This is a genomic window from Lederbergia citri, assembly GCF_018343625.1.
Classification (GTDB): domain Bacteria; phylum Bacillota; class Bacilli; order Bacillales; family Bacillaceae_C; genus Lederbergia; species Lederbergia citri.
Genome location: NZ_JAGYPG010000004.1, coordinates 118,444 through 176,114, shown reverse-complemented (window position 1 = coordinate 176,114; position 57,671 = coordinate 118,444). Strand labels below are relative to the sequence as shown.

Sequence of the window (57,671 nt, the reverse complement as noted above, 5' to 3'; positions counted from 1 at the left end):
TTCTGCTTCTTCACTTGTTAGCGCTAATGGCTTTTCACAAATGACATGCTTCTTATGATTAGCCGCTTCCATAACTAGAGCAGCATGTGTATGAGTAGGTGTACAAATATCAATTACATCTACATCTGTATTCGCTACAAGCTCTTCAATGCTATTAAAAGCTTTTGTTGCGTATCCACTAGTTACTTTATTAAGTCTTTCTTGGTTACGGGCAATTACTCCGACTATTTCTATTCCTTCAATTTTAGTCCACGAAGCTAAATGCCTTTGGCCAAGTTTCCCTGAACCAACTACTGCTACTTTCATTTTTAACCCCACCTCACATTTATAAATCGGACAATTTAATTACTTTTTCTTCTTGATTTGATTGATTAGCGGCGAGTGTCACAGCTAATGTTTTCAAACCATCTTCATATGAAGCTAAGACTAAATCTTGGTTATTCGTTCTAACAGCTTCTATGAAAGCACGATCTTGTATTTCGTAAAAATCAACCTTTGATTCAATCGTTTCTGTATGATCTTTTTCTACTATTTTTAGATTAGTGCCAACTAACTCAACCCGGAAGTCACGTCCTAGTACTTCAACTCCCATACGATGGTCTGGTTGAGTGAATGAACTATCCAAATGTCCTACTGCTCCGGATGAAAACGTAACATTAACTGATGTTACATCGGGAATATCAATATTTTCGATATCATACATAACTTGAAGCGACATATTGGCACTTACTTTTTCGATATCGCCCCCGAGGTACGTCATCAAGTCCATCACATGGGTAGCTTGTTCGACTAACTGCCCTCCGGACTTGCTCTTAATTCGATACCACGGCGTTTGTACAAAACTAGAAATATATTGACCTCGTACCATTGCAATCTTTTTATTTGCTAAATATTCCTTTGCCTTTTGAATTGTATCCAAGTAACGAAGGCAATATCCTGAAGCATTAATGACTCCTGACTCACGAATGATATTTGCTTTTTTCTTTGCAACTTCAAGATCAAGTTCTACTGGCTTTTCAACGAGTATATGAATCCCTTTTTGGACTGCTTTTTCTTCAATATCACCATGAGCAAATGGAGGGACACTTATAAACAATGCATCCAATTCTTCATTTTCCAGCATCAAATGAAAGTCAGTGTAGGAGGAAGCATTATACGCTTCACCTTGTTTTTTTGCACTTTCTTCATTAATATCACAGACAGCAATAATTTCTGCATATTCATTTTCTGAAACATTCTTTAAATGGACAGAGGCAATTCCGCCAACACCAACGAAACCAACTTTAACTTTTTCCATAAATTCACTCCCCTACGCTCTTAGAATAACGTCTAAATGACGTGCAGTATCATCTGCTAAAGTGCTTGGACATAAGACATAAGGTGACAGTTCCGCAGTAAGTGTATCTTCATACCCAATCTCTTCAAGTGCTTGTTTTACAGATTTCCAATCAACATCACCTGCAAGAAGTGGAACAAAACCGGTAATATTTCCAACACTTGTACTAAAGTCTTTCACATGGACTTTAAAAATTCTTTTTCCTAAAATTTTGATCCATTGTTCCGGAAAACCAAATTGCAATACATTCCCAACATCAAAATATGCCCCGATGTATTCAGAATCCAACTCATCAATATATCTAGCCATCTCAAGTGGGGAAAGCAAAAATTTATTCCAAACATTTTCAATCCCGATTTTGACATTATATTTTTCCGCTACAGGAATAATGTGCTTTATCGCTTCTTGGCTTCTTTCATAGCATTCATCATAGGGAACTTCCTTAGAAACAGCACCTGGCACTAATAAAATTGTATCAATCCCTATGAAACTCGCTATCTCCAACATTTTCTCGACAACACGAATTCCTTCTTTTCTTACATTTTCATCAGGTGAACTTAAAGGAGTTTTCCAAAGCAAGGAAGTAGACAAGCTTCTAAGCTGTAATTGATACTCATTGGCGAGTGCAAGAATTTTTTCTGCTTCTTCTTTTGTTGTTTCAACTGTTAATCCTACGCCTCCGGCTTCATTAAGATTCAGCTCGACAGCGTCAAAGCCAGCGTTACTACTATACTCAAACACTTTTTCGATCGGCGTTCCATCTGGATAACACCATTGATTGATTCCTTTTAGCAAAAAAATCCCTCCTAATATCGTGTTTATCACTTTAGAGTGAAATGAAATAATTCATGAAGCAGTAGCGAAGCAGAGCCAACTACTTCTGAATCATTTCCGAAAGAACTTGGAAACACTTTTACATTATGTGTATGCGTTTTCAGCGCATAGCTATATATATGCTCATTCACCTTCTGAATTAATAGTGGATTTTCAAATGCCAATTCTCCACCTAAAATAATTCTCTCTGGATTAAATAAGTGAATGAGATTCACTAAGCCAATCCCGAGATAAAATGAAACATCTTCTAAAATAGAATTAGCTAACGCATCACCGGAGTAAATCGTCTTTCTAAATAATTCTGGAGTTATTTTTGATAAGTCTCCTTTTACTTCTTCTACTAAAAGGGATTCCTTTCCTGCATTTATTTCTGAAACAATTCGAGAATAGATGGCACGCCAACTCACGTAATTTTCAAGACAGCCAACATTGCCACAATTACATGGAGCACCTTTATAATTAATGGTTGTATGCCCGAACTCTCCTGCCCCTCCATGAAATCCACGAAAAATTGAATCGTTTACGAGAATGCTCGCTCCAACGCCATCCCCTATCGTCACATATATTAAATTTTTGGATTGCTGATAATTCCCAAAACCTTTTTCTGCAAGTAAACTCCCATTCGTATCATTATCTATGTAGGTAGGTATTTTAAACGCAGCTTCTATGGCACTTTTCAATGGAAGATTATTGATTTTAAGTTTTGGATTATAGGCAACCATGCCTTGTTCAGAATTGACAATTCCTTGAATCGTGATAGAGATGCCAAGGCAATCATTAAGATTTTTACATTTCTTGAAAAAAACATTGATCATTTCAATTAGTTCATTGCTTAAATCTAAATCTTCTGTATCTTTTAAAGTATGAACTTCTTTCCTTTTTACTTTAGCGTTTAAATTCAATTCTGCGATTGTGATTTTTGAAGCATCAATGGCAACGCCAATCAAGAAACATACATCAGGATTTAATTGAACTAAAATCGGTTTTCTCCCACCGCTCGATTCCCCAGTTCCACCCTCTATTACGAGAGAATCGCGAATGAGATCGCTGACGGCCGATGTAACAGTCGTTGGACTTATATTAATTTTTTTAGCGATCTCAGCCCTAGATATGGGGCCATTTTTACGGATAATATCTAAAATGATTGACTTATTAAGTTCCTTAATAAGCTGTAGATCACCAGTCCTTTTCAATATAATCTCCTTTCATGAAATCGCTTAATAAGTTTCTTTCTCCAGTGCCCTTATTAAGTTTAAGAATAGCATAATAATGCTATTCGTTTCAATCGAATATTGCGTATTGAAGCTGTATTTTTTTAATAAACTATAAATCTTTTATTACAATATACGCAGCTTTTACAGGTCCATGAACCCCAACAACAAGATTCATCTCAATATCAGCCGAGTTGCTTGGCCCTGTAATAAAATTTATACAAGAAGCAAGGTGCTCCCCGTTTTTTACTCTTTCTCTAATAATCTTTGCCGCCTGAGTCATTCGCGGTACGATTGAACTTTTTGGAATGATAATGATTGATTTAAGTGGTAAAAAACTAACCGTTCTTCCTCTATTCTTATTGCTGAATTGGACAGCTGTACCGGATTCTGCAAGTGTAATATCACTTATTGTAATGCCAATATTCGCCTTTTCCGCGAGTTGAATGTTTTCTTCACCTGCTTCAGGATTCCATTGATGGACGTCTATATTTTCTGATGGCCAGATAGTGTCAAAGAGAGGAGAAAGTCCGTATTGTTCAAAGCGTGTGTCTTTCCAAGCGACGATAGATCCTCCACCATATTCCGAAACAATCTTTCGTAATGTGTCTATTAATCCAGCTTTATTTGTTTCGATTAAGTCCGTGTGTATAGTTGTACACTGTGTTTTTAACGCTTCTAATAATTCATCCGCATCGGCATCCTTTAGAACAGTATCCTGTGGATGATAGCTCCACTCGGGTCTTTCGACTGTTGTAAGGAAACGATTTCTTCCTAACCGGCTAGCAATTTTATTTAGGAAGGCATCTCGATTTTGAATCGTTCCACTCATGATTGATCCCTACCTTTTTTATGATCTTTAAACCAATCTCGGAATCTCTCTTTATTCGGAGCGGGAAATTCTCGAATTTCTGTCCAAGCTTTTAACGGTCCAACCCCTTTAGAGATTTTATCTCCATCTGTAAAATGATTCATAGCAGTAGGAGCTATTTTTGATCCTATTTTATAAAGAGTTGGTGAAGCAGCACCTAAACCAAAAGCCTTCATAGTCAGTTTCTCGGAAATCGGCGCTCTACCTTCTTTCTCAACAATCACTTGGCGGTGCTTGTGCAATAAATCATGGAGAGGGATTTTTACTGGACAAGCTTCTGTACAAGCTCCGCATAAAGTCGAGGCATATGGTAATTCTTTATAATCATCATACCCTCCTAACAAAGGCGAAAGGACAGCACCTACTGGACCCGAATAAATCGACCCGTACGAATGTCCACCCACATGGCGATAAACAGGACATACATTCACACAAGCGGCACAACGAATACACTGAAGAATCGATTGAAATTCTCCGCCTAAAATATTGGATCTGCCATTATCGACAATAACTAAATGAAATTCTTCGGGTCCGTCGACATCCCCTTCATCTTTTGCTCCGGTTAGTACAGTAATATAGCTTGTCAGCTTTTGCCCAACTGCACTTCTTGTGAGCAAGCCTACGAGGACTTCCAATTCTTCAAATGTGGGAACAAGCCTTTCCATTCCCATTACCGTAATTTGCGTCTTCGGCAACGCAGTGACAAGATCTGCATTTCCTTCGTTTGTAACTAAACAGATTGATCCCGTTTCGGCTACGGCAAAGTTACACCCAGTAATGCCAATGTCAGCTGTCAAATACTCTTCTCTCAGCATTTGCCTCGCATGCCATGCCAATTCTTCCGGTTTTTCCGTCTGTTGATAGTTTAATTTTTCTGTAAAAACATCCCTAATTTGTTCCTTATTTTTATGTAATGCTGGTGCGACAATGTGTGAGGGTGGGTCATGATCATCGATTTGAAGGATGTATTCGCCGAGATCCGTTTCAATTACTTCACATCCAGCTTCTTCGAGGCATGGATTCAAATTGATTTCTTCTGTTACCATAGACTTTGATTTAACGACTTTTTTGGCATTTTTCTTTTCGATCACACTGCGGATATAATCATTCGCTTCCTCGGGCGTTTCCGCAAAGAAAACATGCCCTCCTCTTTTCGAGACATTCTCACTCAATTGATATAAATAGTAATCGAGATTTTCTAAAACATGTTGACGAATTTCTTCTCCAAGAGATCGCCATTCTTCCCAGTTTCCAAGTTCTTTAGCCGCGTCCAATCTTCTAGTTTGCAGCCTTTCTTGAGCACTTGAAACGGCACCTCTCATAAAAGTATTATGGATACCAGTATCAACACGTTTTTTAAAATCGCCTGTATTGATTTTCATCGTCATTTTGATCACCCCACTTTTTAAAAATTAACGTGTGTTTAGTACCTCAGCAATATGCAACACTTTTATGGTTTTTCCAACTCTTTCAATTCTTCCTCCGATATTCATTAAGCAGCCGCAGTCTGCTCCAATTAAGTATTCAGCTTCCGTTTCCTCTATATGTTGTACTTTTTCGTCTACCATTTGTTCGGAAATTTGCGACATTTTTACCGAGAATGTCCCACCAAATCCACAGCATTGATGTTTCCCAGGAAGTTCTGTAAATTCAAGACCGTTAACATTTTTTAAAAGTTTCATAGGAGCATCCGTAACTCCTAGGAGCCTAGTCATATGGCAGGAGGTGTGATACGTTACATGTCCTTTAAATGTAGCCCCAACATCTTCAACTTTTAAAACATCCACAATAAATTCGGTTAATTCATATGTTTTTTGTTTAAGAGCTTTTGCTTTAAGTTCCCAAATAGGATCCCCTTTAAAAATATTCTCGTATTCATGAAACATATATGCGCAGGATCCCGAAAGTCCTACGACATATTCAGCATCTTCAAATGCTTCCATCATTCTTTTCATAGCTTCTTTCGAATTTTTTACATATCCACTATTATATGCTGGCTGGCCACAGCAAACTTGCGATTCGGGAAAATCAACTTCGCAGCCGAGCCGTTCCAGTAACTCTACTGCTGCTTTTCCAACGTGGCTATGAAACATATCAACTAAGCATGTAGCAAATAGACTGACTTTCATTTTTGTTCACCCTCTTCCGATTATTAAATTTCCATATAAATCTACTTTATTATTATCAAAATTATTAGTCAACAGGTCATCTGATGACTGAGTAAGCGACGCATTCATAAAAGCTTTCAATCAATGATTTTTCGTAGTTTTTTCAAAATATTTACTTAGAACTTCATCGACATTTTCAAGATGTTGCACCATTGTTTCTCTAGCAGCATTTTCATCGCCCCGAAAAATGGCGTCATAAATATTTTTATGCTCCTCATACAGCTTTTCAGTTGTTGTTTGCCCTGAATAAAGCCAAAGTCTGCGTGTCTCCTTCATCGTTGCTTGCATTAGCCCGGAGACATGATTTAACAAACTGGCTAGAAGCTGATTTTGAGACGCTTCTGCAATCGCAAGATGAAATGCTAAATCGGCTTTTTCTCCCAGTTCTTCATTGCCATTTGCTTTTTTCATTTCTTCCAATGCTAATTCCATTGTTTTTAAATTCTCACTTGTTCTTTTTTTACTTGCAGAGGCAACCGTTCCTGTCTCGATTATTTTCCTTACTTCTAATAAGTTCTTCACATCGTTCTGATTCATTAAGATTGCAGTCGACAACGGAAAGAAAATTTGATCGGGGCTGAACTCTTTAACATATGTTCCTTCACCTTGCTTCATTTCTAAAAGCCCCATTGCTCTTAATGCAGACAAAGCTTCCCTGATAGCGGAACGACCCACTTGAAAATTTTCTGCAAGCTGCTCTACAGAATCTAATTTATCACCTGACTTTAATTGACCAGACCTAATCATCTCGTGGATCGCTTCTGCAACTTGTTCATATAGTTTTGTCGGCTTTATTTCTTTGTATTTCAATCGAGAGACCCCCAAGCATTCATTTTTCTCATTGATAAAAAACCTTCTAGGATTTAATATAACTTTAAAACTATTTCAAGAAATCAAACTGTTTATACTATAACATTAACAGAATTGATATTGGAGGTCCTCTTATTGGCTAATCTTGCTTTTCAGTTAACAGATTCATTAGAAAAAATATTTCCTGATTACACACCAGACACGGTTCCTATGAACGATATAACGATCTTTCAAAATGAACAATTTTCATTTCAAATTGCATATCGATGTGATGAGAATAAAAAAATCTACATTAATCTGGAAGCGGATGAAACAATCCATACATCTGTTAGTATTGTAAAAAAAGTTCCTTCTACTCTACCAGCTTATGCTGAGTCGCATGATGAAAATTACCTTTCTACTAAACCAGGGTTATTTCCCGATTTACTGGAGCCGGTAACTGCTAATAGTATTGAGCTAGAGACAGGGGGCTGGAATTCTTTATGGGTTGATGTATATTCAAAATCGGATGCTGTAGGCGAAAAGACATTAAAACTATTGATTACAGATGAACATCATCAGTCGATTTACAATCAATCTATAAAGTTTAGAGTCATCCCTTATCAATTGCCTGAACAAACATTAATTCATACACAATGGTTTCACACGGATTGTTTAGCAAATTATTATGGAGTTGACGTTTTTTCAGATGAGCATTGGCGAATCATTGACAATTTTCTTCGTTTTGCAAGTGAAAACGGTATTAATATGATTCTTACACCTATTTTCACTCCACCATTAGATACAAAAGTTGGCGGCGAAAGAACAACCGTTCAGCTCGTGCAAATATCATATAAAAATGGAGAGTATGAATTTGATTTTACCCTACTGAAAAAATGGCTCGATTTATGTAAACGGAACGGAATAAAATACATAGAAATCGCCCATTTGTTTACACAATGGGGTGCAGAGTTTACTCCTAAAATCATGGTGAGAGAGGAAGGAGTTCTTTTAAGAAAATTTGGTTGGGATGTTACTGCTGACAGTACGGAATATCGTTTATTTTTAGCTTCGTTTCTTCCTGCATTGACATCGTTTTTAAAAGCAAACTGGGATTCTGAAAAAGTATATTTTCATATATCAGATGAACCGAACGAATCCAATATAGCTACCTATTCACAAGCGAAAGAAATAGCGGAACCTTATTTGAAAGATTTTAAAATCATTGATGCCCTGAGTGATTTTTCCTTCTATCAAAAAGGCATTGTTTCAAAGCCAGTTGTTGCGAATGATCATATTCAAACATTTATCGATCATCATGTCCCTAATTTGTGGACCTATTATTGTTGTGCACAAAATCAAAAAGTAAGCAATCGATTCATGGCGATGCCTTCAGCAAGAAATCGAATCATCGCAACACAATTATTTAAATATGACATTGAAGGATTTCTTCATTGGGGATATAACTTTTACAATAGTCAATACTCTATAGAGCCCATTAATCCTTATATCATTACTGATGCAAACAATGCTTTTCCTTCAGGCGATACGTTTCTCGTCTATCCTGGGAAAAACGGAGAAGCGATACCGTCTATTCGCTCACGTGTCTTTTATCAAGCCTTGCAAGATCTACGCGCGTTTCAATGGCTCGAGCAGTTAAAAGGGAAAGCTTTTGTTATAAATATTATTGAGAAATCTCAAACGATAACGTTCACTGAATATCCGAAAGAAAAGGGATATATTTTCCAGACTAGAGAAGAGATTAATAGTGCCATAGAAGAGGCTTTAAGTTCATAAAACCAAAAAAGCGATGGAAAAAACTCTTCCGTCGCTTTTTATATTAAAACAGCAATTGATACTTATGGTTTTTATTCATATCAATTTTTATTAATCCATTAATTGGGTCTATCGATTTATCCTCTATGTCCTCTTCACGAAGAATGACTGCTTTACTAGTTTTAAAAATAAATGGATTTCCAGCATGACAAGTTATTTCTAAGTTGCTCACCTGCATTTTGTCCCACGACATATTAACTTCAAAACCGCCTTGAACGCGAATTCCTTTTATAGATCCTTTAATCCAAGTAGAAGGAAGTGCAGGTAAAAGTGCAACATAACCTTTATGAGATTGAATGATCATTTCTACTATTCCAGCTGTATAGCTGAAGTTTCCATCAATTTGAAACGGCGGGTGTGCACCAAATAGATTCGGGTATATCCCTCCTCCGACGAAAACCTCATTATTCGCCTCCACAATGTTAAATAATTGTTGAAACAGTGCATTCACTCGTTCCCCATCTTTCAACCTTGCCCAAAGACAGATTTTCCATCCTAGGCTCCATCCTGTTCCTTCATCACCTCTACGATTTAGAGTTTGCTTGGCAGCTTCTAATAAAGGACCATCTGTAATTTGATTTCCAGGATAAACTCCATATAAATGAGAAACGTGGCGGTGGTGTGGTTCTACATCTTCATAGTCGATTGACCATTCTTGCAACTGTCCATATTTTCCAATTTGCATAGGATATAAACGCTCTTTTGCCCGCTTTACATCTTCGATCCATTCATCTTCTTCTAATCCAAGAACAACTGCTGCTTCGATGCAATTTGAAAATAGATCCCAAATTAGTTGCAAATCCATTGTAGCACCTTTCGTAACTGAGCCAATTTGTCCCTTTCCAGTATAAAAGAGATGTTCTGGGGACGTGGAAGGAGATGTAGTCAAATAGCCATTATCACCCTCTACTAACCAATCTAAACAAAATTCAGCTGCAGCTTTCATAATGGGTAGTGCTTCTTTTTGTAGAAATTCTCGATTCTGCGAAAAAATAAAGTGTTCCCATAAGTGTCTGCATAACCAAGGACCTGCCATTGGCCAAAACGCCCAGATTGGATCTCCGTGACGATCACCTCCAACCGGATCAGCTTTTCTCCATAAATCCGTATTATGATGTGCCGCCCACCCTCTTAACCCATAACGTTCACTAACCATTTTCTCTCCATTAACCGCTAATTCACTTACTAGTTTTATTAGAGGGCGATGACATTCCCCTAGATTCGTTATTTCAGCTGGCCAATAGTTCATTTCTGCGTTGATATTTAGTGTATAATTTGATGACCATGGGGCACGTGTTAGATCATTCCAGATTCCTTGAAGGTTTGCAGGCTGTGTTCCTTCCCTTGATGACGAAATCAATAAATATCTCCCGTACTGGAATAAAAGTTCCACCATCCCTAAGTCATTTGCACCATACTTTTTCACTCTATCATCGGTATCAAGCAAGTTTTCCGGCTGTTCGTAATCTAGACTAAATTTAAAGCGGTTAAAGAGACTTTGGTAATCTTTTATATGTTCAGCTTTTAGCTGCTCATAGGAAATACTCATCGCCTCAGCAAGACTCTCCTCATTTTTTCGAGTCAATTCGCCAAAATATTTCCCGGGCAATTGGTCATATCCATTAAATGAAGTGGCGACAGAAAAATATAAAATCACTGTAGTTGCATTAGTAATGGAAAGAATTCCGTTTTCGGAACTCACTTTCCCGTCTCCTACTGTAGTACCTAATCTTCCTTCAAAATGTATCGCGTCAGTTTCTTCAAACTCTCCATAAACAATCGGAAGCTCGTTATCATGATAGTAATTGGGTTCGCATTTTTCGGGGCATATACCTTGTAAAATCACATGTGCTTCTGAATTCGAAATTCTATATTTTAGTGGACTGTCCAATGTAATATGTACATTCAAACTATTTTTTATTGAACCTGCAAGTCGAATGACCAGCACTTGATGTGGGTGAGAAATGAAGGCTTCCCTTCTGTATTCAACTCCCCCTACTATGTATTTTACTGACGATATCGCCTCTTCAATATTTAATGTCCTTTCATATTCCTGTGCTATATCACCATGTAGATATTGTATTTTTATATTGCCAAGTGGCATATATGATTGTGAATATGGACCAAACATATTTTTCGTTTCGCTAATCGCTTCTTCAAGTTTTTCTTCATCTATTAGTTTCCTTACCCTCTTAAGTGATTCACGGTCATCAAATTGCTTATCTTTTGCAGGCGGACCAGACCACAGCGTATCTTCATTCAATTGAAATTGATCAACTTCAACGCCGCCAAAGTGCATTGCACCAATTCTCCCATTACCTAGCGGCATTGCCTCGGTCCAAGTTTTTGCCGACTTTTTATACGATAATAAGTTCAATAGATAATCCTCCGTTATTTGCTTTTCCTATTTTCGAGGAAAATTTTTGTTATTTGGCCTTTGTATTTGAAAAAGGTCTCAATTCTGCTATTGAGACCTTTTTATCCATTAAACCTCATATATGTAGCGCGGATTCCTTAACCTCATTCCAAAATCTTCTTAAATTATCCATACCAATCTTGGAACCTACCTTACAATCTTCCATTCCTTCAAATTCAACCGTAATATACCCGTCGTACCCGGATTCTTTAACAAGCTTTACAACTTCACGGATGTTAATATCTCCTTGCCCAACAATGGCACCTCTCAAGAAATTGCCATTCGCTGTTTTGAACCAATCGCCTTCTCCTGGATCTTGATAATAAGGACGGTAATAAAAATCTTTAAAATGGACAAGTGAAGCAAATGGCAAGTTTTTCTTAACGCCTACAAGGGAATCTTCATCAACGCACATAAAATTCCCGATGTCTAAAGTTGTTTTAAAGTTAGGTCGATCGACTTCTAGCAACACCCGTTGAACCCTATCACTTGCCTGGACACAGTGTCCGTGGTTTTCAATCGTAGTTGTAATGCCGAACCCTGCGGCATAGTCAGCAACTTGTCTACTTCCCTCCACCATTAATGGTAATTTTTTTTCAAACCATTCAATTGTAATTTTTTCTGGAGGAAGTGTGAAGGCTGTAACATCATGGCGCATATGTTTAATTCCCATACGGTGGATCAAATCAACATGACTTTTTAATCTGTCTACTTCTGCTTCGAATTCTTGCTCTGTTTCTTGAACAAAATTTGCTGGCATGGAATAGTTAGATAATTCAATCCCAACCGATTTTGCTTTTTCACGAACCGCGTCTGCAAGCTCTAGATTATCAATTAGTGTAAAACCGTAAGGAACTATTTCCATATGTTCTCCACCATTGTCGGCAATCCATTGAACGACATCGAGAACATTCATTTCCCCTGAATTTAGTGCAGCTAATAAGCTGTATGTACTTAAACCAATCTTCATTACATTTTCCTCCTCTTTTAATCCTCAACTAGTTCCAATTCAATTACTGTATCGTTTTCATCGGGAAGTCTTGCTCCTTCTAAATTGATGAATGCTCCACTCTCTATATCTGAATATTGCTCTGCCATCCAAGGGGTTTCAATTTTCAACTCGGATCCATCGGCAAGTAATCTAGCTTTTTTAATTTTATCTTTTAATCCAGCAAAATAAATCGGCCCAATACCGCGGTCAAAAACATGTGCATAAAGCTTATTTCCATTTTGGGTATATCTGCCCCATTCAGGTTTTGGCAATTTGGCAGCTTTACATCTGTAAATGGATTCACCGTTTCTCTGCATCCAATTACCAACTTCCTGTAAAATTCCCAATGATTCTTGAGGGATTATTCCCCTAGCATCAGGTCCCACATTCAAAAGTAGGTTTCCATTTTTACTGACACACTCAACTAAAGTTCGAATGACTTGTTTCGGTGATTTATAATTTTTATCTTTTGAGTGGTAGCCCCAATTGTCATTCAATGTAATACATGCTTCCCATGGTACCTGTTCACCATTTTCATCTAGTATTCCTCCAGGTGGGACAATCTGTTCTGGAGAATAAAAATCACCGGCATATATTTCTGGATTGCTAGACTTTATGTTTCCACCAAGTCTATTGTCAATAATGATGTCAGGCTGGATATCGCGAATCATTTGAATTAATTCTGTCGCTTTCCATTTTTCACCAGTCATATCATCATAAGAAAAGTCAAACCACATAATATCAATTTTTCCGTAATTAGTGAGCAGTTCTCTTACTTGCCCATGCATATATTCAAGATACTGATCGAAATTAATTTGTTTCTTTCTAAAATTTTCGTTATCTCGCATTGGATGATTGCGGTCGCCAAAAGCGGGGTAATTCTCATGATGCCAATCAATGATAGAATAATAAAAGCCTACTTTTAAACCTTCTTCACGGAACGCTTCTACGTACTCTTTAATCAAGTCCCTTTTTGCAGGAGTATTGGTAGCCTTATAATCTGTTAGTTTGCTATCAAATAAACAAAATCCATCATGGTGTTTGGTTGTAAGTACTGCATATTTTTGTCCCGCGGCCTTTGCTGCTCTTGCCCATTCTTTTGGATTAAAGTGTGATGGGTTGAACTCCTCAAAATATTTCTCGTAATCCTCATTACTAATCTTTTCAACACTTCTAACCCACTCACCCCTTGCTGGAATGGCATACAAACCCCAGTGTATAAACATTCCAAAACGATCATCTAAAAACCATTTTGTGCGCTCTTTTCTATTCATCAATTGGCCACCTCTCTTTACTTATTTCTCAGAACCTGAAAGCGATTACTTTTAAATTAGCACCTTCCGAAATAGCTGTCAATTTGACTATTTTTAGAAAAAACCTGAAATACTATAACAATTTTATATTTTATAAAACTGCTTTGCATTTCCGCCAAAAAATAAATCTCCATCTTTAATAGACATTTCTTTTACAAGATTTTCATTTACTAGTTGTATAACCTCATCATATGAAGCGGCAAGAAGGCATACTGGCCAATCGCTCCCAAACATGATTCTGTTTGAGCCAAAACAATTGAAAACATGCTGTATGTAAGGTTTAAAATCTTTTAACTCCCATGACTGATGACTAGCTTCCGTCACGAGCCCAGATATTTTGCACATAACCGATTCAAATTCAGATACTTTCTTTATTTCATCTGACCATTTTTCCCATTGTTGCTCTTTAATATTTGGCTTTGCACAATGATCAATAACAGCTCTTAACGTTGGAAATTCATCTAAAAGTTCTAGAATGACTGGAAGATGCCTCGGGTAGATTAATAGATCGATTGGGAAGTCGTTCTCTATTAATATGTGAATATTCTTCTTTACGTCAGCTCTTAAAATCCACCGATTGTCTTCCAGACTTTGAAGCATCGGTCTAATTCCAACAAATTTAGGATGTTTTTTCAGCCGAGTAAAGTCCTCATTAAACTGTTCAGACGCCATGTCAATCCAACCAACAACTCCTCCAATAGAATCGTGGTGTTCTGCTAATTCCAATAAAAATTCGTTTTCCTTTAAATGAGGAGATGCTTGGACGACTATTGTTTTTTCGATATGATGTTGTTTTAAATGCGCCGCTAAGTTCTCAGGAAGGAAATTTTGATAAATCGCGGTTAAATCAGAAGTTGGCCAATCAGTATGTTGATTTTCAAGCTTCCAATAATGTTGATGTGCATCGATTTTCATTCCATCCACCCTTTATTAAAAATTCAGTCAATTGAAGTTATATTTATCTCTTTCAATAATTGCTTTATCATTTGTGACTGAACAAATCCAGTCTTTTCTTCCATAGCATTTGCCATTCCGCAAGCACATGCCATCCTTAAGCATTCTTCAAGAACCAAATTATTATTAATGGAATATGCCATCCCCGCTATCATACTATCCCCTGACCCTACCGGATTCACTACGGGAATAGAAGGGATATTCGCTTTCAATATAACATCTTTTCTAACTAATATTGCACCACCTTCACCTAAAGATAAAAGAACGTTTTGCACACCTTGATTGCAAATTCTTATTGCAACCTCAACCATATCCTCCATTGTCTTTAACTCTTTTCCTGCGAATTGAGTTAACTCTTCTTGATTCGGTTTAATTAAAAACGGATTTCCCTCAATTCCAAGTTTTAATGGCTCCCCACTTGTATCAAGTATGAAAGGAATATTTTGTTCTTTTGCTAATTTACTCATATCTTTATAAAAAGATGAATCCAGCCACGAAGGTAAGCTACCTGAAGCAATGATTAGTGTCGCTTTTTTAAATTGTTGCTGATAAGTTTCAAGAAACTCTTCCTTCTCCTCTTCTGATACTGTTGGGCACTTTTCCATCAATTCTGTCTGGGTAGAATTTTCTTCATCAATAAACGCTAAACACGTTCTAGTTTCCTCCTTAATTTGAGTGAAGGACCCCTCCAAACCCTCTATTTCTAGTTGTCTTTTGATCCACTTTCCATTCGATCCTCCGAGAAATCCGAGGCAATGCGGATGTTCACCAAGTTGTTTTAGTACACGAGATACATTTAAACCTTTTCCACCCGCTGTTTTATTTCCATTTTCAACACGATGGCCCTTATTTATTTTAAAGTTATTTACACGATAGGAAATATCGATTGCTGGGTTTAAAGTAACTGTAACGATCATAATTTCAACCTACTTTTTTATGTGATTTTCATTTATGGTAGCAATAAACGAGTAGGAAGCAAAATGTTCCTACTCGTGGTTAAGATATATTATTTAGATACTGTTAATGCTTCAAGTTCTGTCCAGCCATCTTCGCGCTCACCTTCAGTAGCAAGTTTAATTCCAGGAAGCATAGTTTCCTCGTCCAAAATAGCTACAAGCAATGTATATCGACCTGGCTTAAGCTTATTAGCTATAGAGTAATTAACATTCATATCATGTCGCCCCGGAAGCCATTCACGAATATCAATAGAATCAATTGTTTGAATACTTTCTTTAACAACATTACCTTTGTTATCAGCAAGTGCAAATGCCAGTGGCCATTTAAAATAAAATGGAGCGACACCTTTATTATTCCATGTCATTGATAGGTTCAGTTGATCCCCTACTTTTGATTTTTTATTAATATCAATTGACTCTAGTACAAATCGATAACCCATAGTATTGTGCAATAAATTTATGTTTGCTTGCTCGCTTTCAGTAACATCCTTGCCAGTAATATATCGTATAGGGGATGCAGGTCCCATCCAAGAAGAGTGGCTTTCCCTAGCTTGCCTTAACGTATCCATAATCGTGTCATTGGAAAGTGATAACAATGCATTTCCACTATGGAATTCACCACCTGAGTATGCTTTTTTCCAGAAGTCTGGCATTCTTGATGCTGCTTGTGCTTCAGCAGGAGTTTGACCAGTATCTACATAGGGCCCAATTTCGTTCCATCCGTTTATTGTCCAATCAATCCATGTTTCAGTAGCTCCTTTACTACCAAAGACATCATTGAACAATCCTAGGTTATTTTCAGCTGCAATTGGAAAAGGTTTTCTCATTCCAATCATTTTATTTGTAAAGTTATCTATATAGTGTCTTACATATTGGTCTGAAACAGATAGATTAGGGAATTTACCTGATACTTCTTCCGGCCAATTATGAAACTCTCCCCAGTGTCCGAGACTTCCAATTTGAATAAAGGCGATTCTCGGGTCATTATTATATCGTTCGGCCAATGCTTTTATTACTCTCTCATGTTCTGCAATTAGCAATTTACTATTATAATTTGGAGCAAACCCTGAACCTACTACTGAAGATGGCGTATTATACCATTTACCAGCTCCATCTTCCCCTTCATCATTTATTAGCTCTTGATATAACCAATTTGGAATATCCATATCAGGGTCATTTCCAGGATCATCCATGACAAAACGGAGATTAATTTTTACTCCTTCTTTTGCCCACTTATCAAACTGAAAATGTTTTTCGATAGCATCCCAATTGAAAGAACCTTTTTCTGGTTCCAGATCTCTCCAAGTAATATTGGCATAAACTAGCGAATGCGGTTGTCCTGCTGGCCTATTGTAAATGGCCCAACCTACCCATCCCATATATGGATTGTTTAGTACATTAAATCTCTCAATTGGCTTAAACCTATTTTGCTTTTCATTATTCTGAAGTTTTTCAGTAACAAATAATGCCTTTTCGCCTATAGCCGGAAGATGGTAGGCTTCTTTTCCTATATAACTGATGTTAAAAGGAGCAGCTTTTTTCCTTCCAATTTGATCTTGATAAAAGTAATATAATGCATATTCGGAAGTAATTTCGGTACCGACTGGACCTTTAAGGATCCATTTCATCATTTTATTATCATAAAGATATAATTGATTATATTTTATCATGGCGTCGGGACCAAATGACTTCCACGCTGTTGAAGAATCTCCTGTTTTTGATTTATCATCAGTATCCAAAAAGAAGGTGTTTTGAGTATTAATATTATCGCCTTCCACAAGTAAATAGACTTTTTCATTATCTTGGGTAGCGCGAACCGTAATGTTATCACCTTTTCCTTTAATCGCAGTGTCTATATTGACCCAATCGCTATCATCGCCATCTAAAATAATCTTTCCACCGGAAGGACCCGTCGCAAGCGCATACTCACCTTCACTTGATACAGCCGGAGCATAATCACCCCCGACACCCATAGCAACTCTCATTGTGTCGTTAGCATTTGAAAAAGACGAAAGATCAGCCTCAGTTTCCAATATTTTTACACCCTCTGTATCAGAATCGACGACAATCCATGGAACTGGCCCAATTTCTTTCCATGCCCATCCTGATCCAGCGCTTTCGTATAATCTACCATTTTGAATTAAATAATCAGCGCCAGTACGTTTAAATTCCCAGCCTTGATAACCAGTTTCAAAATTATTATCACTATCGATAAATATATTTGTTTCCTTATCGAAGTTAGAGGCAAGAGCTAGTATTGAGACTTTTTTATTCCTGGCAAATGCCTTTATTGAAAAAACGTCCCCTTCACCCATTGCTGTTATCGGAAAGTTTTCCCACTTCTCGACATCACCGTCAACGTTCATTTTTGGTAAAGGTGGGTTAATGGTAGGTGCTTTTTGACTTGACTCTGGGACTCTTATGTCATTGGATGTAAAGCCAATTGAAATTGGCCTTGGACGAGAAATTTCTAAAGCTTCTAGCGGTATACTGTATTCTATCGTTTTTAATTCCCCTTCAGCTTTTTCTGCATATTTAATATCCACACCGTCAACGGGTCCCCAATTCCAACCCGCACCAGTGCTTTTATAGAGTCCACCATTCTCTACTAACCAATCTCCGCCAAATTCGGTCCATCCTGCCCCTGTATAACCTGTATCTGAGCTTCTATCTGTATCAAAAAAAATATCATTAAACTCTGCCATTCTACCTTTTGCAAATAGAAAAAGATTTTCATGATCCATCGCAGCATATAGCATTGTTTTTCCATCGGCTGATATAGCAACTGGCTCTATTCCTTCCCAGTCATCCATTTCTGCATCCACAGTGATTTTCACATCAGGTCCAAAGGCATTATCAGTCTGTGGCGGTACTACTAGCATCAGACGACCCGGGGATGGTAAATATTGACTACCTAGCTGAGCAAACGCAATCCGTAGATTTACATTTTTATAATTTTCAACTTTAGATAAATCTAATTCTAATTCCCTAACTGAGCCGTTATAGACTTCCGTTGATTCTCCAACCGCTTCCCATCGTCCATCCTTTACAGCCCAAATAGTGCCTTCTTCAATTTTCACATCAATACCTGTACTATTAGTCCAGTATGGGATTGTTAACCCTGTTTTTTCATTGCCATCTATATCTATATACCATGTTCCACCTGATTCAAGACCGGGTCCTTTTACCATTGCGAATAATTTCCCATCCTGCTGAACGGCTTTCATAATTTCTAACTGCTGAGTAGCAGAAGTTTGAGCATGAGGAACTGAATCCCACTGATCTGGCTTCCCTTCAAAAAAATGATCGGATCCATCGTGTTGAATATTTGACCATCCTCCTGAAAAAGTAATGGACAGTGCTAGTAATACTAGTAGCGCCCCCCTTACTTTTCGGTTAAGATAATTTCGCATACTAAATTTCCTCCTACCATTGTTTTTTATGGGTTGGATGCAAATAAAGATTCTAGATGCAAATTATCTTTTAGACTAACCTATTATTCTGTGGAAATAACTTCTACATCTTTCTCAAACTACCGAACTGCTTTTTCTTAATTCAGTAACATATTCTTCCATATCAATCGTTTTTCCAGTAATACGAGATTCCTCCGCAGCGAAAGCAATTAAGTGGCTTTTTGCTGAGACGATACCAGAGCTATGGCTCTTGTTGACGTTACTTCTAACTTGTTTAATGAAATCTTCCATGATTAGCGTATCTGCTCCATCATGGCCACCTTCAACTTTTTCTGGATAGACCTTTTCTACTCTTCCGGAAAAATATTTTATTTCTATATCATTGATATAATGATTACCTCGAATTTCGCCTTTCGTCCCCATGATTTTAAATGTTCTACTAATCTCATTTGTAAATGCGGACATTGTAAAGGCAACCGTAACCTCGTTATCAAATAAAAGATTGACGACTTGATGGTCAACCACGTCATTATCGCAACGATATACGCATCTTCCATATGGTCCTTCTTGCAAGGCTTTTAATCTTTTTTCGTACTTCGGTTCAAGAGTAACTACATTCGCCGGCCATTCATCTTTTTCATTTAAATACATTTTAATAGCGGAGAACGGGCACTCCCTTTCCACTTTACAGCCATCTGTACATCTGGCAGTGGAACCTTCTGGTGCATTTTCTTCTTTAAAATAAGTTAGGCTTCCAAATGACGAGACCTTTACGCAATCAGCTCCCACCAACCATTGGATCATATCCATATCGTGACAGCTTTTTTGTAAAATCATCGGACTTGATTCTTTGGAGTTGCGCCAATTTCCCCGAACAAAGCTATGAGAATGATGCAAGACACCAACATTTTCATTCCACTGTATAGATGTAACTCTTCCAATCGTTTCTTCTTCCAACAAACGCTTTAATGCTCGATAATAAGTTGAATATCTCATACCATGACAAACAGATAAGAGGCTTCCGTATTTTTCAGCTTCCTCAGCCATTTCCAACGATTCTACTGGAACAGGGGACATTGGTTTTTCTAATAAAATTTTATAGCCTTTTCTGATTGCTTTCATCGTAGGCTCATAATGCATACGATCTTGAGTACAAATTAATAAAGCCTCACATAATTTCGGCTGGTCTAGAAGGTCTTCCCAACTAGAAAATTGCATTTCAGCTGGGATGCCGTGATCTTTTGCAAACTTCTCTCTTCTTTCACGATTTTCTTCGGCAACAGCGATAAATTTTATTTCATGGGGATTTTTTAATGCATAACTGGCATAAGCATGCATTCCTCTAGCACCAGCACCAATGAGAGCGGCTTGTATCATCAAAATCATCCTTTCCATATATAATGATTTGTTCTATGATTGCCTATAAACCTCAATCCCTTTTACATAGGTAGATTGAATAGATAATTCATCATCAACAATTAATAAGTCGGCGTCCTTCCCTTTTTCTAACGATCCCTTCAAATGATCAATCTTTGCTTGCCTTGCAGGTACCATTGTGTAGGAAGGTAAAACTTCGAACAAAGAATATCCAGTGAAAGAAGTAACGTTTTTAAGTGACTGGATCATTGTTAAAGTACTTCCTGCAAGGGTTGATCCATCAGAGAGGTAGACTTGCCCCTTTGTAACATATACTCGCTCATATTCTCCATCTGGTAGACCAGCACAAAAAACAGCATCTGTAATCGCACAAGTATTCCAAACTCCTTTTACATCAAAAAGAAGCTTAACCACTTCAGGATGAACATGAATACCATCCGCAATAATTTCAGTTGTAAGTTCATTTAAAGCCATTCCAGCTCCAGCAACGCCTGGTTCACGATGATGCAAAGGGCTCATCCCATTAAAATGGTGTGTTGTATGTGCTGCACCTACCTGAACCGCTTCTAAAACCTCGTTAAAATTAGCATCGGAGTGCCCGATAGAAACGGTTACTCCTTGATCATTGAAATGCTTTACAGCTTCATAGCCATTTTCAACTTCCGGAGCAAGGGTCACTAGCTTTATAAGATGATTTGATGCTTGAAGATATTCGTCAATTTCCTCAATAGAAGGCAAACGAATATCGGATTTTTCCTGGGCACCGCTTCTTTTAACATTAATAAATGGTCCTTCCAAATGCACCCCTACTAAATCTGCACCTGGCATGCCTTTTTCATAGGATTCGGCGGCGCAGTTTAAAGCCTTGATAATATTTTCTTTTGATGCGGTAGATGTTGTAGCTAAAAAAGAAGTGGTTCCGTGCTTCGCATGAAAAGCACTAATTTCAGCAAGAGACTCATAACTTCCATCCATGAAACTATAACCATTTCCACCATGAATGTGAACGTCGATAAGCCCTGGGATAATAGATTTCCCCTGTACGTCTACACTTATATCATGGTCTAAAGTTACTGGGTCCCCTTCGCCGATTTCTTCAATTTTCCCACGCTCATTAACTAGCATCCAACCTTGATCAATCACTCTTTCTAACAAAAAGATTCTAGCATTCTTAAATAAAGTTACTTGTTTTTTCATATAAGCATCCTTCCTTAAAACGTTTACTTTTAAGAAAAACTTACTTTATCCTTTTGTCCCTGTCAAAGCAATTCCTTCAACAAACTGTTTTTGTAATACAATAAACATTAAAATCATCGGCCAAGTTGCAAGCAAGGATCCTGCCATTAAGACAGGGAAATCTGTCATATATTGTCCTTGCAGTGAGGCCATTCCAGCGGAAAGAGGCATCTTACTTGGTGAATTATTGACGATAAGCGGCCACATTAAATCATTCCAAGACCAAAGAATTGTAAAAATTGCATGGGCAATTAACCCAGGCTTTGCCAATGGCAGCATGACTCTCCAGTAAATTTGAAAATGGTTACACCCATCCAATTTAGCTGCATCTTCAAGTTCACTCGGAATTGTCAGAAAGAATTGCCTTAATAAAAAGGTTCCAAACGCACTAGTTATTCCTGGAACGATTAGTGCTTTCAAGGAATTTAACCATTCTAATTTCACCATTATCAAATACTGTGGTATGATATACGCTTGATTTGGGACCATTAGGATAGATAATAATAGAATGAACAAAAAGTTTTTTGCCGGAAAATTGATTCTTGCAAATGCATATGCAGCAAGCGAACAAAAAACTAATTGCCCTAGAGTTTTGAAAAAGGTTGTAAAAACAGTATTCCAATAAAAATTAAAAAACGGCAATGTAATAAATATCTCCGAAAAGTTTTTCCACTCAAGATGACTTGGAAAAATAACTGGAGGAACTTGTGTTGATTCTCCAAAGGTTTTTAGAGATGTTAAAACCATCCATAAAAATGGAGTGGTCATTATAATTGCTCCTACTATCAAAATAATATGGATGATCATCTTTTTCGGTTTCCTATTTGACATACTATGTACGGACATTTAATATCCCTCCTCAATCATAATGAACCCATTTCTCTTGCATCCTAAATTGTAAAATCGTAAAGATTAAGATGATTACAAAAATAAAGAGAGAGATGGCGGCTGCATAGCCTTTATCATTATTAATGAAGGCTTCCTCATAAAATAGGTACACTAATGTATGTGTATCCCGTATAACTGGACTATTAGGTCCAATCATCATAAATACTAATTCAAATACTTGGAAAGTATTAATCAATGACATGACTGAAACAAAAAAAAGCGTCGGTGTTAATAATGGAAGAGTAATTTTAAAAAATTGTGCAAAAGGACTTGCTCCATCAATTTCAGCCGCTTCATAATAAGTTTTTGAAATGCCTTGTAAACCAGATAAAATGATAACCATGTTATAGCCAATCGCACCCCAAACTGAAACTAACACTAAAGAATAGAGAGCTATTTTAGGGTCAGTCAACCAGCCAGGACCTTTGACCCCAATTAAACTTAGGGAATAATTAATCAATCCAAAGTCGGCGTTATACAACCATTTCCAAACGATTGCGACAGCTGCCGGCATTGTAACAACCGGAAGAAAGAAAAGAGTCCGATAAAAAGTTACTCCTTTTATTTTTTGGTTTAAAAGTACAGCTACTAATATGGATAGTGATATCCCTAACGGAACGGATAGCACTGTATATATTGCGGTATTTTTAAAAGCTGAAATGAGATTAGGATCTTGAAAAAGTCGTTTATAATTAACGAACCCTGCAAAAGAATATTGACCAAAACCTCCCCATTCCGTAAGACTTAAATAAAATGATTGAAAGACTGGCCAAATATTAAATATAAATGTCCCTGCCATTGTTGGGAAAATCATTGCATACGCCCAAAAATAATCAGACCTTTTAACCCTACTTAATTTCCTTTTTGGTTTTTTTAAACTAGGTATTCCTTCTTTATGGGCCTGTATTTCCTGCATTGTCTCACCCCTAGTAAAATACTAATTTAGGAAGAAGTGTTAGATAAACTAAATCCAACACTTCTCCGCAAAAATATAGTTATTTCTTCTCGTCAGCTAGAACTGCATCTACTTTCTCGGCAACTTCTTTTACAGCATCCTCAAGACTCATATTACCCGCCCAAGCTTGAGTGAGTACTTCAGTTTCAATTTGTTGCCACTTTCTTGTTTCAATTGATACTGGATAAGGTACTGAATACTCTGTCATATCAATAAACACTTGAAGATTGAAATTTGGATTTGATTGCACCCATGCATCTTGTGTTCCTTGATATGCAGGAATTACAGTTCCAGTTTCCGCTTGAATCTTATGTGCTTCTTCCGATCCCAAGAACTTTGAAAATTTCCATGCTTCTTCAGGATACTTCGTGTTAGCAGCGATAACATTCCCAAGTCCGTGGATAATTACGGCTTTCTTTTCTCCAGTCGGCAAAGCTGTAACGTCCACTTTGTCTTTTGTATATTCATTCTTCGCAAATTCAATTTGTGACCATGAGCCTGCAAACATCATAGCAACCTTTCCAGATTCAAATAGCGATATTGCAGGAGTATCTGTCATTTGAGCAACCGTTGGCGAAACCTTATGAGTATGAATCATGTCATACATAAATTTTATCCCTTTTAAGGTTTTTTCGTCTGCATGGCCAGCTTTTGTCAAATCATCATTTAGAATATATCCACCAGCTTGGTAAACTGTATTATAAAATCCAGTTTGCGTCTCAAGAGGGGCTGAGAATCCCCAAATGCCGTTTCCTTCATCGGTTAATTTTTTTGCATTATCAACTAAATCATCCCACGTCCAATTTTCATTTGGATATTCTAAACCTGCGTTATCAAATAGTTCTTTATTATACCAAAGACCGATTGTATCAAAATCCTTAGGTATGGCATAAAGCTGGTCATCGACAGTATAAGTTTTAACAAGTGCTTCAGGATATTTTGAAAGATCTACGTTATCTAAATCAGCTTGTTCAGTAATCGGCAATAACACTTTACCTTTTGCGTATTTTTGAATATTTGATGCATTCAACCAAAAGAGATCAGGTAAACTCCCACCAGTTGCTGCCGTTTCGAGCTTCGTCCAATATTGATCCCATGGTGTAACTTCAACCTTAATCTTAATGTTTGGATTTTCTTCATTAAATTTGTCTGCAATTTGTTGAAGTGCAGGTGCTTGGTTCACATCCCAAATTGCATAAGTTAGTGTAATATCACCAGACTTTGTTTTACCTCCACCTCCACTACCACCACCAGTCGTTTTGCCATCTCCTGAACATCCGGACAATACCATTAATAACAATACAACAATAATGGACAAATATTTCTTCATTCAAATCCCCCTAAGAATTAAGATTATATTCTCTCTCTGTGAGTGCACAGAAAGGTGTTACCAATTGTCAGAAAAAATCTTTACAATAATTCCGTATAAAACCTACATCGGTCCCCTCGAACAATTGAATGACAAAATTCAACTGGTACTTCATATGCATCGAATGCGATTCGATCAAGTGCCAATGCAGGGTACCCCTCCTCTACATCTAAAAATCTACTTTCATATGATCTAATTAATATTGGTTCAAAGGTTTCTTTCGCTTTTGTTACAAATATCCCATATTCTTTTTGCATTAAATCATAAAGGGAATTTTTTTCTAACTTTTCACGTGTTAATCCAGGGCAATATTTTTCCGGAATGTATGATGTTTCAAAAATCATTGGTTCTTCTTGAGCATAGCGAATACGTTTTAATTCAAACACCTGTTCATCTTCACTAAGTTTTAGCTGCTTTGCAATTCTTGGTTTTACTCTCATTTTTTCAATACTCTCAATTACATCTTTAGGAGATAAACCTCTTTCCTTCATTACTTTGCTGAAACTATAAAAACCACTTAATGATTGTTCAAATTTAGGTCTTGAAACGAAAGTTCCTTTACCTTGTACACGATTTAATATTCCATCTTGAACAAGATTCTCTATCGCTTTTTTAACAGTATTTCTACTAATAAAGTATTCTTGCATTAATTGATTTTCTGATGGAATCATATCGCCTGGTTTCCATATACCAGACTCAATATTTTCTCTCAAAATTTCTTGTAATTGATGATAAAGTGGAAGAATACTGCTACTATCTAATATTTTCTCCATTTTTACCTCCTTACAACTACTTTTATATTATTTACAATTGAAAAATAATGAATTTTTTAAATGAAGGACATAATCTGGTTTAGTTATAGAGATTATGAAAACGCTTTATATTCGTGGGTAAGGTTATGTGAATATAAAATAGGGTCTCGTTCTTTAGTAAAAGGATATCTAAAGTAATATGTGAGAATTCGAGGTGTATAATAAATTTTGCGGAAATACTTTCAAAAACACTTTTTAAGTTTCTAAGGTAGGTTGTCTGTTAAATTGAAGTAAATTTTACTAAGTAGGCACAAGGCTCATTTATGAAGGATTGCTAATAGTACTTCTATGGTGGGGTATATAGTACGTAATTTAATGCGCTAAATATGCTAAACATTTGGAATTGTTAAAATCATAACATGGTCGGGTTGTTGGGTCAACCCATAGTTATTTTTTTTTCTAGGAAATTTATTAATGGAAAAAGCTCAAAACAAAAACAGTTTTGAGCAATTCTACTTCAATCATTAAAAAAACAACCTAGTAAACCGAATCAATCGCACCTTTCCCAGTTAAAGCAGAAACGATATTTTGCGCGGCACGCATGATCATGGCGTCTCTTGTTTTCTTTGTTGCTGAACCTATATGAGGGACGGTAACGACATTTGGCATTTTTAGTAATGGGTTATCTTTTTCTACAGGCTCTTTCTGAAAAACATCAAGTCCTGCGCCGTATATTTCTTTATTTTCCAAAGCCCGAATCATTGCAGCTTCATCTACCGTTTTCCCACGAGAAACGTTAATGAAAAAGGTTGATTTTTTCATGAGTGCAAATTCTCTTTCACCGATAAAGTGCTCAGTCTCAGGAGTAAGCGGGGTGAGCAATACAATAAAATCTGACCTTTCTAATAAAGAATCTAAATTACAATACTCTGCCTCATATTTTTCTTCAGCTTCAGGCTTTCTGTTTCGATTATAATAAAGGACATCCATATTAAATCCGAATTTCGCCCTTCTCGCCACCGCTTCTCCAATTCTGCCCATTCCAATGATTCCAATTGTTGAGCTATGTACATCCAATCCAAACACAAGTTGATCATCTTTTGTTGGATTCCAGTTTCCATCTTTTACGAACCTATCTAATTCAGCAATTCTTCGTGCAGAAGCTAGTATAAGAGCGAACGTCAAATCGGCTACAGTTTCATCAAGAACATAAGGTGTGTTTGTTCCTATCACATTGTGTTGTTTCATCGCTTCTATATTAAAATTATTAAAACCTACCGATACATTACTGACCACCTTTAAATTTGGTGCATTTTCTAAAAGATCATCGTCGATTCTAATTCCCGACGTTAAAAGTCCATTAACATCTTTTATATCTTGTAACAGAGTTTCTCGTGAAATCCGGTCTTCTCCGATCCACTTGCGCACTTCACAGTATTCAGAAAGAAATTTTTCCACGTCTGTAGGAATTGGTAATGTTGCATAAATCTTAGGTTTCAATATATTTTCCTCCCATTCTGAAGACAATTATATATTCATCTTACCATATTGACTGACAATACTGACAACATTCCTTTTCATTCATAATTTAATAAATTTAGTTAAAAATATGTTTGATTGGAGGGATACTTTTTGAAAAAGGACAAAAAGCAAGTAACGGACCATCCTAAGATTGCACCAGGAATTGATACTGAGGATTACTATGGAGAAGAGGCAACACAATCCGAAATTGATAAAGGAGATTATACAACGGTTACTAGACTTATTTATGATGAATATGATCCGAGTGAAAAATAAGAAAAAAACTGTATTGAAGATAAATCTCTTTAGATTATCTTCTTTTTTTATTAATATGATTGATGAAGACAGAATGGAAAGGAACTATGATTATGCAATTCACTGGATTTACCCAACACGATTTTGACACGTTTCATATAGAAGGCCTTGAGGATAGAATGGAGGCAATCCAACAAAGAATACAACCTAAATTTAAGGCGTTGGGCGACGTTCTAACTGATGATTTATCTGCAATGGTAGGTTCTGAGATGTTTTTACATATTGCTAAACATGCAAGACGTACTGTCAATCCACCAAAGGATACATGGCTAGCGATTGCAGGGAATAAACGAGGATATAAACAACATCCGCATTTTCAAGTCGGTCTTTTCGATGACCATGTCTTTATATGGTTGGCTTATATATATGAATTACCAAATAAAACGTCGATCGCGAAAAACTTACTTAAAAACATAAAATCAATTGAAAACTCGATTCCTTCTGATTTTGTTGTTTCTTTAGATCATATGAAAAAAGAATCTACTTCTATGGCGGATATCAATTTAAAAGAAGCTCTCATTCGCTTTCGTGATGTCAAAAAAGCGGAGTTTTTAATAGGCAGACATATAGAAGCAAACGATACAATCCTTCGAGATAGGGATCGCTTTATTGATTTTGTAAAAGAGACGTTCGAGACACTCGTTCCTATTTACCGGCTTGCATTTAGTTAATGTTGTTCCGTGCTGATAGATTTTTTCGGTAGTAAGATATATTGGTTATATTTATCGTGACCTTGCTGGCTGCTTTTTCGGGATTGAGGTCACGATGAAACACCCATCGTGACCTTGAACAAAGAATTTTGACAAGAAAGGTCTTATTGACCAATTCAATGTAACCACTTAATTTGCGACTCTTCTCACTATTGTAATTTTCAAAAGCACAGCTGATCCAACTCAATTGGTTTTTACAGGTCCAAATTTCGTATAACCTATATCTTTTTTCACTGAAAGCCACGGTCGGTTTTCTTCCCAATGAACTCCAACAGAAATACCAAATGTTTCTGTCAACAATTCATCCGTAACCACTTCAATCTTTGGACCTGCGGCAACTATTTTTCCATCACGTAGAAGCAACACATGGCTTATTTCTTCAACAAGCTCTTCTATATGATGAGTTACATAAATTAAATGGCAATTGTATGTGGCAATTTCCTTAGTTAAAAGTAAAACATCTTCCCTTGAAAGAATATCTAGCCCAGAACACGGTTCATCTAAAATAAGAATTCTGGGATCGCTCATTAAAGACCTCGCGATTAGTACTCTTCTCTTTTCTCCTTGGGATAATAGATGAAATCGTTTTCCTTTTAAATAATCTAAGCGAAAACTTTTTAATAAGGATTCAGCTTTTTCCCAATCAGCATCAGTCACTTCTTCATACAATCCAATGGATGCAAATTTTCCACTCACGACAATTTCTTCTACCGTTTCATAATCTAGAACTTCGGAAAATCGTTCCAGCGAACTACTGACAAAACCAATCTCTTTTCGTAAATCAGGTATATAGGATTTTCCAAATTGAAAATCAAGTACTTTGACATCTCCAGTTGTTGGGAATTGATATCCTGTCACAATATTAAGTAGGGACGTTTTTCCGGATCCATTTAAGCCTAAGATTGCCCAATGTTGATCCTTTTTTATTTCCCAATCTATCCCACTTAAAATTTCCTGCTTATTTCTTCTAAATGAAACGTTCTTCATAGAGACTACTTTTTCCACATGATAACCCTCACTTTTTCTATTCTCTCATTAAAAAATTTCATTTTTGAAAATATTTAAGCCTGTAAATGTTAAAATTATAGCATAAAAAATCATTTTGGGAGATGGGAATATAGCCAAGCTTAATTAAAGTCGAGGAGATTCATTTCGTAGATGAACTTGGGAGGCACGTGAGTTGTTTTTTCACTAATTCTTTTAGTTTTAAATTGGAGTACACGCGTATTACTCTATTGTCGAACGAAATTTCCCGAGACTCCTAATAGCATTCGCAACATGACATTACCGCGATTTAATAAAAGTAAGCCGGATTTCAAAGAAAGAAATCCGGCCATTTTTATGCTGATAATGTCATTGGTTTTTGGCGATTTTTTAATGCTAAACCACCCATCAACAAAATTCCTGCCCCAACAAGGATGCTCGGAATAATAAATATTCTTGGACTGTATCCTTCCACTAAAAACGGCAATGCATAGCCTGCAAGGGATGCCATTTGGAATAAAAATACATAAAGACTTGAGCCGAAACCAATTTTGGTATGGAACATTCTTTGAACATACCCCATTACAACGCCATACAACACAGAAACGTAAAAGGAATAAAGTGGTTGGACAAGGAAAAAGACGAAAAGTGGCGGGCTTGTGCTATAAATCATAAAAGTAACGAGCGCACAAAAACTACTTAATAAAATGACTCTCTTACTCCCGAATTTCATCGCCCAATAACCTGCGAAAGTCATGAATAGTAATTCAAAAACCGCCTGAACACTCCATAGGTAAGACATAATTTGCGGTTTTTCAAATAATTCAACGACAACAAGCTGTAAATAAAGGCCTCTTAATGAGTCTGCACATCCTAACAATAACAGTGCAAAAAGCATAATGAACGAAAATGCTTCACCTTTGGAGACGTTCGATTCGACGTCAACTGGATCGTATTCCTTGTAAAGTAAAAGGAGAACGAAAAGTAAAAAATAACCGGCTAAGTTTCCTATGAGAATACCTTTGAAACTAGCGATTAAGAATAGATTTGCACCTAATAGAAGACCAACGAAAAAACCAACACTCATCATAGCACGCAGCCAAATTTGTGCAATCTCGAAAATATTTGGTGCGAGCTTCATGAAATGATTACGAGCCATCGCAAAAAACTGACCCATGATTAAGCCTGAAGGAGCGACTGCAATAATCATACCAATCAGAGCTTCTATATATGTATCCGCTCTCATATAAAGGAGAAGTCCAATCATACATAGCACTAACGCAAATAACGGCAATGGTTTTTTACGTTTCATTTTATCACTGATAAACCCAACCATGATGGTAATACCCATATTCATTAAAACGGACACCGAGAAAATGGAAGCGATTTGGACTTTTGTCAAACCAATCCCTTCACGCATATAAACTGCATTCATCGGAGCTAAAATTCCCGTCCCTATTCCATACAAAAACAATCCAACAAGTAAATACCAAGCCCCTTTAATTCTTAAAAAATCTTTAAAGTCCTTGAAAACATTCATGATTCTTCTCCCATTTCCGTTGCTAAATTTTGTATTTGAAATAATTATATATTAGCACAGTGAAAATAAAACACACTATCCAAATTTTAAAAATTTTAAATCAAATAATATTATAAACGTTATTCTTTAAATGCTAGATTCCTTTAACAAAAAACAAGTAGGAGAGATGACTCTTAATTGGACCGCTTTTCAAATTAATGGGATTTATATCCAAAATCATGTCTTTATTGGACATAGTTACGTGTGAAACGGATTTTCTGACCAATTTAACAAGTTTATTGGACAGAATTTTTAGCTACCTGGATGTATGTCCAATATACTTACTTTATGGACAGATTTTTGTATAGAACATGTTTTCAGTCCAATATAATCCATATATTGGACTAACTACCGAGTAGAACGAGAACTCTGTCCAATATCTTCACTTTATTAAACATTAGAGGAATTCTCTCAAAATTATCGCTTCTATTAGATTCCTATCATTAGCTTATGTATCAATCAAAATAGCGACCGCCTATTCACTAGACAGTCGCCCTTTCAAATCCACACAATTATTTTCTAATTTTTTCAATTTCATCCGCTACGAATTGTACTTGAGTGCCTACGATGACTTGAATGCTATTGGAGCCAACGATGTTGATGCCTGGAACGCCGGTTGCTTTAATTTTCTCTTGATCCACGGCATTCATATCTTTGACTTCAACTCTTAAACGGGTGATGCAATTATCAACGGAAGTAACATTGGCATCCCCGCCGAGACCTTCATAAATTTTAGCAGCCATAATGGCGAAGCGTTCTTTTCCAGTTATAATTCTGGAATCTTCCTCACTATCAATATCTTCATCTTCACGCCCTGGAGTTTTCAAGTCAAATTTTACAATGAGGTAGCGGAAGAGGAAGTAATAAATCACTCCAAAAACTAATCCTTGTAATAGCAACATGTATGGCTGATTGGCAAGCGGGATTCTAAGACTTAAAAAATAATCGATAAATCCAGCACTAAAGGCAAAGCCTGATGTCCATTGAAAAAGTGCAGCAATCGTAAGTGAAAGTCCTGTTAAAACCGCATGCACTAAGTAAAGTGCAGGAGCCAAAAACATAAATGAAAATTCAATCGGCTCGGTTACACCTGTAAAAAATGAGGCAAACCCTGCTGCTAGCATTAATGAAGCAGCTTGTTTTCTTCTCTTCGTTTTGGCTGTATGATACATGGCAAGTGCCGCAGCCGGCAATCCGAACATCATGATTGGGAAGAATCCGGCTTGGTACATGCCAGTTACTCCTTTAACTCCCGTTCCATCTCGGAATTTTCCGATGTCATCAATTCCAATCGTATCGAACCAAAATACCGCATTTAACGCATGATGCAACCCAGTTGGAATTAATAATCGGTTAAAAAATCCATATAATCCTGCTCCTGCTGCTCCAAGTTTACTAATTCCTGTTCCAAAAGATACGAGCCCAGTGTATAAGACCGGCCATATAAAAAACAGTGCAACTGTTGCCACTAACATCGCAAGGGCTGACATAATTGGCACAAGTCGTTTTCCGCTAAAAAAGGCAAATGCATCCGGCAATTGAACATGACTAAAACGATTATACATATTAGAAGCTATGATTCCTGAAATAATCCCAATGAATGCGTTTTCAATTTTTCCGAATGCATCATTTACATGCCCGGGGTCAACCCCTTGAAACATTGCCACAGTATCAGTTGATAATAAAGTAGTTACTACTAGATATGAAACTAAACCACTGATGGCTGCAGAGCCATCTCTTCCCTTAGACATTCCAAGTGCTACCCCAACTGCAAAAAGAATAGGGATATTGCCAAGGATGGAGCCACCTGCTTTAATTAAAAAGGCCGCAATAACATTTGCTTCTCCCCATCCATCTGGATCAATCCAATAACCAATCCCCATCAGTATCGCAGCAGCTGGAAGAACTGCTACCGGGAGCATCAAGGAACGGCCTAATCTTTGCAAATATTTCATCATTTGAAAAGACCTCCTATACTATTTTTGCTTTTTCGTAGATTATTAACCTATTAAAATACTTATACTTTCCTAAGCCTCTCAATATGAAGTGTAATGTACCCAAGTTCCTGTTCGGGTAAATCAATCCCATGGAAAGACGATAATTCTCTTGCCATTTCGCTTGCACATTCAAATGATTTGCGAAATTTCTTTTTGATCATCTCAAGCATTTCTCGATCCATTGAGTGAACTTCATAACCTTTCCCTCTTTCTAATGTAAAACGCAAGTGAGTAATAAGCCGATGGTAAGAAATATCATCTTCTTCAATCTTGATCTTTAAAAACCTCTTAATCGAATGCACCATGTCCCGTAAAATAGTCGTCTGTCTAACCGTCTGCCGTAAATCACCCCCTTGAGGCTTCATTGTATGGATATGAAGCGCGATATAAGCAGCTTCATCAATAGGAATGTCGAAGCCTAGCTTTTCTTTTATATGTGTTAGTGCCCAAAGACCAATTTCAAATTCCTCCTTATATAAAATTTTTATTTCTTGCAAAAGCTTGTTTTTTAAATGAATGCCTTCCCTTTCTCTTTCAATAGCAAAGGAAAGATGATCCGTCAAAACGATATGAATATGTTCATTTAATTTCGTCCCAAGATATTTTTCCGCATAACTAATGATTTCTTCAGAAATTGTAAAATGCTCTTCTGGAATCCTGCTTAGCAGCTGTTCTAACTTTTCATTTTCACGAATGACAAATAGCTTTTCTATTTTATGAACATTGACAATATCATTTTTTCTCTTATGAAAAGCGATTCCTGAACCAACTGCAATTTTTTCTTGGTTCCCATCCGTTACGACTACAGCATTATTATTAAGGATTTTAGTAATTTTCACTTGAATCCCGTCCTTATCGCTCCAGCGAATTAATTGCCCGAAACAGTTATAATCACCGTTTTACAAATCTGACAATGTTTTTCTTTTGTTAAACTATATTGTTTCTTACTTTCGAAACTATTCGTAATCACAATTGGCGTAACTATGCTCTTCGCATGGTTTTTAACGTATTCCAAATCCATTTCCATCAATAACTGGCCTACTGAGACTTTATCCCCAACTTTCACAATTACGTTAAAACCTTCACCTTTTAATGACACTGTTTCCAAACCAACATGGATCAATAGTTCAATTCCTTCATCTGTTTCAATACCAATGGCATGCTTCGTATTCGCAATTAGTTTCACCGTTCCTTCAACAGGAGAATGTATATAACCACTCGAAGGAATGACTGCAATCCCTTCTCCCATCATTTTTTCACTAAAAACCGGGTCAGGGACTTGTACTAGCGGGATAATTTCCCCACTTACTGGAGCGTATATCTTTATACTTGTTTTTTTAAATATATTCATAATCATGTCCAATTACTCCTTATAAGGTTCTGGATGAGTACTAAAAAAAACAAAAAAGGCATGGGGTATATAAAAGAATGTGAAATTCTCTCATCTACCACCATGCCTGATCGTATCAGTAACATGTGATGCCATATTTTTACTATTACATTTATATTACCATTCGTATTTATTAAAAACAAGAGGAAGCGCATTTACAGGGGGAACACCTACTTTTTGTTGCACATATGATATAGGGTGTATGTTGAGAGGAGGATTTATTTTGTACACTCCTAATTATTACTTCAATCCATATGGTTATCTATGCAGGAGGGAATGTGCCCTACCTCATTTTCCTACTTATTATTGCATACGGCAAATGTTTCAACCCATCAGTACTAAACAATTTGTTCAATCAACCGAAAAATATCGAATCCTTTTAAATGAAGCAAATAAAATAATTAACAAAATTGCTGCTACCCCTAAATTTTCCTATAACCTTATGGATGCAGCTCAAAAGTCCAATAAACCAAAAGTAGATCAATTAATAAAGTCTACGGGGATTACGGTTAAAACAATAAATCAATTCACTCCTGATGGCCTCATCATTGAGTTAACGAATGCCCAAGATGAAGATGATTGCTGTTCTCTAAGGCTAGCTTTCAAATGGTAACAAGATGAAATAAGGGAGCCTGATAATGGAATCTCTATTTTTTCTTTTTAAAATGTTGGTAAATTATCTAAATTATTTTCTTTAATTCCATCAGGTTCGCTGCGAATAATATCTCTCCCATATTTATGAAATACATCTACATGGGCGATTTTCCCTGCCTTAGCTTCATCCAACGCCGTTATATAATCCAATTCTCGACCAGATTTTGTTTTAAAGGCAATGATATCCCCATCATCATTTTTCCTAACAGCTATAATTTGTTCTTTTCCTTCTTCTTCTGCGTAAGCTCCATCACTAGCTTGCTGTCCACTTTGTTCGCGATATTCATTATATATTTGTTCAAAGTCCTTTTCCTGCACCATTAACACCTCCTGATGGTTATGTTCTACCATCTAGGAGTGATTTATGTAGATTAAAAACTTCTCGTTTGAATTGTGTCGGTAAAGATCCGGTATAATGATTTCATTTGTCAATTCAAATGAAGTCTGATTCTCCAAATAAAAAATGTAGTCTTCCGAGCTATAGTATAAGATTAGTTCTACATCTCTTTTCGACTGTTCAACAGAACCAAGAATATTATTAACCACTTTCATAAAAATTTGAATTGTAAACGGATTGAAAAAGTAAAAGCGATTATCTAGAGGATGAATATCATATTTTTCTGCGAGACAACAGTGAAAATGAATTTTGTCATTTGCAGATCGATGTTTTTTCAAGAACCGTTTTTTGTTTTCAACAGCATTCCCATGCAAGTCTTCATTCATTTCAATTCCTGTTACGTAAGACTTGAATAAATGATGGATATAAAATAGCAAGCGCCCTTTTCCACATCCAAAATCAACGACTCGATCACTGGGCTCCAACTTATATTCATTAAATAAAATCTCTAACCCACTATATGGGGTTGGTTCATAACGATGATAGTGAAAAGAATGATTAAAACCCATCTGTTCCCCATCCGTTTTTATATTCAATAAGGCATCGTAATATTTTTCATTCACTATTTCGGAATCCTCCATTTTGTTTGTTTCCGTAGTTTAAAGGGTACATCTCGGGTACGAGGGGGATTTTAGTTATGGAGTTTTTTAAGGGCATCTCTATTCTAAAAACTTTATCGCTAAAACAAATTCTTTTATTCTTTGTATATGTAATTCTTATTTTTTTCGTAAAATGGGTGCTGCTCCTTGTTTTAAGAAAATGGATGAAATCGGATTTGGCTAAAAACCGAGTTCTTCCGACGATCGAAGCGATCTTGAATTGGGCAACTTTTTACGGGACGATTCTTTTGTTCCTTTTTTATTTCTCGAATGAATCATGGCTGTTTTCAGCTATTTATGAAAAGGACGGGGTTGAAGTATCTTTAGTCCTCATCATTGTAGCTATTATGATTATTACATTTACGAGTAGGCTTGTAAAAGCATTTAATGCCCACATCATGCCTTTTATTTACGAAAAATTCGATGTAGATATTGGGTTAAGCTTTACAATTAATCGACTTATTTATTATGTAGTGATGTTTATCGCCTTGCTCATCAGTTTTCAAACAGTAGGATTAGACATGCGAGCTTTTGCAGTGGTCTTAAGCACGCTCGGAATCGGAATCGGATTTGGATTGCGAAATGTTGCAGCGAATTTTGTTTCAGGGATCATAATATTATTCGAAAGGCCAATGGAGGTAGGCGAAACCGTTGAAATAGAGGAGAAAGTAGGTCAAATATCAAAAATCAACTTACGATCTACAATCATTACTCATAAAGGAGGAAGATTGGTTGTTCCGAATCAATATTTTATCGAGCAAATCATCAATAGCCGCTCTGGTGAACAGTTAACTGCAGAAGTTCATGTAAGCGTCCCGTTTGGCACCGATTCTCATAAAGTAGAAACGTTGCTTTACGAAGCAGTAGAATTAGTAAATGTTCCTTCCTCTCCTACTATCCGCTTTATTGCTTTCAGGCAATCAGCTTTAGAATTTTCAGTGCAGCTTCCTTTTCAAGATGGTGCAGATAAAGACGAGATTGAGAGTAAGCTAAGACATGCGATTGCCAATATTTTTACTAAAAATAAGATTGAACTAGCAAGCTGCACGGAAATAATTCATACTTTGAAGAACTCTTAAACAAATGCAATAAAAGAATTATAAGCACTCAAAATTGCATGCTGGATGAACAAATGGTGCTTTCCGATCCACTTTTTGAGATTTTCTTATTGCTTGGCAGCTGTCCCGATTCAAACCAATCAGGACAGCTGCTTATTTATTTTTAAATACTCTCCATGAGGAGTACGTGTATAAAAAGGCTACTAACCCATTAATCATTAAAAACATTGACCACATAATACTCGCTCGGTTAATCGCCGTATTATGAAAAATATCTCTCGTTTCACTGCTAATTAAATCTGAAATATAATTTAATGATATAGGCGGCCAAGTAAATTCAATCAGCAACAATAAATGGAACACAAGGAAAACACTAAAATGCAGTAAAAATCCATGTTTAATAGACTTGGCATAATTCTTGTTTGAACTAACTGCTGGAAGGCGCTTGTCCTCAAATTGCAAAGGTTTACCTTTTATTTCCATTACCTTCCTCTTAATATACAAATCAAGCTTTTGTATGTTTTGATTTCCAAATGTTAAAGCATAAAAATATACTAACAATACCGTAATTTGGAAAAACGATATGCGACCTGTATTTACGTAATCCATAACAGCAAGCGGTAAATCCATACATTCAAATATAAAGGTAAAAGCCAAAAAGATCACTTTGGCTTTAGTCTCAAACCAATATTTTAATACTAAAAAAGTAAAGAATGCTATCCAAAATAAAACCTCGAGAGTAATTAAAAAATGCCATTTGTATGTAGATATTATTTCTAGCAAACTAATCCCTCTTTCCAATACAAAAAGGTCCTTTTCTAATCTATGACCTATTATCAAAATGAATGCACATACTATTTTTAAGTGTCATATTTTCTTCCGAAACACTATAAGATAGTGTATCTATTAATGTTGGAGGGAGAATGTTGAAAAATAATCAGGATACACTCATAACAGGAGAAATGCTTATTAATTACTACGAGTTAAATAAGAAGAAAAAAGAAATTGAAGCGGAAATGAATCATTTAAAGGAGATTTTTCATGATTATTTCAATCGTCAAATTAGCTCCCTTGATAAAGCTGAAATTACTTTAAATGGATATAAACTACAACGTCAAATTAGAAAAACGGAAAAATTTAACGAAGAAGAGACGGTTAAAAGATTGGAAGAATTAAAGATGAACGACCTCATTCAAACCGTTAAAAAACCAGATGCACAAAAAATTAAATCTGCCATTCATTTAGGATTTTTACAGGAAAAAGATCTTGATGGCTGTATTGTCACAACTACCACTCCGGCGATTTCTGTTAAGCCGTTAACGCCTAGATAAGCGCTGAACCATTTACTACCATCCTATTTTGCTTACTGGTCATTGTTTCGAAAATACTGGCCAGTCTTTACTCTTTACTAGTCGTGGTCACAAAGTTACTGGCATTGTCATAGATTTGCTGACGCGAAAAAAAATCAAAGCCTGCGCTTTGATTTTTTTAATGGTTATTAATATAATTCCACAAATCCCATGGATAATCTTTCGGGGGAAAAGAGTGAAACTCTACTATTTCTTTTTTCGTTGGATGAGAAAATTTTAGAGAATTGGCCCATAATGCAATTTGCTGTCCAGGTTTATTGAGAGCTTGTCCATATTTCTGGTCACCGAATAGAGGACAACCTGATGCCGATAACTGAACACGGATTTGATGGGACCTTCCTGTGAGAATACGAACGAATAATAAACTTAAGTCTCCATTCTGCTCAATGATTTCATATTCAAGAATGGCTTTTTTTCCTTGTTTATGGGTGGAAGGAACAGTATATGCCATGTTTTTATGCTGATCTTTGAATAGATAATGTTCCAATACTCCTTTATTTTTTGGAGGAGCCCCTCTTACAACAGCTAAATATTTTCTATCCATCATTTGTCTTCGAATCACATCTGATAATCGGGAAGCGGCTTTCGATGTTTTAGCGAAAACCATAATTCCTCCAACTGGACGATCAAGACGATGGACAAGCCCAAGATAAACGTTCCCTGGCTTCTCATAACGAATTTTTATATCTTGTTTTAGTAAAGTTAGTAAATCTAAATCTCCTGTACTATCTTCTTGCACGGGAATATTTACAGGCTTCTCTATCACAAGAAGATGATTATCTTCATAAATAATTGGAATTTGCATGCAAGTCCATACCCTTTCATAAATGGTCAAACGTAGATGATTTAGTTCGCCTTATTATATGACAATCTTTCATAAGGAACAAATGTCACATTAGAATGATAGGGAACCGCTAACTAACTTGCCTTCATACCAAACCGCTTGACGTTGGGATCTTCTGGCCACTGCTTCCGCCGAGCAGCTGGCATGCACCAATACGAAGCTTGCAGAATCCCCAACCATTGGCCATACTTGCTTTCCATTCTCGTCTAATGGAGTTACCCCTCCTGTAATAAACCTAAGAGACTGCCCCAACGACACTTCATTCGTATATCCATATAATTCAGCGAATCGTCCTATCTTCTCCAATTGATCGCCATTTCCAAACGGAGACCAATGATCAGTAAGACTATCTGTTCCCAATCTTACTTTTACCCCTTTTTTATGAAGCATTGGAAGCGGCATCGTTGTTTTTCCGATTGGAACAGTAGATGTGATAGACATGCCGAGAGACGCCATCCGTTCCGCTAATTCTTCGGCTTCATTCGGATCAGCACCGGCAAACCAAAAAGCGTGGCTAACGGTAACTTTGTCTTTCAATCCGGCTTCTTCTGTTAAATCCACCAGACGGGTAAGGGTTTCCTTTCCTGCTTCTCCCCCGTAATGTAAATGGATATCAATTCCAACACCGTTAGTAACTGCTATTTCAAGCATTGTTTGGAGTGACTTTTCATTGTCTCCGTCAACTGTAATTGGGTCCAATCCTCCAACATGAGTGGCTCCCTCTTCGATCGCCTCTTTTACTAATTCAACGGAATCAGAATATAAAAGTCCATGCTGAGGAAATGCGACAATTTCTGATGATAGCTTACCAGAAAATGATTCAAAAGCCTGGATTGTCGCTTCAAGACGCTTAAGTCCGCTAGTAGGCTCAATATTACAATGAGCACGCACATGTGTCGTCCCGAATCCTTGGAGCAATGATAAAATGCCCTCGGCTTGTTTTTTGGAGGTTGATAATAGTTTTGGAAGTAAAATCTTCTCTTCCTCTATCCGATCAAAAATACTAGATATCGGATTGACAGCCTTCCAAGGTAATCCGAAATATGTTTTATCTAAATGAATATGAGTGTCTTCGAATGAAGGCAGCATTAGTAATTCGTTGCCATCATATTTTGGAAGTTGATTATGTAATTCCTCTTCAGACTCGATGATCTCGGCTATTTTTCCATCTTCAATTCTAATATGACAAATCCTAGTTTCTGTACCAACGATACAGCCATTTTCCCTTACGTAACCGTATTCTAATTTTACATTCGTTAGCCAATATGAAGAATTCAACATGATATCCCACCCTCTCTAATCTCTAAATTATAATATCCTTTTTAAGATTGGGGAATTATTTCACAAAAAAGCACTCCCATAATGAGAGTGCAAATTAAATTAGGTTGGCATGATTTTCCGAATGACTTCAGGTTAACAACATGTGTAACCGGACGCCTGCCATTGTTTTAATAAAAGTGTCAGTGATGGTTTGAACCTTTCAACTAATTTTTGCTTTTATCGATTACTTTCCAAAATTCTTTTGCTATTATTTGATACCCCTCTTTACTTAAGTGGATATCTGTAGGATTTGGAAGATAAGCTTCATAGTGTTTTTCAATTATTTTTGCCGTTGGAACAAATGTGTCACCATTAGCATAAGCTCGTTCTGCTATCGTTTGGTTCAAAATATCCAGTAAAGGCAACAACTCTGCTTGCTGATCATCTGGATAATAAGGAAATGGATTATAATAGCCCATAACATATACCTTGGCATTTGGATTTAAAGAATCAATTGTCTTCAGGATCATTTCTAAATTCATTCCCAGATTAGCAAAAGCAGCAGGAATTGATGCAGGATTTCTTAATGCTATAAGGAGATCATTTGCTCCAATATCGATTGTGATAAACTCTGCTTCTTTTAGCTGTTGTTGAACAATTTCTTTTGTAAGAACATCATTGCGTAAATCCATAGACGTATAACCGGAAACCCCAAAATTTGTAAAGCCAACTGTGTATTGAGATTGCTCGAAGCGATCTACAAGATAATCAGCATATCCCGAACCCATTTCTCGATAAGGTGTTTGCCCCGCAGCTAATGAATCTCCTAATGCCACATAATCAATTACTTTTTTTGCTGGTTTGGCTAACGCACTATACGGTAAGCTTACAAACAAAATTCCAACTAAAAAGACACTAAAAATCTTTTTGACAAAACTCATATAACCCCCTCCTTTTGTTCTCAATAACGCACAACTATATTATACAAAACAAAAAACGCTCTAGCAATAGTCGCTAAGCATTAATTCTTTTCCTAATATAGCATTCATTCCGTGTTAATAACGTTCTTTCGATTTCACTGCAGATACTATATGATATATTGAAAGAATAATAATTAAATGGGAGGAACTTAGACTTGTCTAAATTATCAATATCAGATTTTGTCTTAAGTACGAGCAACGGTATGACTCTTGCACCAGAGGGATCGAATATTACTATTGCTGAATGGAACGCAGAGGGTACACCTGAGGGAGAAACCCCTATGTTAATGGCTCCACTTCATTTGCATCATGAAGATGATGAGGCATGGTTTATATTAGAAGGCACACTTGGATTTCAAATTGGAGACGAAACGATTGAAGCTAATTGCAATGAGGCGGTAATCGTGCCACACGGAACCCCACATACATTTTGGAATCCGAAACAAGAGCCTGCACGTTATCTTATTATCATGACGAAGCAAACGAAAACATTGATTGAAGCCATTCATAGTACTAGCGATCGCAGTTCTGAAACGATGAAAAAACTTTTTGCACAGTATGGAGCTGAATTGCTTTGATTTGTTTCTATGGATCGTGGTGAATTGGTATTTTTTTCTTTGTTTAGCACGTTTTAAGGGGCGTTTGTTTCGCTTCCTGACTTTACCGGTATCTTTGGTGACCTTAACTTTTGAAATTAAATAGTAATTAGAAAAAGGGAGCTATTCAACGTTCATTAGCTCCCAATATCATAGTGAATTAGTGCATGCCGCTCCATTCACCTTGATTCTTAGATTTTTTCTCTTTTTTCGCTTTTTCTTTATGGGCACGATTGGCGTTTGCACTGCCAAATTCTTTCGAGAATTCCGAATCTGTTTTACTGGAGTCAAATCCTTTTTTATTTTTTTGTTCAGGATCGTTCTTTTTTGTCCGTTTTGCCATTAAGTATCCCTCCTTAATTCTATTATTTAGAATTGAAAGGGTGAATATACCCACTACAACAAACTAGGATATTTTTTAACTTGGATGTGTATTAATGGAAATTTTTTCATTTATTAGTGTCTATTTTATGCCAATTTTAGCTATCATTTTTTGTCTAAATCTTGTAGAGATTTTAAAGAAAATTAAAAATGAACAATCTACTGCTAAAAATACATTTTGGATGACAGCATCTTTCCTCTTGATTGTATGGAGCATCGCTGTTTCAGCAGTGCTAATTAATTTATGAAGTATAAAAAATGCCTGGAACGATGATATGCTCCCAATAAAGTAGACAGATCAAATAATAAAAATCTGTTTACTTTACTGGGGGCTTTTTCTATGGGAAAGAGTGCTTTTTCTGTACAAGAAAAGTATGAGTTAATTTTAGCGTTTAATGAAAGACAAACCTCAATTCAAGATTTCTGTTCGCAATATAATATTACTGATGAAACAATGAAAGAATGGATTTACCTCTATCAGAAATATGGAATAGATGGGCTTAACAAATCCGGTAAATGGAAACGTTACTCTAAAGAGGTCAAAACAGCAGCTGTTTTGGATTACCTTTCTGGGAACGATTCTTTAATGGGGATTGTACACAAATATGAATTATCTAGCACATCAGTGTTGAGACAGTGGATAAACAATTATAATAATCATAGAGATTTAATAGAGACGCAAAGGGAGAGTAACTCTATGATTAAAGGTCGTTCCACTACACTTGAAGAACGTTTGGAAATTGTTAAGTATTGTCTTAAAAACGGAAAAAATTATCATCAGGCATCAGAGCTTTTCACGGTTTCATATCAACAAGTGTATCAATGGGTAAAGAAGTTCGAGAAAGAAGGAGAAGATGGTCTTAAAGATAAGCGTGGCCGCACTAAGGCAGAGTCAGAGTTAACCCCTGAGGAGAAATTCCGACGTGAAATGAAGCGATTGGAGCAGGAAAATGAACGTCTTCGGGCAGAAAATGCATTCTTAAAAAAGTTGGAGGAGATCGAAAGGAGGCGTTTAAAAAAGCGTCATTAAGCCAGGTTCGCTTAGCCGATGAATATTTGGCCATACAGGAACTACATGTGGAAGAAAATATCTCCATTGCGCTATTATGCCAGATTGCTAGAATTGCACGTTCTTCCTACTATAAGTGGCTTCGTCACACTCCTTCCAAGAATGAAAAGAGAAATGAGGAAATTCTGAAGGAGATAAGGTGTTTATATGAGAAAGTGGACTGCATATATGGATATCGCCGTATGACGATGAACCTGAATCGTAAACTATCTAAACCTATTAACCATAAGCGTGCGTATCGAATAATGAAGATTGCCGGTATCCAGTCGGTTATTCGACGTAAACGCAAGAAGTATAAACCTAGCACTCCACAATATGTCGCTGAAAACCTATTAAACAGGGAGTTTAATGCGGAGAAGCCAAATGAAAAATGGCTGACTGATGTGACTGAAATGAAGTACGGAGCTTCTCAAAAGGCTTATTTGAGTGCGATTTTAGATTTATACGACGGCTCCATTGTAAGTTATATGATTGGGACTTCTAATAATAATCCGTTGGTTTTTAAGACATTTGATTTAGCGATGGAGGCTAACCCGAATGCCACCCCTCTTCTCCACAGTGATCGAGGGTATCAATATACTTCCCCGGCATTTAAAAAGAAGGTTGAGAAAGCAGAGATGACACAAAGTATGTCTAGAGTAGGACGATGCATTGATAATGGACCAATGGAGGGATTTTGGGGAACCATAAAATGCGAGAAGTTTTATTTAAACAAATATAGTACGTTTGGGGAATTGAAAAAAGATATCGAAGAATACATACAGTTTTATAATCATGAAAGATTACAAAAAAGATTAAACGGCCTTAGCCCCTTGGAATATAGGGCTAAAGCCGCCTAAGGTGTTTTATTTATTTCCACTGTCTACTTGACGGGGGGCAGTTCACGATTCCAAGCATTTTTTATTTTAAAAGGACTATTCATAAATATTCTTCCCGTAAAAAATTTCATCCATTTCATTTGTAATTCTTTCAGTAATTTCCGCTGCTTCTTCATCATTGAGATTTTTCTTGGATTGGGCAAATAAATAGTTATCTAAATCAAATTCCTTTAGCTTACATTTTGTATGAAATATATTCTCTTGATAGACATTGACATCAATCATATCAAATTCTTCCTTTACATCATCGGGGATATAGTTTTGAATGGAATTAATTTCATGATCAATAAATAATTTATGTCCATCCTTCGCCCTCGTAAAACCACGGACACGATAATCAATGGACATGACATCTGTCTCAAATGAGCGGATCAAATAGTTCAATGCTTTTAATGGGGAAATTTCGCCACAGGTAGATACATCAATATCAGCCCTAAATGTACTAATCCCCTCATCTGGATGATATTCTGGATATGTGTGCACGGTAATATGACTTTTATCAAGCTGGATCACTACATTGTCCGGTAGTGGTCCCGGCGACTCTTCATACGATTCTGCTGGTACTTCAACTACTGGCCCTTCAGATACAAGGACTGTCACACTTGCTCCTTGTGGCACATAATCTTGCTTAGCTATATTTAACACATGTGCCCCAATTATATCAGCTACATTTTGTAAAATTTCTGTCAGCCTGTCGGCGTTATATTGTTCATCTATATACTCGATGTAAGCCTCGCGATCTTTTTTCGTCTTAGTAAAACAAATATCGTACATATTAAAGCTTAATGACTTAGTTAAATTATTAAATCCATGGAGTTCAATACGCTGTTCAGGAGTAAGTTTCATAATACTATTCCTCCCTGTATATGTAGATTGTTTGGTTCCTTATCAGGATATTGATATTTTACCCTTTATGTGAGAGAAAAAACAAACAAGGAAAAGGAATTGAGTATAAAATGATTTCATTATTTATAAAATTTTAAAAAATATTGGTTTTTATCAAAAGGCGTTTCCTTGAATATTAAGAAACGCTCTAATTCATTTTTTGAGTATTATTTTTTTGAAAGTCTATTATGCAATAAAGGATTTAATGTAGGGCAGGGATGGGGCTAATATAATTAATAGTGAGGAAATGATAGATTATGTTAAAATTAATAAAGGGGCGGGTTTTATGATTTATTTCGAACGAGTAACTGAAGATACTTTGGAAAACGTACTTGAAATTATTAATTCAAATTCTACTTATAACACCTTAGAAAATGGTATTTCATCACGAACGATGGATGAAATAAGAAATCAATTTCTCAATAAAACTACTGATAGTTTCTTAATTACTGTAGATCATCAACAAATTGGACTCATTGATTTTCTGAAAAATAATCCAAAAGACAATTGCCCTTGGCTAGGCTTACTAATGATTCATGGAGATTTTCATTCTAAAGGTTATGGGAAAACAATATATCAGGCATTCGAAGAACAATTTATACGTGATGAAATTAGTAAAGTTCGAATCGGTATCATTCAGGAAAATGAGCAAGCTAAACGATTTTGGACATCATTAGGGTTTTGCGTATATGGACAAAGTCAATGGAATGGAAAAACCGTTGACTGTTTAGAACAAATATCTAAAAAGGAGTCGATGGGCCTTGAATAAATTAACAAAATCTTCAAAAGACAGAGTATTGCAAGGCGTATGTGCAGGAATCGCTGATTTTTTTGGCATTTCGCCATTAATAGTCAGACTTATATTTATTTTTACACCCGGATCGCTTCTTATTTATATACTTCTTGCCCTTACATTACCTGAAAACCGTTCATTATATTAACCCTAAAACATACTTAATTTATAGGTTTCCGATAGTAATTCTAATAATTTAATTCCAGCAATACTATTTCCTTTTTTATCTAAGGCAGGGCCAAAAATGCCGATGCCAAATTTACCTGGAACAGCTCCCATGATCCCCCCGGAAACACCGCTTTTTGCTGGTATTCCAATTTTTATCGCAAATTCACCAGAGGCGTTGTACATCCCACATGTAACCATAAACGTTTTACATATTCGAGCAATATGAACAGGGATGATTTGCTTGCCGCTCTGAGGGTCTGCCCCATCCATCGCAAAAATCATCCCAATTCTAGCTAATTCCAAACTGTTCATTTCAATAGCACATTGTTTAGTATATAAATCGATTAATTCCTCAACATCTTCCTTGATAACGTGGTGTTGTTTTAAGAAATACGATAAAGATCTATTTAGAAATGATGTTTTATATTCAGACTGAGCGACTTCTTCAGAATAATCAATAGTTGAATCATTCGCCATTTCCCTTATAAAGGATAGAAGTCTTTGAAATCTTTCTTCAACATTTTTTCCTTCAATCATATGTGTTACTACAAGGGCTCCAGCATTGATCATCGGATTCAATGGCTTTGCTGGAGACAAAGTTTCTAATTTTGCAATTGAATTAAAAGGATCACCAGTTGGCTCCATTCCAACCCTTTCAAAAACATAGCCCGGTCCCTTATCCATCAAAACAAGTGCCAAGCTAATGACCTTAGATATACTTTGAAGTGTAATTTTCCTTTCGATATCACCTGCAGATATACATTGTCCATCAGGATAATGTATGGCAATGGATAAATCATGTGGATTGGCTCTCCCTAGTGCAGGTATATAGTCTGCTACTTTTCCGTCTTTTGTATATTTTTTTGCCTCTTTTACTAAAATATTTAATTCATCATTTGATTGACATGGCATCTTTATCACCCCAACTTAGTATGAACCATTATGGGGGATATCACTCTTTCTTTCAATCAACACTTGATGGTTAATTAATATTCCTTACCATATTGCCTCTTATTTGTGATTTCCTCATTAACCATTTGATACATATTTTCCACACCTGCAGTTGATGCCTCGAAGGTAATTGCATTATCAATGTTAACACCAATATGATCAGCCTCTTTAGCTACATCAATATTGGCTCCAATAAAAAGAAATTCCCAATGATGATTTTCTTCTTGATGTTTTATCATCTCTTTTATTTTCTGATAAGTGAATTCTTGACTTGAGTTCTCCATGCCATCTGTAGTAATGACAAAAATAACTTTAACTGGCTTAATCCCATTAGTAAATCTATTTTCCACCTTCAAAATTGTTTTACCCACCGCATCAAGCAATGCTGTATATCCCCTTACAAAATATTCTCTCTCTGTCAGCTTCACTATTCTTGCATCAATCCCATTCCATAATACTTCATACCTATCATCAAAAAGAACTGCTGTTACCTTTGTTTCCCCTTCAAGCTTGCTTTGTTTTTCAATTAGCGCGTTAAATCCACTTATTGTTTCATTTTCTAGACCAGCCATAGAGCCACTTCTGTCAAGTAAAAATATGATTTCTGTTAACATAAAAAATCCTCCCATATTCATCTAATGGTATAATCATAGCTAAGATTATCGATATTTTGGTCGCCTTTAAAGCGACATTTGGGAGTTGAAAGTTTTGCTTAATGAAAAAGTGATTAGTGAATTGCAGGCGTTTATTGAAAATCATATTGCCATTAAAGTCTTTAATGTTTTTGAAGATATCCTCCTTGATAATAATTACAATGGGGAAATAACAGATTTTATACAAACTAAAAGAAAACCTACACTTCAAAAACTACTTTTCAGTTTCATTGACCAAAAAGGGGCAACAGATCCTGAAATATACCATAAAGCTGGAATCGACAGGAAGCTTTTTTCAAAAATACGGTCAAATCCAACCTATCATCCTAGCAAACAAACGATTATCGCGCTTGCTTTAGCATTAGAGCTTGATCAAGAAGAAACCAACACTCTTTTAAATTCAGCAGGTTACACACTATCTGATAGTGAGACTTTTGATTTAGTCATTAAATTTTGTATTATGAAACGTATTTATAACATTCACGATGTTAACCAAGCGTTGGAACAATACGATTTAAAACCTTTATAAAAAAGACAATAGGATAATCCGATTATCTCGAATACTCCTATTGTCTCACGTGTTTAATGAATGGCAATCTCTCTGCTCTTTTTGCCTAAAAGGATCCCCGTTACCGCCATAGAGCATATTCCGAGTACAAACAGCAGAATGAATACATTATGCAAGCTTGATTCTAGAACAAACCCTTTTAATTCATCACTCAACCATAATCCTGAAACTGCAATTCCTATTGCCTGGCCGAGATTTTTTAATAAATTGTGAGAACCTACCGCTACACCACGAAGTTCCCACTCTACAGCGGATTGAACGGCAACGTTAAAGGCTGTATAGGCCAAACCAAATCCTACCCCCATTACTCCAGTCACGACCATCATCCATGCCACTGTCGTTTCAGTATTGAAAAACACCAATCCAATACAACTGACAATGATGATCGCAATTCCAGCTAATGTAATATGGGCAATAGGCTTTTTGCTCATCCACTTCCCTGCCAATAGAGCACCGAAAGGCCATGTAACGGACATTGGCAGCATTGCAATCCCGGAATAGGTAGCATTTAAATTCGTGACACCTTGCACCCATAATGGGATGTAAAACGTAACAGTGACAAGAATAAAGCCTAATAAAAAACCAGCAACATTCGGTATCGTAATTAATTTATTTTTAAAAAGGGAGAGCGGCAACATTGGCTCTTTTCCTTTTGCTTGAAACCAAATAAATAAGCAAAAGCCTACGAAGGTTACAATAAATAATATCGAAATTTGATTTGTAAGTTGTTTATGCTCTTTTACTAAAGTTAGAGCATATAAAAAGGCACTCATGAAAATCGTAAAGGTTAAAATACCAGGATAATCAATGATTTGCTTTTTCTTTTCGATATGTTCATGCAATGCCACCCATAAGAGAAATAAAGATACAATTCCAAAAGGCAGGTTCATAAAGAAAATCCAATGCCAGGAAATCGTATCGACGATGAATCCGCCAGCAAGAGGGCCGAAAATACCCGCAATTCCCCATACACTACTCATCCATCCTTGCATTTTTGCCCTCATGTTAAATTCAAATACGTCACCAATGATGGTAAAAGGAATAGTCGACAATGCTCCTGCACCAATCCCTTGAATGAGGCGAAAAATCACGAGCTGCTCCATTGTTTGGGACAGGCCGGAAAGCATTGAACCAATTAGAAATACGATTGTTCCGATCGTAAACATTAATTTGCGGCCATATAAGTCAGCCAATTTTCCAAATATCGGTGTACTAATGACAACCGCTAATAAATAAATGGAAATCACCCATGTATACAGATGGCTGCCACCAAGATCCTCTACAATTTTTGGCATAGCCGTACTGACGATGGTTCCTTCAATGGCAGTAAGAAATGTTGATATTAATAACGCTATAACAACAGATTTTTGTTTTGTTTCTCTATTCAATTTTTGTCTCCCCTTTATTAGAAAAGCGTAGATGCCTTGCTCATCGACGTAAAAACTTCAGTGCCTTTGACTGAGATAAAGGAAACACGACGAGGGACGAGTCGATGTTGACTTACGCAAAAGAAAAGGACAAGAAGTTTGCTAGTCGATAGGCATCGAAGCTAGACATTAGAAAAGCGTAAGCTCCGGAGCTTGACACTACCATTGATTTTAAAATATTCAACTTTATTAAGTATAGCAAATTGACTGTAGAGTTCACATGGGAAAATCTTTCCGATGAAAAGAACAAAAGCGCAAGCGCCTGTTCAGCGACGTACAGGCCCACAGGATGTGGGTCCGTCGACGTTGCCACAGGGAAGTGGCAACGTCGACGTTCCCCTCTAGGGTTCTGACGAGATAAAGGAAACACGGTGAGCCACGAAAAGCAAATGTTCTGAGGCAAAAAAGACGCTCTTTGACTTTATTGCCTCAGGTTATTTGACCTCGAGGGGCTGGCGTAGCTGGACATTAAAAGGCGAGTCGATGTTGACTTATCGTAGGAAGAAACTGAAAGTTTGCTAGTCGCTAGGCGTTGGAGCTAGACGGGAACTACCTTTTTAAAGTTAGCCACAAGGTTCCATATAAAATTTCCTAGAAAACAAAAAAGCTGTCCTCTTAAGACAGCAGTTTCGTTTCAGGTTCATATATATTTTTTTGATAAATATTCAGATAGCAACGTTTCCATTTCTTGGGCATTAACAGGCGGGCTGAACAAATAACCTTGGAGCTCATCACAGCCCATTTGCATTAATGTATTTTTTTCGCCAATTGTTTCGATGCCTTCCGCCACAACGTTAAGTTGAAGTCCTTTTGCCATGCTAAGAATCGACTGAACTAATCGCGACTTTTTCATCATCTGATCGATATCTGATATGAACTGACGGTCAATTTTAATTTCATCGATTGGCAGCTGTAATAATGGATATAAAGAGGAATAGCCCTTTCCAAAATCATCAATCGATATTTTCACACCAATTTCCTTTAATTGCTTAACAATATTCGCTACATAATCCAAATTTTTTATAAAAACACTTTCCGTAATTTCTAGCTTAATATATTCTGGTGCCAAACCGGATACTTCCAACGCTTCTTTCACCATTGAAACTAATGAATCTTGTTGAAACTGTTTCGCTGAAATGTTTACGGAAACAGGAATTTTAGGATAACCTTGATCTTGCCACTCTTTATTTTGTTTACAGGCATGGATTAAGGACCAACGATCAATTTGTAAGATTAACCCTATTTCCTCTGCAATAGGGATAAAGGTGCCCGGTGAAACAAATCCAAGTTCAGGATCAATCCAGCGAATTAATGCTTCCATACTGGTAATTTTGCCAAATTGAAATTTAGGTTGGTAGTATAGATCAAAATCTCCTTTATCGACAACTAGCCTCAATGAATTTTCAATTAGGAGACGATCCTCATATTTATTCCGCATCGATTCATTGAAAAAGTGTGCGACAGATCCTCCTTTTTCTTTTGAATGATACATTGCAATATCAGCGCTTTTAACAAGACTATCGATATCCTCACCATTTTCAGGATATATGCTAATACCAATACTCGCTGTCACATAAAGCAAATGACCTTGAATCGTGAATGGAGATGAAAATTCTTTTTGCATTTGCTCCAGCATTTCATGTACTTCTTCTTTCTTTTCCAAACTAAAAACAATAACAAATTCATCTCCGCCTAACCTGAAAATATAGCTGCGCTCGTTGTGGAATATGCGAAGCTGGTCTGCAACTAGTTGAAGTAGTTGGTCACCTGCCATGTGTCCAATCGTATCGTTGACTTGCTTAAATTGATTTATATCAATAAAAATAACAGCAAATTGTTTAGATGGTTGGGTATAAATCAATCCATTTACATAATCTTGGAAATGCCTACGATTAGGGAGCCCGGTCAACACATCATAAAAAGCTAAATGATTTAATCTAAACTCGGATTCTATTAATTGCTCTGTCTGCTCCTTCAATTTATTATTCATCTCATTGCTTTCACGAAATAATTCCCCCAGCTTTTCTGCCATTTCTCTTAAGTTTTTTGAAAGCATCCGCAACTCGGAAACATGCCCTTGTGGCCATTCAATTTCTTCATTTTGAACGAGTTTTTGCGGCAGGTGGGTCGTTGCCAATGTCAGCTGTCTAATATTATTCATGAAAATTCCACTGACCTTCTGTACAAACATAATGATGAAAATTGCAAACAGCACTGAATATCCAAGTTGCTTCAAGAAAATGTTATAAAGAATACTTTGATATTGAGAGATTGGTATTTGGACCATTATTTTCATAGAGAGTGGTTCAATTTCTTCTGTATATAAATAATATCCTCTACTCCATTTACGAAACGGGTGGCCATCATCGCCCTTTGGTAAAATAACTATGTAATCTTTTTCTTTTTTATATAAATCAAAATTAGTTTTCCAATCGTATACACTTTGAATAGAAATGTTCGTTGAAGTCGATGCATACACAAGATTATTCGCATCGATGATAGTGGTATCAAAATCATTGGTTTGGTAACGTTGAACCACATCATTTAACTTACTAGTTTGTAAATCTTCCTTCTTCCAATTCGATATTTCACTGTTTATTAAATTTACACTCTTTTTTACATCATTAATATGATCTTGAACTAAAGAATCCTTGGCATTCCAGACATTTGCCACAACACTAAAAAAGAAAGGAATAAGGATGGAGATAAACGTAATATGAGATAAAAACTGATGAATAGAAACATTATTACGATTAATCTTATTATTTTTAAAGAATTTATAGAAAGGAACATATGCTAAAAGCATATCTGCAACTAAGACATTGAATAAACCATTAACAATCGTTTTACTTATGACAAAATAAAGAGAACTTCCAGTCAAATAGGTATGATTAATGAATAAAATTCCAATGAAACCAATCGTCATCCAGAAAAAAGCATCCACAAAAAACATTTTCGCTCTTCTGCCTTTACGAAAAAAATTACCTACAAACAAGATTTCTACTATTAATAAAGCATGCAGAGCTACATAAGAATAGTGGTGAGGTATAAAGACAAAGGCGAGTAAACCTGCGATCACAGCATGAGGCAGGCCGAAAAGGCGTAGCATTAAAAATAAGAAAACACTTGTAAAAGTAAATAAAATCCCATATATAAATGTCATGTTAAAGCTTGCGGATAAAAAAATTAATCCTAATAAAAGAACAAAAAGCAGAACTTCACTATTCCATTTAATAAATTTAGACATATAAACAATCCAATCTTTTTTAATACATCCTTTATTAACATAATATATGGATAGAGTTATAGTTGTAAATGACTATGTATAATTTAGAAAATCGAATCTCATATTTAAGGGATACAGTTCCGTTATTCCTTTAGAGGATAATGTTTTAAATCATTTCTCAAACTTTCAAAGGCTTGGCAAATTGTATCGTTTTACTAGGATTAAAAGATCTTTGAAAAATAGTGAAGTGGCTTAGGCGCCTTCTTCTTCGTATGAGCAGCTCAGAACTAAACTTATTAGAATATTAGAAAATTTTACCAGAATCGTTATCTTAAGGATTAACTAAATTTTTAAATTCAAGCAATGTTGTACTATTATTAATTCGCACTCTCTTCATTTCATACAAGGACTCCGAAATGTTCGCTATCCCTGGTTTTGTAGTAACAGCATATTGATAAATTTTTTTCGTTTCTTCGATTACTTTGTCGTTATATTGACCTGCTGGATAGGCGAGGGCTGTAACCTCTCTCCCGGTTATTTCCTCCAATTTTGTTTTAATATCCCTTAATTCTGTACGGTAGTATAGAGTTTCCCTTAGATCCGGATGTGTTTCCGTATGTGATTGAATAGAAATTATCCCCGAATCGCTCATTTCCCTTAATTGACTTCTCGAAAGTCCACTTTTCGTATCAATTTTCCTTCCTACCATAAAGATTGTTGCCTTCGCCTGAAAAGTTGAATCATTAAGCGTCTTTAAAATATGGAAGGCATTCATGTTATTCTTATAACCATCGTCCAACGTAATTAATATTGGTTTCTTTATATTTTCAAGGTTTGTAATATCATCAAATGTGATTGGGGTAAATCCTTCTACTTTTAAGTATGTCATTTGCTCTTCAAAATTTTCCGGCGTTATAAAAAGTTCTTTGTATCCATTTCCTTTAAATTCGTCTATGGAATGATACATTAGAATTGGCACTTTAAATCCGTCATTTGTAGGATCTTGGTTTACAGCTTTTACATATTCCGTATTTCTCCAAGAAAGAATTAACATAAATGCAACAAAAACAGTGATTAGTTGTCTTCTGCGCAGCATACATATCTCCTCCAAACTAGGGCAACAATTCTTTTATTTTTCCAATCATGAATAGAGTTATACATGAAACTCCTAATATTGACTTATCACAGAAAAGTTCACATTGAGTTCATAAAGATATTGTAAGATTAGTTATGTTAGATGAGAGCACCATAATCTTTTTAATCATCTTTTTACCATTTAAAATAAAGGGTTGAATGAATATGCCGAAAATCTTAATTGTTGATGATGACTCATATATTCGGGAATTAGTAAGTCTTCTCTTGCGGAATGAGGGATTTATTATCTTTGAAGCTTCTGATGGTGTCGAGGCCCTTTCCATTATTGACTCAGAGCAGGTAGATATGGTGATTTTGGATATTATGATGCCGAACATGGATGGTTGGGAGCTATGTCGTGAAATCAGAACTTTTTATGATTTTCCTCTGCTTATGCTTACAGCAAAAAGAGAGACCTCACAAAAGTTAAAGGGATTTGAAATGGGCACAGACGATTATTTAGTAAAACCTTTTGAACCACTTGAACTTGTCGCTCGTGTAAAAGCACTCTTGAAACGTTATCAGGTTTCCATTTCTCAACGTGTACAAATTGGCAATCTGCTTTTAAATCGTAAAACGTATGAAGCGGTATCCGATGGCAACCTATTTGATCTGCCGAGAAAGGAATTTGAACTGCTCTATTTATTAGCGAGTTATCCTGGAAAAACTTTCACACGCGAACAATTAATCGAAAAAATATGGGGCTATGATTATGAAGGGGATGACCGTACAGTAGACGTTCATATAAAACGAATCCGCGGACGATTTCCAGACAATCAATATGATTTTCAAATAAAGACGATTCGTGGATTAGGGTATCGATTGGAGATAAAATCATGAAATTTCGCATCAAAATGTTTTTTGGTTTTTTATCCATCATCCTGTTGTTATTAATCTGTTGGTCTGCAGCCTATTTTTTAACTGATTCCTTCTCTAGTTATATAAATATAAAACTAAACAGTTTTCTCATTCAACTTATTAATTCATTGTTAGGATTTTTTATTTTCGGCTGCTGCATGTTTCTTATCTCTCGTATTTTTTCTCGCCAAAGGCAAAGACATATAGAATTTATTCAGTCCATTATTAATGCGATGAGGCAGATTGCTAGAGGGGATTATAATGTTAGATTAAGCAAAATTTCAGGACATGAATTTCGGGATGATCCATTTTCTCAAATCGTCGACAATATCAATTATATGTCACGGGAATTAGGTCAATTGGAACAAATGCGCCAAGAGTTTGTATCAAACGTTTCACATGAAATTCAGTCTCCCCTTACTTCTATTAGCGGTTTTGCCCGAGCTTTACAAAATGAACAACTTAAACATAATGAAAGATTACACTATCTTACAATTATCGAGACAGAAAGTCAGCGATTATCCAAACTAAGCGATAATTTACTTAAACTGACATCTTTAGAATCTTCCCAATATCCTTTTGAATTAAAAGAATATCGTTTAGACAAACAACTGCAGCATATTGTTCTGGCATGTGAACCACAATGGTCGGCAAAGGAAATCGAATTCGATCTTTCCTTAGATAAAATGAATATTATTGCTGACCAGGATTTACTAGATCAGGTTTGGATGAACTTGCTTAATAACGCGATTAAATTTACACCAGATGGTGGAACCATTAGCATAAAAATCTCTAACCTAAATGGAGATGTAGCCGTTACGATCACTGATACTGGAATAGGTATTGCTGAAAAGGATCAACTCCATCTGTTTGAACGTTTTTATAAAGCCGATAAATCACGAAATCGAAATATAAGTGGAAGCGGACTGGGCCTCTCCATTGTCAAAAAAATCATTGATATGCATGGCGGGACAGTAAGTGTGACAAGTAAACAGAACGAAGGATCGACTTTCATCGTTACTTTCCCTGCTCATCACGAAAAAGAATAGGAGTCACCTACATGAAAAATAAACAAAATAGTCTTAAGCCTTTTATCTCCCTTATTTTATCAACGAACATTCCGAAGTTAGCACTAACATTCGGATTGATTGCCAGTTTGATTACAACACTGGCAGGTCTGGTCGTTCCCATCCTTACAAAAAATTTAGTGGATGGCTTTTCATTGTCTATGTTGAGCGTCCCTCTGATCATTGCGATTGGTGTCGCATTCATCGCTCAAGCGATTATTAGTGGATTATCTCTTTACTTACTAACTTCAGTTGGTCAAAAAATCGTCGCCAGGCTTCGAGATCGCATGTGGCTAAAGCTCGTACGCTTGCCAGTTAGCTATTTCGATAAAACATCAAGTGGAGAGACGGTTAGCAGAGTTATAAATGATACAAGTATTGTAAGAGAATTAATTTCGCAGCATTTCCCGCAATTTATTACAGGAATTATTTCCATCATCGGTGCAGTTTCCATCTTATTGATTATGGATTGGAAAATGACACTTATGATGTTGATTGCCGTTCCGATTACAATTTTGGTGATGTTTCCACTTGGTCGACAAATGGCAAAAATATCTCGGGGTCTACAAGATGAAACAGCTATATTTACTGGTCATATTCAGCAAACACTTAGTGAAATTCGATTAATGAAAGCATCGACTGCTGAACAATATGAAGAGAAACAAGGGCTGTCTGGCATTCAAAAATTACTTAGTTTTGGTTTAAAAGAAGCGCGTGTCTTTGCTTTAATAGCACCCATCATGCAGTTTGTCATTATGCTCGTCATAGTGATAATCATTGGATACGGTGGGATGCGTGTAGCGAGTGGAACAATGTCCACTGGTTCGCTGATTGCTTTTCTGCTCTATCTTTTCCAAATCATTATGCCCGTCACCACCTTCGCAATGTTTTTCACCCAATTACAAAAGGCAAAGGGGGCAACGGAAAGAATTATTAATATTTTGGAATTACAATTAGAAGAAGGTCAAGACGGATTAGACATTGATATAACGAATAAACCCGTCCATGTTGATAATGTTTCATTCGCTTATAGTGAAGATGAGCCAGTTTTACGAAATATTTCATTTGAAGCCCAGTCTGGTGAAATGATTGCTTTTGCCGGACCGAGCGGTGGTGGTAAGACAACGATGTTCGGCTTATTGGAACGATTTTACGAGCCAACTTCAGGGGACATTCGAATTGGTGACACTTCCATTAAAGATTTGTCTATCGTATCATGGCGCAGTCAAATCGGTTATGTTTCCCAGGAAAGTGCAATGATGGCCGGAACAATACGTGAAAATCTATGTTACGGCTTAGAGAATTGGCAAGAAATATCTGATGAACGACTTTGGGAAGTTGCGAAAATGGCTTACGCAGATGAATTTATTAGGGAATTCTCTAATGGTTTGGATACAGAAGTTGGCGAACGTGGGGTTAAATTATCTGGAGGTCAAAGACAACGGATTGCTATTGCACGAGCCTTCTTACGAGATCCAAAAATTCTAATGATGGATGAAGCAACCGCTAGTTTAGACAGCCAATCAGAAGGAATCGTCCAGAAAGCATTGACTCGTCTTATGGAGGGACGTACTACATTCGTCATCGCCCATAGGCTATCCACAATTGTCGATGCAGATAAAATCATATTCATAGAAAAAGGGGAAGTAACCGGAAGCGGGACACATCAAGAATTAATAGAAACTCATGCGTTA

Annotated in this window: 54 protein-coding genes (2 of these 54 only partly in view); 15 read left to right on the top strand and 39 right to left on the bottom strand. The window is 36.4% G+C overall.

Features of this window, described 5'->3' with window-relative positions; translation table 11 throughout:
• The 8 genes from KHA97_RS20415 to KHA97_RS20380 form a co-directional block, all read right to left on the bottom strand.
• On the bottom strand, positions 1 to 306 hold the beginning of the coding sequence (locus KHA97_RS20415; RefSeq protein ID WP_213126640.1) for a Gfo/Idh/MocA family protein. The gene continues 666 nt to the left of window position 1, outside the view; 306 of the gene's 972 nt are visible here — the first part of the coding sequence; the start codon lies at positions 304 to 306; its stop codon lies beyond the left edge, outside the window.
• Between the two features lie 19 nt (positions 307 to 325).
• Positions 326 to 1,297: a Gfo/Idh/MocA family protein gene (locus tag KHA97_RS20410; protein WP_213126639.1), complete on the bottom strand. Its 972-nt coding sequence runs from the start codon at positions 1,295 to 1,297 to the stop codon at positions 326 to 328.
• 12 nt (positions 1,298 to 1,309) lie between these two features.
• Positions 1,310 to 2,131, bottom strand: coding sequence for a sugar phosphate isomerase/epimerase family protein (locus KHA97_RS20405; RefSeq protein WP_213126638.1), 822 nt, complete (start codon positions 2,129 to 2,131; stop codon positions 1,310 to 1,312).
• Positions 2,132 to 2,157: 26 nt separating this feature from the next.
• Complete coding sequence (locus tag KHA97_RS20400; RefSeq protein WP_213126637.1) at positions 2,158 to 3,363, bottom strand: ROK family transcriptional regulator; 1,206 nt, start codon at positions 3,361 to 3,363, stop codon at positions 2,158 to 2,160.
• Between the two features lie 130 nt (positions 3,364 to 3,493).
• Positions 3,494 to 4,213: a LutC/YkgG family protein gene (locus KHA97_RS20395; RefSeq protein ID WP_233713693.1), complete on the bottom strand. Its 720-nt coding sequence runs from the start codon at positions 4,211 to 4,213 to the stop codon at positions 3,494 to 3,496.
• Positions 4,210 to 5,640 (bottom strand): LutB/LldF family L-lactate oxidation iron-sulfur protein, encoded by a 1,431-nt coding sequence (locus KHA97_RS20390; RefSeq protein ID WP_213126636.1) that lies wholly within the window; start codon positions 5,638 to 5,640, stop codon positions 4,210 to 4,212. Before KHA97_RS20390 ends, KHA97_RS20395 begins: the two co-directional genes overlap by 4 nt.
• Positions 5,641 to 5,664: 24 nt before the next feature.
• Positions 5,665 to 6,381, bottom strand: a complete 717-nt coding sequence (locus KHA97_RS20385; protein WP_213126635.1) for a (Fe-S)-binding protein — start codon at positions 6,379 to 6,381, stop codon at positions 5,665 to 5,667.
• 120 nt (positions 6,382 to 6,501) lie between these two features.
• The gene (locus KHA97_RS20380; RefSeq protein ID WP_213126634.1) at positions 6,502 to 7,230 is read right to left on the bottom strand and encodes a FadR/GntR family transcriptional regulator; all 729 of its coding nucleotides are present in this window, start codon (positions 7,228 to 7,230) and stop codon (positions 6,502 to 6,504) included.
• A gap of 135 nt (positions 7,231 to 7,365) precedes the next feature.
• Here KHA97_RS20380 and KHA97_RS20375 point away from each other — a divergent pair, with 135 nt between their 5' ends.
• A complete protein-coding gene (locus KHA97_RS20375; protein ID WP_213126633.1) occupies positions 7,366 to 9,006 on the top strand; it encodes a DUF4091 domain-containing protein in 1,641 nt (546 codons plus the stop codon).
• Between the two features lie 43 nt (positions 9,007 to 9,049).
• On the opposite strand, the gene KHA97_RS20370 is transcribed toward KHA97_RS20375, so the two are convergent.
• The 13 genes from KHA97_RS20370 to KHA97_RS20310 all read right to left on the bottom strand — a co-directional run bounded on the left by KHA97_RS20370 (position 9,050) and on the right by KHA97_RS20310 (position 27,165).
• A complete protein-coding gene (locus KHA97_RS20370) occupies positions 9,050 to 11,422 on the bottom strand; it encodes a glycoside hydrolase family 95 protein (RefSeq protein ID WP_213126632.1) in 2,373 nt (790 codons plus the stop codon).
• Between the two features lie 115 nt (positions 11,423 to 11,537).
• Entirely contained in the window at positions 11,538 to 12,431 is an 894-nt protein-coding gene (locus KHA97_RS20365) for a sugar phosphate isomerase/epimerase family protein (RefSeq protein WP_213126631.1), read from the bottom strand.
• 17 nt (positions 12,432 to 12,448) lie between these two features.
• Positions 12,449 to 13,726, bottom strand: a complete 1,278-nt coding sequence (locus KHA97_RS20360; protein WP_213126630.1) for an alpha-L-fucosidase — start codon at positions 13,724 to 13,726, stop codon at positions 12,449 to 12,451.
• A gap of 123 nt (positions 13,727 to 13,849) precedes the next feature.
• Positions 13,850 to 14,680 carry an amidohydrolase family protein gene (locus KHA97_RS20355; RefSeq protein WP_213126629.1) on the bottom strand — a complete coding sequence of 277 codons (831 nt, stop codon included), beginning with the start codon at positions 14,678 to 14,680 and terminating at the stop codon, positions 13,850 to 13,852.
• Between the two features lie 23 nt (positions 14,681 to 14,703).
• On the bottom strand, positions 14,704 to 15,636 hold the full coding sequence (pfkB, locus tag KHA97_RS20350) for a 1-phosphofructokinase (protein ID WP_213126628.1): 933 nt from the start codon (positions 15,634 to 15,636) through the stop codon (positions 14,704 to 14,706).
• A gap of 89 nt (positions 15,637 to 15,725) precedes the next feature.
• A complete protein-coding gene (locus KHA97_RS20345) occupies positions 15,726 to 19,088 on the bottom strand; it encodes a DUF4832 domain-containing protein (RefSeq protein ID WP_213126627.1) in 3,363 nt (1,120 codons plus the stop codon).
• A gap of 114 nt (positions 19,089 to 19,202) precedes the next feature.
• The gene (locus tag KHA97_RS20340; protein ID WP_213126626.1) at positions 19,203 to 20,465 is read right to left on the bottom strand and encodes a Gfo/Idh/MocA family protein; all 1,263 of its coding nucleotides are present in this window, start codon (positions 20,463 to 20,465) and stop codon (positions 19,203 to 19,205) included.
• A 33-nt stretch (positions 20,466 to 20,498) separates the two neighbouring features.
• Entirely contained in the window at positions 20,499 to 21,662 is a 1,164-nt protein-coding gene (gene nagA / locus KHA97_RS20335) for an N-acetylglucosamine-6-phosphate deacetylase (protein ID WP_213126625.1), read from the bottom strand.
• A gap of 45 nt (positions 21,663 to 21,707) precedes the next feature.
• On the bottom strand, positions 21,708 to 22,547 hold the full coding sequence (locus tag KHA97_RS20330) for a carbohydrate ABC transporter permease (RefSeq protein ID WP_213126624.1): 840 nt from the start codon (positions 22,545 to 22,547) through the stop codon (positions 21,708 to 21,710).
• Positions 22,548 to 22,560: 13 nt separating this feature from the next.
• A complete protein-coding gene (locus KHA97_RS20325) occupies positions 22,561 to 23,505 on the bottom strand; it encodes a carbohydrate ABC transporter permease (protein WP_213126623.1) in 945 nt (314 codons plus the stop codon).
• 79 nt (positions 23,506 to 23,584) lie between these two features.
• Positions 23,585 to 24,874: an ABC transporter substrate-binding protein gene (locus KHA97_RS20320; protein ID WP_213126622.1), complete on the bottom strand. Its 1,290-nt coding sequence runs from the start codon at positions 24,872 to 24,874 to the stop codon at positions 23,585 to 23,587.
• Positions 24,875 to 24,954: 80 nt separating this feature from the next.
• Positions 24,955 to 25,686, bottom strand: coding sequence for a GntR family transcriptional regulator (locus tag KHA97_RS20315; RefSeq protein WP_213126621.1), 732 nt, complete (start codon positions 25,684 to 25,686; stop codon positions 24,955 to 24,957).
• Positions 25,687 to 26,202: 516 nt separating this feature from the next.
• Positions 26,203 to 27,165: a 2-hydroxyacid dehydrogenase gene (locus KHA97_RS20310; RefSeq protein ID WP_233713692.1), complete on the bottom strand. Its 963-nt coding sequence runs from the start codon at positions 27,163 to 27,165 to the stop codon at positions 26,203 to 26,205.
• Between the two features lie 132 nt (positions 27,166 to 27,297).
• Between KHA97_RS20310 and KHA97_RS20305 the strand changes: the two genes are divergently transcribed.
• Positions 27,298 to 27,462, top strand: coding sequence for a hypothetical protein (locus KHA97_RS20305; RefSeq protein ID WP_213126619.1), 165 nt, complete (start codon positions 27,298 to 27,300; stop codon positions 27,460 to 27,462).
• Between the two features lie 92 nt (positions 27,463 to 27,554).
• Positions 27,555 to 28,172 (top strand): YktB family protein, encoded by a 618-nt coding sequence (locus KHA97_RS20300; RefSeq protein WP_213126618.1) that lies wholly within the window; start codon positions 27,555 to 27,557, stop codon positions 28,170 to 28,172.
• A 222-nt stretch (positions 28,173 to 28,394) separates the two neighbouring features.
• On the opposite strand, the gene KHA97_RS20295 is transcribed toward KHA97_RS20300, so the two are convergent.
• The 5 genes from KHA97_RS20295 to KHA97_RS20275 all read right to left on the bottom strand — a co-directional run bounded on the left by KHA97_RS20295 (position 28,395) and on the right by KHA97_RS20275 (position 34,128).
• Positions 28,395 to 29,216 carry an ABC transporter ATP-binding protein gene (locus tag KHA97_RS20295; RefSeq protein WP_213126617.1) on the bottom strand — a complete coding sequence of 274 codons (822 nt, stop codon included), beginning with the start codon at positions 29,214 to 29,216 and terminating at the stop codon, positions 28,395 to 28,397.
• A gap of 334 nt (positions 29,217 to 29,550) precedes the next feature.
• A complete protein-coding gene (locus KHA97_RS20290; RefSeq protein ID WP_213126616.1) occupies positions 29,551 to 30,735 on the bottom strand; it encodes an MFS transporter in 1,185 nt (394 codons plus the stop codon).
• Between the two features lie 551 nt (positions 30,736 to 31,286).
• Positions 31,287 to 32,732, bottom strand: coding sequence for an N-acetylglucosamine-specific PTS transporter subunit IIBC (nagE, locus tag KHA97_RS20285; protein WP_213126615.1), 1,446 nt, complete (start codon positions 32,730 to 32,732; stop codon positions 31,287 to 31,289).
• A gap of 59 nt (positions 32,733 to 32,791) precedes the next feature.
• Positions 32,792 to 33,610, bottom strand: coding sequence for a PRD domain-containing protein (locus tag KHA97_RS20280; RefSeq protein WP_213126614.1), 819 nt, complete (start codon positions 33,608 to 33,610; stop codon positions 32,792 to 32,794).
• A gap of 29 nt (positions 33,611 to 33,639) precedes the next feature.
• Positions 33,640 to 34,128, bottom strand: coding sequence for a PTS sugar transporter subunit IIA (locus KHA97_RS20275; RefSeq protein ID WP_213126613.1), 489 nt, complete (start codon positions 34,126 to 34,128; stop codon positions 33,640 to 33,642).
• A gap of 256 nt (positions 34,129 to 34,384) precedes the next feature.
• Here KHA97_RS20275 and KHA97_RS20270 point away from each other — a divergent pair, with 256 nt between their 5' ends.
• Positions 34,385 to 34,774, top strand: coding sequence for a hypothetical protein (locus KHA97_RS20270; protein ID WP_213126612.1), 390 nt, complete (start codon positions 34,385 to 34,387; stop codon positions 34,772 to 34,774).
• A 47-nt stretch (positions 34,775 to 34,821) separates the two neighbouring features.
• Here the strand turns inward: KHA97_RS20270 and KHA97_RS20265 are convergent, their stop codons facing one another.
• Positions 34,822 to 35,133, bottom strand: coding sequence for a DUF3892 domain-containing protein (locus tag KHA97_RS20265; RefSeq protein WP_213126875.1), 312 nt, complete (start codon positions 35,131 to 35,133; stop codon positions 34,822 to 34,824).
• 33 nt (positions 35,134 to 35,166) lie between these two features.
• Entirely contained in the window at positions 35,167 to 35,775 is a 609-nt protein-coding gene (locus KHA97_RS20260) for a methyltransferase (RefSeq protein WP_213126611.1), read from the bottom strand.
• A gap of 74 nt (positions 35,776 to 35,849) precedes the next feature.
• Between KHA97_RS20260 and KHA97_RS20255 the strand changes: the two genes are divergently transcribed.
• Positions 35,850 to 36,890, top strand: coding sequence for a mechanosensitive ion channel family protein (locus tag KHA97_RS20255; RefSeq protein ID WP_233713689.1), 1,041 nt, complete (start codon positions 35,850 to 35,852; stop codon positions 36,888 to 36,890).
• 132 nt (positions 36,891 to 37,022) lie between these two features.
• On the opposite strand, the gene KHA97_RS20250 is transcribed toward KHA97_RS20255, so the two are convergent.
• Positions 37,023 to 37,652: a hypothetical protein gene (locus KHA97_RS20250; protein ID WP_213126610.1), complete on the bottom strand. Its 630-nt coding sequence runs from the start codon at positions 37,650 to 37,652 to the stop codon at positions 37,023 to 37,025.
• Positions 37,653 to 37,792: 140 nt separating this feature from the next.
• On the opposite strand from KHA97_RS20250, the gene KHA97_RS20245 reads away from it, so the two are divergent.
• The gene (locus KHA97_RS20245) at positions 37,793 to 38,200 is read left to right on the top strand and encodes a hypothetical protein (RefSeq protein ID WP_213126609.1); all 408 of its coding nucleotides are present in this window, start codon (positions 37,793 to 37,795) and stop codon (positions 38,198 to 38,200) included.
• Between the two features lie 157 nt (positions 38,201 to 38,357).
• On the opposite strand, the gene KHA97_RS20240 is transcribed toward KHA97_RS20245, so the two are convergent.
• The 3 genes from KHA97_RS20240 to KHA97_RS20230 form a co-directional block, all read right to left on the bottom strand.
• Positions 38,358 to 39,044 (bottom strand): RluA family pseudouridine synthase, encoded by a 687-nt coding sequence (locus tag KHA97_RS20240; RefSeq protein ID WP_213126608.1) that lies wholly within the window; start codon positions 39,042 to 39,044, stop codon positions 38,358 to 38,360.
• Positions 39,045 to 39,134: 90 nt separating this feature from the next.
• A complete protein-coding gene (locus tag KHA97_RS20235) occupies positions 39,135 to 40,364 on the bottom strand; it encodes an amidohydrolase (RefSeq protein ID WP_213126607.1) in 1,230 nt (409 codons plus the stop codon).
• A 203-nt stretch (positions 40,365 to 40,567) separates the two neighbouring features.
• A complete protein-coding gene (locus KHA97_RS20230) occupies positions 40,568 to 41,284 on the bottom strand; it encodes a GDSL-type esterase/lipase family protein (protein WP_213126606.1) in 717 nt (238 codons plus the stop codon).
• A gap of 194 nt (positions 41,285 to 41,478) precedes the next feature.
• Between KHA97_RS20230 and KHA97_RS20225 the strand changes: the two genes are divergently transcribed.
• Positions 41,479 to 41,901: a cupin domain-containing protein gene (locus KHA97_RS20225; protein ID WP_233713688.1), complete on the top strand. Its 423-nt coding sequence runs from the start codon at positions 41,479 to 41,481 to the stop codon at positions 41,899 to 41,901.
• Positions 41,902 to 42,079: 178 nt separating this feature from the next.
• On the opposite strand, the gene KHA97_RS20220 is transcribed toward KHA97_RS20225, so the two are convergent.
• Positions 42,080 to 42,262: a hypothetical protein gene (locus KHA97_RS20220; protein WP_213126605.1), complete on the bottom strand. Its 183-nt coding sequence runs from the start codon at positions 42,260 to 42,262 to the stop codon at positions 42,080 to 42,082.
• A gap of 94 nt (positions 42,263 to 42,356) precedes the next feature.
• Between KHA97_RS20220 and KHA97_RS20215 the strand changes: the two genes are divergently transcribed.
• On the top strand, positions 42,357 to 42,548 hold the full coding sequence (locus tag KHA97_RS20215) for a hypothetical protein (protein ID WP_213126604.1): 192 nt from the start codon (positions 42,357 to 42,359) through the stop codon (positions 42,546 to 42,548).
• A gap of 92 nt (positions 42,549 to 42,640) precedes the next feature.
• Positions 42,641 to 44,208 (top strand): IS3 family transposase gene (locus KHA97_RS24675; RefSeq protein ID WP_407658052.1). Its coding sequence is split into 2 segments (ribosomal slippage): positions 42,641 to 43,292 and positions 43,292 to 44,208, totalling 1,569 coding nucleotides; the frame shifts between segments, so codons are not numbered across the junction.
• A 75-nt stretch (positions 44,209 to 44,283) separates the two neighbouring features.
• Here KHA97_RS24675 and speD read toward each other — a convergent pair.
• Positions 44,284 to 45,093 carry an adenosylmethionine decarboxylase gene (speD, locus tag KHA97_RS20205; protein ID WP_213126603.1) on the bottom strand — a complete coding sequence of 270 codons (810 nt, stop codon included), beginning with the start codon at positions 45,091 to 45,093 and terminating at the stop codon, positions 44,284 to 44,286.
• Positions 45,094 to 45,418: 325 nt separating this feature from the next.
• Here speD and KHA97_RS20200 point away from each other — a divergent pair, with 325 nt between their 5' ends.
• Entirely contained in the window at positions 45,419 to 45,901 is a 483-nt protein-coding gene (locus KHA97_RS20200) for a GNAT family N-acetyltransferase (protein WP_213126602.1), read from the top strand.
• Positions 45,894 to 46,073, top strand: coding sequence for a PspC domain-containing protein (locus KHA97_RS20195; RefSeq protein WP_213126601.1), 180 nt, complete (start codon positions 45,894 to 45,896; stop codon positions 46,071 to 46,073). The genes KHA97_RS20200 and KHA97_RS20195 overlap by 8 nt, the downstream gene beginning before the upstream one ends.
• A 2-nt stretch (positions 46,074 to 46,075) precedes the next feature.
• On the opposite strand, the gene glsA is transcribed toward KHA97_RS20195, so the two are convergent.
• Both glsA and KHA97_RS20185 read right to left on the bottom strand, forming a co-directional pair.
• Positions 46,076 to 47,005 (bottom strand): glutaminase A, encoded by a 930-nt coding sequence (glsA, locus tag KHA97_RS20190; RefSeq protein WP_213126600.1) that lies wholly within the window; start codon positions 47,003 to 47,005, stop codon positions 46,076 to 46,078.
• A 74-nt stretch (positions 47,006 to 47,079) separates the two neighbouring features.
• Entirely contained in the window at positions 47,080 to 47,658 is a 579-nt protein-coding gene (locus KHA97_RS20185; RefSeq protein ID WP_213126599.1) for a vWA domain-containing protein, read from the bottom strand.
• A gap of 94 nt (positions 47,659 to 47,752) precedes the next feature.
• Between KHA97_RS20185 and KHA97_RS20180 the strand changes: the two genes are divergently transcribed.
• Positions 47,753 to 48,226 (top strand): hypothetical protein, encoded by a 474-nt coding sequence (locus KHA97_RS20180; RefSeq protein ID WP_213126598.1) that lies wholly within the window; start codon positions 47,753 to 47,755, stop codon positions 48,224 to 48,226.
• Between the two features lie 53 nt (positions 48,227 to 48,279).
• On the opposite strand, the gene KHA97_RS20175 is transcribed toward KHA97_RS20180, so the two are convergent.
• From KHA97_RS20175 to KHA97_RS20165, 3 genes are all read right to left on the bottom strand, one after another.
• Positions 48,280 to 49,653 carry an MDR family MFS transporter gene (locus tag KHA97_RS20175; RefSeq protein ID WP_213126597.1) on the bottom strand — a complete coding sequence of 458 codons (1,374 nt, stop codon included), beginning with the start codon at positions 49,651 to 49,653 and terminating at the stop codon, positions 48,280 to 48,282.
• Between the two features lie 679 nt (positions 49,654 to 50,332).
• Positions 50,333 to 52,939: an EAL domain-containing protein gene (locus KHA97_RS20170; RefSeq protein WP_213126596.1), complete on the bottom strand. Its 2,607-nt coding sequence runs from the start codon at positions 52,937 to 52,939 to the stop codon at positions 50,333 to 50,335.
• A 310-nt stretch (positions 52,940 to 53,249) separates the two neighbouring features.
• Positions 53,250 to 54,014 (bottom strand): polysaccharide deacetylase family protein, encoded by a 765-nt coding sequence (locus KHA97_RS20165; RefSeq protein WP_213126595.1) that lies wholly within the window; start codon positions 54,012 to 54,014, stop codon positions 53,250 to 53,252.
• Between the two features lie 203 nt (positions 54,015 to 54,217).
• On the opposite strand from KHA97_RS20165, the gene KHA97_RS20160 reads away from it, so the two are divergent.
• The 3 genes in view from KHA97_RS20160 to KHA97_RS20150 are tightly spaced (at most 11 nt apart) and all read left to right on the top strand, a layout consistent with a single transcriptional unit that may run on beyond the window.
• A complete protein-coding gene (locus KHA97_RS20160; protein ID WP_213126594.1) occupies positions 54,218 to 54,892 on the top strand; it encodes a response regulator transcription factor in 675 nt (224 codons plus the stop codon).
• The gene (locus KHA97_RS20155) at positions 54,889 to 55,959 is read left to right on the top strand and encodes a sensor histidine kinase (protein WP_213126593.1); all 1,071 of its coding nucleotides are present in this window, start codon (positions 54,889 to 54,891) and stop codon (positions 55,957 to 55,959) included. Before KHA97_RS20160 ends, KHA97_RS20155 begins: the two co-directional genes overlap by 4 nt.
• A gap of 11 nt (positions 55,960 to 55,970) precedes the next feature.
• Positions 55,971 to 57,671, top strand: partial view of an ABC transporter ATP-binding protein gene (locus KHA97_RS20150; protein WP_213126592.1) — the 5' portion only. The gene runs 33 nt beyond the window's last position; only the first 1,701 of its 1,734 coding nucleotides appear in the window; it begins with the start codon at positions 55,971 to 55,973; the stop codon falls past the right edge of the window.

Bases quoted from the DNA above. Each gene is read 5' to 3' on its own strand.
- nagA (WP_213126625.1), bottom strand. From the start codon at position 21,662: ATGAAAAAACAAGTAACTTTATTTAAGAATGCTAGAATCTTTTTGTTA.
- KHA97_RS20235 (WP_213126607.1), bottom strand. From the start codon at position 40,364: ATGTTGAATTCTTCATATTGGCTAACGAATGTAAAATTAGAATACGGT.
- KHA97_RS20255 (WP_233713689.1), top strand. From the start codon at position 35,850: ATGGAGTTTTTTAAGGGCATCTCTATTCTAAAAACTTTATCGCTAAAA.
- KHA97_RS20165 (WP_213126595.1), bottom strand. From the start codon at position 54,014: ATGCTGCGCAGAAGACAACTAATCACTGTTTTTGTTGCATTTATGTTA.
- KHA97_RS20185 (WP_213126599.1), bottom strand. From the start codon at position 47,658: ATGTTAACAGAAATCATATTTTTACTTGACAGAAGTGGCTCTATGGCT.
- KHA97_RS20360 (WP_213126630.1), bottom strand. From the start codon at position 13,726: ATGAATAGAAAAGAGCGCACAAAATGGTTTTTAGATGATCGTTTTGGA.
- KHA97_RS20290 (WP_213126616.1), bottom strand. From the start codon at position 30,735: ATGAATGTTTTCAAGGACTTTAAAGATTTTTTAAGAATTAAAGGGGCT.
- KHA97_RS20240 (WP_213126608.1), bottom strand. From the start codon at position 39,044: ATGCAAATTCCAATTATTTATGAAGATAATCATCTTCTTGTGATAGAG.
- KHA97_RS20320 (WP_213126622.1), bottom strand. From the start codon at position 24,874: ATGAAGAAATATTTGTCCATTATTGTTGTATTGTTATTAATGGTATTG.
- KHA97_RS20315 (WP_213126621.1), bottom strand. From the start codon at position 25,686: ATGGAGAAAATATTAGATAGTAGCAGTATTCTTCCACTTTATCATCAA.
- KHA97_RS20355 (WP_213126629.1), bottom strand. From the start codon at position 14,680: ATGAAAATCGATGCACATCAACATTATTGGAAGCTTGAAAATCAACAT.
- KHA97_RS20395 (WP_233713693.1), bottom strand. From the start codon at position 4,213: ATGAGTGGAACGATTCAAAATCGAGATGCCTTCCTAAATAAAATTGCT.
- glsA (WP_213126600.1), bottom strand. From the start codon at position 47,005: ATGCCATGTCAATCAAATGATGAATTAAATATTTTAGTAAAAGAGGCA.
- KHA97_RS20300 (WP_213126618.1), top strand. From the start codon at position 27,555: ATGCAATTCACTGGATTTACCCAACACGATTTTGACACGTTTCATATA.
- KHA97_RS20155 (WP_213126593.1), top strand. From the start codon at position 54,889: ATGAAATTTCGCATCAAAATGTTTTTTGGTTTTTTATCCATCATCCTG.
- KHA97_RS20325 (WP_213126623.1), bottom strand. From the start codon at position 23,505: ATGCAGGAAATACAGGCCCATAAAGAAGGAATACCTAGTTTAAAAAAA.
- KHA97_RS20230 (WP_213126606.1), bottom strand. From the start codon at position 41,284: ATGAGTTTTGTCAAAAAGATTTTTAGTGTCTTTTTAGTTGGAATTTTG.
- KHA97_RS20385 (WP_213126635.1), bottom strand. From the start codon at position 6,381: ATGAAAGTCAGTCTATTTGCTACATGCTTAGTTGATATGTTTCATAGC.
- KHA97_RS20170 (WP_213126596.1), bottom strand. From the start codon at position 52,939: ATGTCTAAATTTATTAAATGGAATAGTGAAGTTCTGCTTTTTGTTCTT.
- KHA97_RS20160 (WP_213126594.1), top strand. From the start codon at position 54,218: ATGCCGAAAATCTTAATTGTTGATGATGACTCATATATTCGGGAATTA.
- KHA97_RS20365 (WP_213126631.1), bottom strand. From the start codon at position 12,431: ATGAAGATTGGTTTAAGTACATACAGCTTATTAGCTGCACTAAATTCA.
- KHA97_RS20345 (WP_213126627.1), bottom strand. From the start codon at position 19,088: ATGCGAAATTATCTTAACCGAAAAGTAAGGGGGGCGCTACTAGTATTA.
- KHA97_RS20245 (WP_213126609.1), top strand. From the start codon at position 37,793: ATGTTGAAAAATAATCAGGATACACTCATAACAGGAGAAATGCTTATT.
- KHA97_RS20410 (WP_213126639.1), bottom strand. From the start codon at position 1,297: ATGGAAAAAGTTAAAGTTGGTTTCGTTGGTGTTGGCGGAATTGCCTCT.
- nagE (WP_213126615.1), bottom strand. From the start codon at position 32,732: ATGATGAAATATTTGCAAAGATTAGGCCGTTCCTTGATGCTCCCGGTA.
- KHA97_RS20275 (WP_213126613.1), bottom strand. From the start codon at position 34,128: ATGATTATGAATATATTTAAAAAAACAAGTATAAAGATATACGCTCCA.
- speD (WP_213126603.1), bottom strand. From the start codon at position 45,093: ATGAAACTTACTCCTGAACAGCGTATTGAACTCCATGGATTTAATAAT.
- KHA97_RS20200 (WP_213126602.1), top strand. From the start codon at position 45,419: ATGATTTATTTCGAACGAGTAACTGAAGATACTTTGGAAAACGTACTT.
- KHA97_RS20340 (WP_213126626.1), bottom strand. From the start codon at position 20,465: ATGATACAAGCCGCTCTCATTGGTGCTGGTGCTAGAGGAATGCATGCT.
- pfkB (WP_213126628.1), bottom strand. From the start codon at position 15,636: ATGATCGTTACAGTTACTTTAAACCCAGCAATCGATATTTCCTATCGT.
- KHA97_RS20390 (WP_213126636.1), bottom strand. From the start codon at position 5,640: ATGACGATGAAAATCAATACAGGCGATTTTAAAAAACGTGTTGATACT.
- KHA97_RS20220 (WP_213126605.1), bottom strand. From the start codon at position 42,262: ATGGCAAAACGGACAAAAAAGAACGATCCTGAACAAAAAAATAAAAAA.
- KHA97_RS20330 (WP_213126624.1), bottom strand. From the start codon at position 22,547: ATGTCCGTACATAGTATGTCAAATAGGAAACCGAAAAAGATGATCATC.
- KHA97_RS20215 (WP_213126604.1), top strand. From the start codon at position 42,357: ATGGAAATTTTTTCATTTATTAGTGTCTATTTTATGCCAATTTTAGCT.